The following is a 43,548-nucleotide window of genomic DNA, read 5'->3' on the forward strand; positions in this document are numbered from 1 at the left end:
ATCCCCGCCAACCTCGCCCACATCGCAGAAGGCATCCAGGACTCCGGCACCACCCGCCAGGAAGCCGCCACCCTCCTGGCCGGGTGATCGGGACGGGGCTTTAGCTGTTGCCGCGCACCACGGGGATGCTCGCCGTCGGCAGCCCGCTGGGGAACACCGTGGGCTCAGGCTCCGCAACCGGCTCCAGCAGCACCTGGGCGGGTTCACTGCCCACCACCAACCGGTGCCCGCGGACGTCCACCGCCAGCGGCCCGCCGTCCTGGACCGTCAGCGTGATGGAACCGGCGGCAAGCTGGACCAGCAGCAGGCGGCCCCGGATCTTCAGGTGGAAGGTAAGCCCCTCCCACTCCGCGGGCAGCCGGGGATCGAAGTACGGGACCGGGCCCTGGTCGCGCATGCCGGCGAACCCGCACACCAGCGAACTCCAGACTCCGCCGGTGGAGGCGATGTGCACACCGTCGATCGTGTTGCCGTGCGTGTCGTCAAGGTCGATGAAGGCGGCATTGGTGAAGTGCTCCAGCGCTTCCCTCGAATAGCCCACCTCGGCCGCCATGATCCCCTGCACGCAGGCGGAGAGGGTTGAGTCGCCGGTGGTGATGGGATCGTAGAAGTCGAAGGCCCGCTGCTTTTCTTCGGCCGTGAAGTCCTGCCACTGCAGGAACATGGCCAGGACGGTATCCGCTTGCTTCAGGACCTGGTGCCGGTAGATGACCAGCGGGTGGAAATGCAGGAGCAGCGGGTACTTGGACCGCGGCGTGGTCCAGTCCCAGGCCTCCAGGGTCATGAAGTCGTTGTCCTGCGAGTGGACCTGCATCCGGTCGTCGAACGGCAACTGCATCCGCTTTGCGGCCGCCTCCCACAGCTGGCGCTCCTCATGGGTGATGCCCGCATGCTCAAGCGCGGCGGCGGCGCGAAGGTTGAAGCGGGCCATGACGTTCGTGTAGAGGTTGTCGTTGACCACTGCGGTGTACTCATCAGGGCCCGTGACGCCGTGGATGTGGAAGAGTCCGTCCTTGCCAAAGAAGCCCAGGGAGATCCACATCCGGGCCGTCTCGATCAGCAGTTCGGCGCCCATGCCCTCCCGGAACTCGGCGTCCCCGGTAGCCCAGAGGTATCTGTTGGTGGCGAAGGCAATAGCAGCGGCGATATGGAACTGCGCAGTCCCGGCAGCGTAGTAGGCGCTGGCCTCAAGCCCGTTGATGGTGCGCCACGGGAAGAGGGCGCCGTCCACGCTCAGTTCCTTGGCCCGGATCCTTGCCTCGGGAAGCATGCCGTGGCGGAACTCGAGGACCTGCCGGGCGCCGTCGGGGTTGGTGTAGGTAAGGTACGGCAGCAGGTACACCTCCTGGTCCCAGAAGTAGTGCCCCTCGTAGCCCGAACCCGTCACACCCTTGGCAGGGATGCCGGCAACGTCGGCGCGCGCCGTGGCCTGGGCCAGCTGGAACAGGTTCCAGCGGATGGCCTGCTGCAGCCCGGGCCGGCCGCCATCAACCACGATGTCGGAGGTGGCCCAGTAGGCGCGGTAGTGGGCCATACTCTCGGCAAAGATGCTGTCCACCGGGCGGAGGGCTTCCTCTGCCACGGCGGCCGCATCCACCTCCGGGTCCTGGATGGCGCGGCCGGCCGCGTAGCTGACGCTCTTTTCCAGCCGGAAGGGCTCGTCGGCATCGACCGCAAGGACGTACCGGACGGTGCTGTCGTCCTGGTCCACCACCGTTTCGAACGGCTGGTGCCCGGCGGAGGTCCAGTGGTCCACCGCGATCCCCACCCGCTGCTTGGATTCGGCCGCCTCCCAGGAGAGGCGCAGCGAGCCGTCGCCGCCGTCGAGCCGCACAGGGAGCAGCACCCGCCCCGCGTGCCGTCCGGCCCGGCGGGGATCGTGCACGGAGTGGTCTTCCACCGGCTGGTCCTGGCGGTTAATCACGGCGGAGGTGACATCCAGGGAGATTTGCCGGTCCGCAGCCACCTCCAGCGAAATGCCGAGGCTGCCGCGGGACTCGTAGCCAACGGCCCGGCGTTCAGTCGTGGTCACCGTGGCGCCGGACCGGCACTGCCAGGTGATCCGGCACTCGTAGATTCCGGTGGAGAAGTCGACGCTCCGCCGGTAGTCCAGGACCTCCGATTCAGCGAGGCTGAGCATTTCGCCGTCCACCACCACCGCGAAGTTGTTGGCGTCCGGGATGTAGAGGATGCGCTGGCCCGTCCGGGCAAAGCCAAAGGCGTTTTCCGCGTGCTTGATGTCCCAGATTTCGTGCAGGCCATTGATGAAGCTGCCCGGAAGCCCGGCATCGGCCGCCGCCCAATGCGCACCGCGGATGCCCAGATGCCCGTTGCCCAGGGCAAACAGGGTCTCGAGGGTTTCCGCGCCGTCGGTTTCGTAGCGCGTCTCAACGAACTGCCAGGGGGTATCGGGGAACCGTTCGCGGTCCGCGGTAATCAGTGCCATGGTCGGGGTCCTTTTGGCCTTGCTGTGGTGCCGGGCTGGCCGGCACGGAGTATTCGGGGAAGGGCTGTTCTCGGATGGGTGCTGGCGGGAAGCAGCAGGGTTGCCCGGGGCAGGCAACGCAGGTTTTGATGCCGGCGTGTTTACGGGATGAGTTCCTGGAGGTCGTTGACCACCAAGGTGGCTCCGGCATCGAGCAGCGCCTGCCGCCCGGCGCCCCGGTCCACGCCGATGACCGAGTGGAACGATCCCGCGTGTCCGGCCTGCACCCCTGACACCGCGTCTTCCACCACCACGCACTCGGGGCTGGAGAGGTCCAGCAGTTTGGCCGCGTACTCGTAGGTGGCAGGGTTCGGTTTGCCGGGGAGGCCCTTCTCCGCGGCCACCACGCCGTCCACCACCACCTGGAAGTGGTGGCTGAGTCCGGCGGCTTCCAGGACGGCGGGGGCGTTGCGGGAGGAGGAGACGACGGCGACCTTGAGTCCGCGCTCCAGCGCGGCTTCGAGGAAGCGCACCGAGCCCGGAAAAGGTTCGACGCCGGCGCTGACGATGTCATTGAAGATCGCGTTTTTCCGGTTGCCCAGGCCCTGGACAGTTTCGTGGGCGGGGTCGTCATCGAGGGGGCCTTCAGGCAGCGTGAGCCCCCGGGAGGCCAGGAAGTCCCGTACCCCGTCAAAGCGGGGCTTGCCGTCGATATGGTCGAAATAGTCGCTTTCGCGGTACCCGGGGACCTCAGGGTGCGAGGACAAATAGCCGTCGAACAATTCCTGCCAGGCACGCTCGTGCACGGTAGCGGTGGGCGTCAGGACGCCGTCCAGGTCAAACAGGATTGCTCCGGCGCCGGTCCAGTCGGCGGCGGCAGCTGCAGTTTCCGGTGTCATCGGCAGTGCGGTGTCCTTTCGGTTGATGGACAGCCGGCCCTGCCGGGACAGCCTGAAGGAGGGTTTGCCGCGCCTCATGCACGCAGCATCACTTCCTTGTCCGCCCACTGCAGGACCGATCATGGCCGTAGACGAGTGTAAGCGCTTGCAAATTTAGCTGGCAACTGTTTTTTCTTACCCATCGGCGGGGTGGCTACACGCGTCAGCGCAGCACGTAGTGGCGCAGGAAGGCGCTGACGTCCACCATTTCGGTCTTGGACATCGCATGCCCCATCCCCGGATAGGTCCGGGCAGTCAGCAAGGTGTTCTTTTCCAGCCACTCGGCAGTGTAGGCCACCGCATCCTCGTTGATCACCAGGTCTGCCTTGTCCCGGCCCCAGAAGAAGGGCGGCTTGGCCTCGAAGGAATCCGTCACCGAGAGGAGCTCGTTGTTAAGCACGAAGCCGGACAGTCCCACAACCGCTTTGTAGTCATCCGGGTGCAGCCGCAGGAGCGTACTGGCCATGGCCATGCCCTGCGAGTACCCCATCAACGTGACGCTGCTGTGCTGGTCCCTGACGGAGCTGATCCAGGCCCTCACCGAGGCGGCAGCCGAGATGACATCCGCGAAGTCGTTTGCCAGGAAGTAGTCGAGCAGGAACCACCCCCAGTGGTCGCCGATGGGCATTGGCGCCCGCAGCGCCGCGAAGGTGAACTCCGGAGGCAGGAACTCGAAGAGGCGCACCATCCGGGACTCGTCTGTGCCGTAACCATGCATCATCACCAGCAGGGGGGTGCCGGCGCGCTGGCCTTCCGGCTTGGACCACACAACTGTTTCCACTGGTCAAGCCTAACGACGGAAGCCCGCCGGCCCCGGCCAGGTCATTGAATCCGGCATCACCGGGAGGTAGCGTGACGCTTGACAGACAGCAGGCTTAGCTTTTGGCAGTGTACGCACCACCTCCCGTAACGCCCTACCAGCGCCGCGCAGGACGCGGCCATAAGGAGCAAGTCATGAGAATCGGATCGTCAATCTTCCTCATCGCCCTTGGCGCCATCCTTGCCTGGGCAGTGGCTCCGGGACTGATCCCCTTCGTGGACCAGCAGCTGGTGGGCTACATCCTCATGGCGGTAGGCGTTATCGGACTGATCGCCTCGCTTATTCTTGCCTCCCCCGGCCGCAGCCGCCGGGTCAGCGAGTCCCGTTCCGTTATCGACCCCAACACCGGCGAGCGCATCACGCGCCACGAAAGCCGGGACGGCGGCATCTAGCCACGGCGCAACCGGGACGGGATCCCCGGGCACACTGATGAACCCGAAAAAGCCGGGCTGGGCCGCACGTGTCCAGTCCGGCTCTTGGTATCCCCAGCTGGGGACCTGATGAGGAATCTTGTTTCATGTTGGTTTCCATTGACAAACCAACAGAAGCAAAGATAAAGTCAAGTAACTCAACATCAATGTGATGCCAGTCACGCCGAGTCCGGGAACGGGCGAAGCGTACACAGCAGGACCTACGCAACGGAGGGTACGTGTTCGCCGAAGAGCGCCAGCAACAGATTGCCGAGCTTGTTGCCGGCAGCGGCCGGGTCAGCGTGACCCTGCTGGCTGAGCGCTTCCGCATCACCACCGAAACGGTGCGCAGGGACCTTGCCGCCCTCGAAAACGCGGGCACGGTCCGCCGCGTCCACGGCGGCGCCGTTGCGGCAGACCGCTTCAGCACCACCGAAGAAAGCGTCACTGAACGGGCCATCCAGCGGCCGGACCAAAAAATCCGGATCGCCGAAGCCGCCCTTGCCCTGATTCCCCGGAACTCACCCGCCAGCGTCCTGATGGATGGTGGCACCACCACCGAGGTGCTTGCCGACCTGCTGGCCCGCCGCGCCGCCGTCGAACCTTCCGACGGAACGGGCCCCCAGCATGAACTGGTGGTGATCACCCACGCAGTACCCATCGCCAGCAAACTCTCCAACGTTCCCGGCGTTGCCCTGCAGATCCTGGGTGGCCGGGTTCGCGGCCTCACCCAGGTGGCAGTGGGGCAGGCAACGGTAAATGCCGCCGCCCGGATCCGCCCTGACATCGCGTTCATCGGGACCAACGGCATCCACGCCACCTTTGGCGTCAGCACTCCCGATCCTGAAGAAGCAGCCGTCAAGGCAGCCTTCGTCCAGTCGGCACGCCGCATTGTGGTGCTGGCCGACTCCTCAAAGCTGGATACGGAAACCCTGATCCAGTTCGCCTCCCTGAAAGATCTGGACACCTTGATCACAGACAGTGAACCCGGACCTGAACTCGCAGCCGCCCTGGAAGAGGCCGGCGTGGACGTGGTGGTCGCATGATCGTCACCTTCACGGCCAACCCCAGCCTTGACCGCACCGTAGCCCTCCCCGGCCCCCTGGAGCGTGGCGAGGTGCAGCGCGCCGTCTCCGTCCGCCAGGAGTCCGGCGGCAAGGGAGTCAACGTCTCCCGTGCCTTGGTGGCCTCCGGACTTGAATCCCTTGCCGTCCTCCCCGGGGCGGACAGCGATCCGGTCCTGGCCGGCCTGCGTGAAAGCGCGGTGCCCTTCGTTTCGCTTCCCATCGACGAGCCGCTGCGCACCAACGTGGCGCTCACTGAGCCCGGCGGCGTGACCACCAAGATCAACGAACCCGGGCCCGTACTGGATGAGAACCAGCAGGAAGCCCTCATCAAGCTGTTGGTCGAAAGCTCACGCGGCGCCCGCTGGGTGGTCCTGGCCGGCTCCCTGCCGCCGGGATTCCCCACCGACTTCTACGCAACGGTGGCCCACCGCCTGCGTTCCTCCGCCGACGGCGCCGCCCCGCGCATCGCCGTCGACTCGTCCGGCCTGCCACTCGCGGCCGCCCTCACCGGCGGCCCGGAGGGCATGCCTGACCTCCTCAAGCCCAACGCCGAGGAACTGGCCGAGCTGGCCGCAGCTGCCGGCTTCCCACCGGCATCCGGTGACGAGCTGGAAGCGGATCCGGCGGCCGCAGCTGCCGCCGCAGCCGCCGTCGTCCGTTCCGGCGTGGGTGCTGTGCTGGCAACTCTCGGTTCCAAGGGAGCTGTCCTCGTCACGGCTGACGGCGCGTGGCTGGCCACGCACCCGCCGGTCGCCGCGGTCAGCACGGTGGGCGCGGGCGACTCCGCACTTGCCGGCTACCTGCTTGCCCATGGCCGGGGCGCCGCCCCTGCCGACTGCCTTCGTCAGGCGGTGGCCCACGGTGCCGCCGCTGCCTCGCTGCCGGGTTCCACCGTTCCGGCAGTAAACCAAACCACCCCGGATGCCGTAACCATCACGGCCCTTCGAAAGGATTGACAGTGACCCAGCTCATCACCACGGACCTGGTCGAGCTCGACCAGAACCTGGGCAACGCCCCCGAGACGGTGATCCGGCATCTGGCCAGCAAGGTAGCTGCCACCGGACGCGCATCAGAAGTTGAAGGCCTCTTCGCCGACGCCTTTGCCCGCGAGCAGAAGACCGCCACCGGCATTCCCGGCGGCATCGCCATCCCGCACTGCCGCTCGGCTGCCGTCACCGTACCCACGCTCGCCATGGCACGGCTGAACCCGAAGGTGGACTTCGGCGCCAAGGACGGCCCGGCAGACCTGGTGTTCTTTATCGCCGCTCCGGACGGGGCTGACCAGGAGCACCTGAAGCTGCTCTCCAAGCTGGCCCGGTCCCTCATCAAAAAGGACTTCACCGCGGCCCTCCGCAACGCCTCCTCCCAGGCTGAGATCGTGGAACTCGTGGACGGCGCTCTGGCCGACAAGCCTGCCGCCCACGCCGCCGCCGCTCCGGTTGATGCAGTCCCCGTCGGTGCTGCGGTCGGTTCCGGTGCCGGGGCTGTGGGATCCTCCGCCGGCACCGCGTCCGCCGCTTCCCCGGCCGGCCCGGCCACTTCCGGCCCCGCCCGCCTGGTGGCTGTCACGGCCTGCCCCACCGGCATTGCCCACACCTACATGGCAGCAGACTCCCTGGTTGCCGCCGCCCAGGAGATGGGCGTCGACCTGCAGGTTGAAACGCAGGGTTCCTCCGGCGCCAAGCCGCTGGACCCGGCCGTGATCGCCGCAGCTGACGCCGTGATCTTCGCCGTTGACGTGGACGTCCGCGGCAAGGAACGCTTTGCCGGAAAGCCCGTCATCAACGCCCCGGTAAAGCGCGGCATCGATGAGCCGGGCAAGATGGTGCAGGAAGCGCTGGCTGCCGCATCCGATCCCCACGCACGCCGCGTACCGCACTTCGGTGCCGAAGAGCAGGCGGAACAGGAAGCATCGGAAAAGGGTGAACACATCGGCCAGAAGCTGAAGCGTGCACTGCTGACCGGTGTCAGCTACATGATCCCGTTTGTTGCCGGCGGCGGCCTGCTGATCGCCCTGGGCTTCCTCCTGGGCGGCTACAACATCACCAGCGTTGCGGACAAGGTGGTGCTGGCGAACAACTTCGGCAACCTCCCGGAGGGCGGCCTGGCCATCTACCTCGGCGCGGTCCTGTTCAAGATCGGCGCGCTGTCCATGGGATTCCTGGTCCCCGCGCTGGCCGGCTACATCGCCTACGCCATCGCCGACCGTCCAGGCATTGCACCCGGCTTCGTTGCCGGCGCCGTTTCCGGATTCATGGGGGCCGGCTTCCTCGGCGGCATCGTGGGCGGCCTCCTGGCCGGCTACATTGCGCACCTGATCGGAACCTGGCAGGTGCCCCGCTGGCTCCGCGGCCTGATGCCTGTGGTGATCATTCCGCTGCTCGCCTCGATCGTTGCCTCCGGTTTGATGTTCCTGGTGCTCGGCGGACCCATCGCAGGACTCACCACAGCGCTCAACAGCTGGCTGTCCGGCATGACCGGTGCTTCCGCCGTCGTCCTGGGGATCATCCTTGGCCTCATGATGTGCTTCGACCTCGGCGGCCCTGTCAACAAGGTGGCGTACGCCTTCGCCGTGGCCGGCCTGAGCGCCGGCAGCGCAACCAACCAGGCGCCGTGGCAGATCATGGCCACGGTCATGGCAGCCGGCATGGTCCCGCCGCTGGCCATGGCACTGGCCACGGTCCTGGACAAGAAGCAGTTCAGCCTGGCTGAACGCGAGAACGGCAAGGCTGCCTGGCTGCTGGGCGCGTCCTTCATCTCCGAAGGCGCCATCCCGTTCGCTGCTGCCGATCCCCTCCGCGTCATCCCCGCCAGCATGGTGGGCGGCGCACTCACCGGTGCACTCACCATGGCTTTCAATGTGACGTCCCAGGCACCGCACGGCGGTATCTTCGTGTTCTTCGCCATCGGCAACCTGTTGATGTTCGTGATCGCGATCATCGCCGGCACCGTGGTCAGCGCACTGGCCGTGGTGGGCCTGAAGCGCTGGGCAGTCAAGAAGTCCGTTGATACGGTTGAACCGGTTCCCGCAACCGTCTGAGCCGGTTTAGCCACAGACCTTCCCGGCGCTGAAGCATCAGCACGCCGAAAGACAAAGGAGCAAAAATGCCAGAACGCACCGCAACAGTCGCCAGCCGCGTGGGCCTGCACGCCCGCCCGGCCGCCATCTTTGCCGAGGCAGCCGGAGAGTTCGACCTGGACATCACCATTGCCCGTGAGGGCGAGCCGGCCGATGAGGCCATGGATGCCGCCAGCATCCTGTCCCTCATGAGCCTGGGCGCCTCCCACGGCGACGTGGTGGTCCTCCGCGCCGAAGGTGCCGGTGCGGACGACGCACTGGAGCGCCTGGTGCAGATCCTCGAAACGGACCACGACGCCGAGTAGCAGCCACGCTGCCCCAGGCAGCACAACGCCGGCGGCCGCCGTCGGGCTTTCCCTCCCAAGGGATATGCCCGACGGCGGCCGCCTGGTTTTAACCTGCTGCCCACCCGGGCGGGCAGCAGTCACCCGCGTTCAGCGAGCGCCTTCACATCGGCCAGGAGCTTGTCCCACATGCCCTTCGAGTGCGCGGCGGCTTCCTCGCTGGGGTTGTTGTCCTGCGCCAGCGACAACCGGGTGGCGCCACCCTGGTCCTCAAGCGTCCATTCGAGCGTGTGGTAATTCTCCGGTTTGTCCTCCTGCCCGGACAACGGGCTGAAGTGGGTGTGCACCAGTCGCCGTCCGGGTTCAACCGCCAGGATCCGGCCCCTGTCCTGGTACGCCTTCCCCTCCCACTCGCCACGCCAGGTGATGGGGCTTCCCGCTTTCCAGTCCGTCTCCAGCGTGGTCCCGAACATGAACTCCTTCACGGTGGCCGGATCCGTTATCACGTCCCACACACGCTCCGGGCGGGCGTTGATGGTGGCAACGGAGGTGGCCACATGGTTTCCCGGCATGGCTCAGGCTTTTTTCGCCGTGAAGAGCAGGTACTCCCACTCCATCTGGAACGGGGCATCGCCGTGCGCATCCCCAAAGGAATCGGCAAGATCGGTGAGTGCCTTGTCCAGGGCCTTGACCTTGTCCTGGTCCTCGCCCAGGAATTTGTAGACGGAGATGATGGGGCCGTAGTGGGACTTGAAGTACCTGACGAAGTCCGCGGGCTGGTGGAAGCTCGTGACGGCCAGGTTCTGCTTGCGGGTGTGAACGTCGGTGATCCGCCCACCCAGGAGCTCGCGGATATGCTCCTCGCTCCCCCACAGCGGTGAGGGCTGCGCGCCGGGCGGGGGCGGCGGGGCAAAAGGCTTCATGGCGGCGAACATCTGCCCGATGAATCCCTCCGGGGTCCAGCACAGCAAGCCGATGGAGCCGCCGGGTTTGCAAACCCGGACCAGCTCGTCGGCGGCCGCCTGGTGATGGGGCGCGAACATCACGCCAATGCAGGACATCACTGCATCAAACTCCGCATCGCCGAACGGCAGGGCTTCAGCGTCGGCTTCCTGCCATTCCAGGCTGACGCCCCGGTTGGCGGCTTCCTTGCGGCCCGCTTCGAAAAGCTCGGGGGTAAGGTCGCTGGCCACCACCTTGGCGCCCATCATTGCTGCCGGGATGGCCGCGTTGCCGGTTCCCGCCGCCACATCCAGGACCCGTTGACGGGGCTTGATACCGCTGGCCTCCACCAGCACGGCTCCCAGTTCCAGGAGCATCTCGTCGGCAAGGGCCGGGTAATCCCCTGACGCCCACATGGCCCGGTGCTTCTTCTTCAGCTCCCGGTCCGCCTCCACTGCATCGGTCTGCTGGCTCATGTCCGTGCCCCTCTACGTGTCAGGTCCAAATGGGTGACAGCACGCTGTTGGCACAGCGGAGGCTGTGATGCGACTCATTGTGGACGCGATGGGGGCCGGTGTAAAGGCAGGACTGCCGGCGGACCGGGCGCCAAGGCCTTTCCCGGACGTAAGTTTTGGTTGCTGGTCAGGCCGGCTTGCGCGCCCGGGTGGTCTTGGCGGCCGGCTTGGCTTCGGCCTTCGTGCCGGACGCTTTGGTGTCCGACGATTTAGCTGCAGACGACTTCGGCGCCGTTGATTTAGCTGCACTGGACTTGGACGCTGTGGACTTGGACCCGGTGGATTTGGCTGAAGTGGATGTGGACTTCGCTGATGACCTGCCGGCAGGTTTGGCATCGTCCGTGCCGGTCTTCGCTGCCGCCGTCCTGGACGCGGACGTCTTGGCACCGGAGGCTTTGCGTGCGGGTTTGGCAGCCCCGGTTTCCTCGTCCCCGGCCTCTGCTTCGTCGTCGGAATCTCCGCCGGCAGACGCGGACTCCCCGCCGCCACGCTTCCTGTCCAGGCTCCGCTTGAGGGCCTCCATGAGGTCGATGACCTCGCCCTTGCCCCCCTCGCCGGCTTCGGCGCCGAAGGTTTCCTCCGTGTCCAGCGATTCGCCCTGTTCCAGCTTGGCGTCGATCAGCTGGCGGAGCTGCACCTGGTACTCGTCAGTGAAGGAGGCGGGCTCGAAGTCTGCGGCCATGGATTCCACCAGCGCCGCGGACATGTCCCGTTCCTGGGCGGAAATCCTGATGTCGGCCTCCAGTGACGGGAAGCTTGCCTCGCGCACCTCATCGGGCCAGAGGAGGGACTGCAGCACCAGGACATCGTCCTTGATCCGGAGGGCACCCAGCCGGGTCTTCTCCCGGAGGGCGAACTGGACGATGGCCACCCGGTCCGTGTCCTCCAGTGCCCGGCGGAGCAGCACGTAGGCCTTGGGCGACTTGGAATCAGGCTCCAGGTAGTAGCTCTTCTCGAACATCATGGGTTCGAGCTGCTCCGACGGGACAAACTGCACCACTTCGATCTCGTGGCTGTTTTCCGCGGGAATGGACTTGAGCTCATCCTTGGACAGCACCACGGTTCGGCCGTCCTCCTCGAACGCCTTCTCGATGTCCGAGTAGTCCACCACTTCCCCGCAGACCTCGCACCGGCGCTGGTAGCGGATCCTGCCGCCATCTGCATTGTGAACCTGGTGCAGACTGATGTCATGATCCTCTGTGGCGCTGTAGACCTTCACGGGCACGTTGACCAGGCCGAACGCAATGGCACCTTTCCAGATGGCTCTCATTTATACAGTCAACATCAGAGCGGGCCGGAGGTGAAGCCCCGTGGCAGGTAGCCGCGAACGTGTCCGGGTGGCGGGACGCGAACTGACGCTCACCAACCTGGACAAAATCATCTATCCGGAGACCGGCACCACCAAGGCGGACGTGCTGGCCTACTACGCTGCGGTGGCGCACGTCCTGATCCCGGCGGCCGCCAACCGCCCGGCCACGCGCAAGCGGTGGGTCAACGGGGTGGGAACGGCGGAGAAGCCCGGCGAAGTGTTTTTCCAGAAGGACCTGGAGGACTCAGCTCCCGGCTGGCTGCCGCGGGCTGCGATCACGCACAAGGACCGGACCATCCACTATCCAATGGTCAACGATGCAGCCACCCTGACCTGGTTTGGCCAAATCAACTCGCTCGAAATCCACGTACCGCAGTGGCGCGTGGACCCGCACGGCAACCAGCTGAACCCGGACCGGCTGGTGCTGGACCTTGACCCGGGCGAAGGTGCCGGACTGCCGGAATGCCGCGAAGTGGCCCTCCTGGCGCGCGCCATCCTGCAGGACGTGGGCCTGGATTCCGTCCCGGTGACCAGCGGCAGCAAGGGCATCCACCTTTACGCGGCGCTGGACGGGACGCAGACCTCGGAACAGATCTCCGCCTTCGCCCGGGAACTGGCCCGCGCACTCGAGGCCGACCACCCGGACCTTGCCGTCAGCGATATGAAGAAGTCGCTGCGCAAGGGCAAGGTGCTGGTGGACTGGAGCCAGAACAACGCGGCGAAAACCACGGTAGTCCCCTACTCGCTCCGCGGCAGGCCCACGCCCACGGCGGCAGCGCCCCGGACCTGGGAGGAAATCGAGTCTCCCAAGCTGAGGCACCTGGACTACCAGGAGGTCCTGCGAAGGGTGCGGGACGGCAACAACCCGTTCGCCGCCGTCGTCCCCGCTGCAGGTGGTGGAGAAGGTACTGACGCTGCCAGGGAGGAAGCGCACGACGTCGATGGTCGCCTGGGCAAGTACCGCGCCATGCGCGATCCCGAGGCCACGCCCGAACCGTTCGCGGGCATCGCGGCAGGCGGCAACAGCTTTGTCATCCAGGAGCACCACGCCAGCCGCCTGCACTGGGACCTCCGGCTGGAACACGAAGGGGTCCTGGCGTCCTGGGCCCTCCCGAAGGGCGTTCCGGAGCCCGGCGGCAAGAACCACCTGGCCGTCCAGACCGAGGACCACCCCATGGACTACCTCACCTTCCACGGGACCATCCCCAAGGGGCAGTACGGTGCTGGTGAGATGACCATCTGGGATACAGGCACTTATGAGCTGCACAAATGGATCAACGGCAGGGAAGTCATCGTCACCCTGACCGGGTCGGAAGGCGGCGGGCTGGGCGGCAGCAAGAAGGTGGCACTCATCCACACCGGTCGCGGGCAGGGCAAGGACGCGGAAAACCAATGGCTCATCCACCTGATGGACCAGGACCACACGGGCGGCCGACGGCGGTCCGCGGCTCCGCCGGTCCAGGAACCGTCGCAGGACACCGGCGAAAAGGAGCCTGCCGCGGTCCCCGAGCCAGCCGACAGTGCTCCCGCCGACCCACTGGAATACGCTCCCATGATGGCAACCTCCGGGACCATTGCCGACCTCCAGGGCAGCGCCTGGCAGTACGAACTCAAGTGGGACGGCGTCCGGGCCCTCCTGGTGGCGGACAGGGAAAAGGTCAGGATCTTCTCCCGCAACGGCAACGACGTCACCAGGACCTACCCCGAGTTGACGGACCGGGACTCCTGGCCAGGGCAGCCGTTCGTTGCTGATGGCGAGATTATCGCCCTCGGGCCCGGTGGAAGGCCTGACTTTGGCCTGCTGCAGGGGCGGATGAAACTCACCCGGGCGGCCGACGTCGCCCAAGCCCGCACCTCGATCCCGATCCAGCTGATGCTGTTCGATCTCCTCTTCGACAACGGGAAGGACCTCCGGCCCCTGCCGCTCAGTAACCGGCGGCAGCGGCTCGAAGACTTCTTCCGGCCCTCCGATTGCCCGGTGGACCTGTCCATGGTGCTGGAGGAACCGGTTGAGCTCCTCATGGAAAGCGCGCAGGAGCTTGGGCTTGAAGGCGTCATGGCCAAGCGGACTGACAGCCGGTACGTGAGCGGCCAGCGGACACGAACCTGGATCAAGCTCAAGACGGAGCAGACCCAGGAAGTGGTGGTGGGCGGCTGGCGGCCGGGAAAGGGCGGGCGCCAGGACACTGTGGGATCGCTGCTGGTGGGCATTCCCGACGGCGGCAAGCTGCAGTACGTGGGGCGGGTCGGCTCCGGTTTCAGCACCCGGGAGCTTACGGAACTGCGGCAGACGCTGGAACGCCTCGGCCGGAAGACCTCACCCTTCCATGAAGTCCCCCGCCCGGACTCTGCCGACGCCCACTGGGTGGCACCGGAGTTGGTGGGCGAGGTGACGTACAGCGAGTGGACGGGGCCGGGCAGGCTGAGGCATCCGCGGTGGCGGGGCTGGCGGGTGGACAAGGACCCGTCGGAGGTGGTCCGGGAAGGCTGAGGTCTTCGCGGTTTTCGAGGCGCGCTTTACGCTGACACGCAAATTACCTGGCGCCTGCCACATTCGGCTGGCCCAGGTAATTTGCGGGTGTTGGTGCCGTGTGCCGTCTACGAGGAGTGCGGCATCTGGGGGCGGCCGGTGCGGTGGACCGCCGTCACTGCGGCTTCGTGTCCCATCCGGCCGTGACCGGCGCCCTGGTCCTTGGGGTGCCGCCGCTTGCCCATGCCGTCCGGCCACCCGCCCTGCTCCGCCAGGGGGACGGGCCCGGTTGCCGGGAGGCCGGGCGCCACCGGGGTATCCATGGCTGCGGCAAGGTGGTTGGCGACCTCAGGCCTGATGTGGGACTGGCTGGACTCTTCACCCATTTTGTACTTCCCTTCTTTCCTTCGTTCTTCCTTGAAACGAAACGCCAATGAAAGCGCCCGGGCGCGCGTGGACTACTGCCCGGAAAGAGGTGTGTTCATCGCTCTACCATAGGCACGTCGGAGGCTCCTGTGAACCCCTTCCAAGGATGGTGGCCGCCGTCACTTTCAGGGCGGGTTCCCCGGCAAAAGGGACCCTCAAACGGGCCGGTTTGGAAAATTTTTGGGATCGACGCCATCGATCAGCCTGCTTCCCAGTGACAGCGCGGGAAAACGGGACAAAAAATTTCCCGAAGGAGGCCCTAATCGGGCCCAAAAGGGACCATAGTACGCGATGGAACTGTGGGACGCTATGGGATTTCCCGTAAAATTGAAGGCCTGCCCGGAGCGGGGCAGCTACAAGTCGCAAGCAAATGACCTCCACAGGAGTTGCCCAAATGCCCACAGACCGAAGCAGGACCGACTCTTCAGCAGGCGCCACAAACGCCCGCGGAACCGACCCGGCAGCCCCCACGGCTGCCAAGAAGCCCAGGCTGCTGCCCCGGCGGCGCCTCAAGGAATCCGATGTCAACGTGGTTGACCAGCCCATGCTTAAGAAGGCGCTGGGCGGAACCATCGTGGGCAACACCATGGAATGGTACGACGTAGGCGTTTTCGGCTACCTCATCACCACCATGGGCCCGGTGTTCCTCCCGGAATCCGATCCCACCACCCAGACGCTGTTCCTGCTGGGAACCTTTGCCGCCACCTTCATCGCCCGTCCCCTGGGCGGCGTGATCTTCGGCTGGCTGGGCGACAAGATGGGCCGCCAGAAGATCCTGGCCACCACGCTGATGATCATGGCGGCCAGCACGTTCGCCGTCGGCCTCCTGCCCGGATACGCCCAAATCGGGCTGTGGGCAGCAGCATTGCTGGTGCTCCTCAAGGTCGTCCAGGGCTTTTCCACCGGCGGCGAGTACGCCGGGGCCACCACGTTCGTCAGCGAGTACGCTGCTGACAAGCGCCGCGGATTCTTTGCCAGCTTCCTGGACCTGGGCAGCTACTTGGGCTTCGCCATCGGTGCCGCCCTGGTGTCCGTCCTGCAGCTGACCCTGGGCCAGGACACCATGGAGGACTGGGGATGGCGCATCCCGTTCCTGGTTGCCGGCCCGTTGGGCCTGATCGCCGTCTACTTCCGGAGCAAGATCGAGGAGTCGCCGCAGTTCCAGGCCACCCTTGACGCCCAGGAAGAGAATGCAAAGAACGCATCCGCGGGTGAAACGGCCACGGCCAAGGGACCGGTAGGGATCGTCAAGGCCTACTGGCGCCCCATCATTGTTGCCATGGTGGTTGTTGCCGCTGCCAACACGGCCGGTTACGCGCTGACGTCCTACATGCCCACTTACCTGACCGAGTCCAAGGGCTACGACGAAGTGCACGGCACACTGCTGACGATTCCCGTCCTGGTGGTCATGAGCCTTTGCATCCCGCTGACCGGCAAGCTCTCCGACCGGATCGGCCGCCGCCCCGTACTCTGGATCGGAGCCATCAGCACGATCGTCCTGGCCATCCCCGCGTTCATGCTGATCGGTATCGGCCAGATCTGGTCCACTCTTGCCGGCCTTGCCCTGGTTGCCTTCCCCGTCACCTTCTATGTGGCCAACCTGGCGTCGGCACTGCCGGCCCAGTTCCCCACCTCCAGCAGGTACGGTGCCATGGGCATTGCCTACAACTTCGCGGTGGCCATTTTCGGCGGGACCACCCCGTTCATCGTGGCCGCGCTGATCAGCGCCACCGGCAACGACATGATGCCTGCTTACTACCTGATGGCCACCTCCCTGGTGGGCGCCATTGCCATCTACTTCCTGAAGGAATCCGCCAACCGCCCGCTCCCAGGATCGATGCCGAGCGTCGACACCCAGGCAGAGGCGAAGGAACTGGTGGCGACCCAGGACGAGAACCCGCTGATCAACCTGGACGAACTGCCGTTCGAAACCCAGGACGGCACCGACCCCCACGCACACCGCGGGGTTCCGGCCGGGGCATAGTTCCCGCGGCCCGGGCACTCTTGTAGCCCACGCTCACAGGCCCGCCCCGCGTGCTTCCTTGGGACGCATACGGGGCGGGCCTTTGCGTGCTTGCCGGATGTCCTCTTATGACTGACGGCATGTTACGGTGCGCGGGATGCGGTGATACGTTCGCAAGGGCCCTCGGGCTGCAGTAGATCAACGAAACAGGACAGGTCCGGACATGAAGCGCGTAAGGGAGCAGGTACGCGCGCTCCACCGATTGGAACCTGCCAACGGCGACCACCTTGCCGCGCTCCGCGTGGCCATCAGCGTTGCTGTCCCCTCGCTGCTCCTGCTGGCCGCCGGCCGCACCGACCTCATGATCTACGCCGTCTTCGGCGCGCTCACCGGCATGTACGGCCGCTCCGAACCGCACCAGCTCCGGCTCCGCCACCAGGGCCAGGGCGCCCTGGTGCTGCTCACGGGCGTAGCCGTGGGAGTAATGCTGTCCATCAACCACATCCACTCCTGGTGGCTGGTGGCCGTGGAAGCCACCCTGGCAGGAGTTGGCTCCGTGTACGCGGACAGGGTACGGCTGAAACCCAATGGGCCCTTCTTCGGAATCCTCGCCCTGGGCGCCTGCGCGTCCGTTCCCACCGCGGTCCCCTGGTACACGGCCATGCTCATCGCCGTGGCATCATCGGTGTTCTCCATCCTGATCGGGTTCAGCGGCTGGATGCGCAGAAGGTCCTGGGAACCTGGTGCTGCCAGGCAGGTGCCGCGACTCTCAGCGGCAAGGCACCGCGAGCTGGTCATCCACGCTGCACGGTACGTACTGGCGGTGGGTGCTGCCGGGACAGTGGGCGTCCTCAGCGGCACCGGCCACCCGCACTGGGCCATGGCTGCGGCTGCCGTACCCCTGGCCGGAGCAGACCTGCCCAGCAGCGTCAGGCGGGGCATCCACCGCATCGTGGGCACGCTATTGGGACTGGCGGTCACCGCCGTCGTAATCATTCCCGGGCCCTGGACCCTGGCGGCCCTCGATCCGGCGCTGCAGGAGCCCGTGCACCGCGCGGCTGTGCTGGCCCTGCTGGTGATCCTTTTCCAGTTCGCCACTGAACTGTTCATGACCAGGCACTATGGCCTGGCCATGGTCTGGTTCACCCCGGTCATCCTGCTCATGACCCAGCTGGCGTCCCCCATCGAACCGGGGATACTCATCACCGAGCGTGCGGTCGAAACGCTGGTTGGCGCGGCGCTCGGAATCCTGGTGGTAGTGGCTGTCCGCAGGTCCGGTTCACGGCCTCGGAAGGGTCTTCCGGGACGGCAGTCCGCGCGCGCCGCCCTACTTCGGCTTCCGCGCCGGGCCGGCCATTAGCCGCGCCGGAGCCACCTTGGCCAATGCCGCCACCACCTTGTAGCGCTTGGACGGGATGGACACAGCCTTGCCGCGTTCGTTGTCCGCCAGGCCCTCGCTGACCACCCGCTCCGCGCGCAGCCAGGTCCAGGACGGGGCCACCGATTTGTCCATTCCCATCCGGTCGTGGAACTCGGTATGGGTAAAACCGGGGCAGACGGCCGTGACCTTGATGCCGCGCTTGCGGTAGGCCAGGTTTGCCCACCGGCTGAAACTCACCAGCCAGGCCTTCGCAGCCGAGTACGTGCCCCGGGGCAGGAACGCGGCCACGCTGGCCACATTGATGATCCTGCCCTCCCCACGCTCCAACATGCCCTTGAGGGCCGCGTGGGTGAGCACCATGGAGGTTTCCGCATGCAGCTTCAGGTGGCTCCTCTCCTCCGCTGCGTGATTGTCCTCGAAGTTGTGCAGCAGGCCGATTCCGGCGTTGTTCACCAGGATCCCCACCGGCCGCGTGGCATCCTCGAGGCGTTCGACGACGGCGGCGACGTCGTCGTCCTGGGTCAGGTCAGCGGGAAGCACCTCAGCGGTGACCCCGTACCGCCGCCGGAAGTCCTCGGCTGTTTCAGCAAGCCGGGAAGCGTTGCGCGCCACCAGGACCAGGTCATGCCCCTGGGCGGCGAGCTGCTTCGCGAATTCGTGGCCCAGACCGGCGCTGGCGCCAGTGACGAGTGCTGTGGTTCGGGTGCTGGTTGGCGTCATGCTGCAAGCCTAGCCAGAGAGATGGCGTCATGGACCGGTAGGCTGGTGCCGCCGGTGACTGGCCGGTCTGCTGCCGTGAAGGGGGAACCATGGAACAGCAAGCATCCGGGGCGCTCGGATTCCGTGAAGTGGACGGGGACGGGAACCCGGTGCCGCCTGAGGCGGAAGGCTCGAAGGCGATGGGGACGAAACGGTCATGGGCCTCGCCCAATCCCTTCATTGTGGTGTTATGGCTGCTGGCTGCCGGCATGATTTGCGGTGGAGCGTCGGCGTTGCTGAACAACCCCATGTCTGTGGCCATGGGAGACCGGGCCACCTTCGACTACTTCGTCTTCGCGTTTGCCCCGCAAGGGATTTCCGGCGGGACAGCCATCTTCTTTGCCCTGCTGTTCTGGCATGCCTGGCACTGGCAGCGCAGGCGCGGCTGACCGGAAAACGCATCCCCGGCAGGGGCTCCACGCCGCACTCTTGGCTGTTCCGACTTGTGCATCAAATAATAAGCATGCTTTGCTTATGGGGATAAATGAACCTCCGCAAGCAGTTCGCGGCGGTGCTGCCAACGCTGGCGGTTCCGTGAAGAAGCCCAAGGAAGAACATAATGACCACCGCAATGGAACACCAACTGCCTGCGTTTGGGGAGCGCACCGAGGCAGCCGGGCAGCTCATGTCCGCCACCGTACCGGTGGACGCCGGCTTGCTGATGACCCTGAATTCCCGCATGCATTGCCGTACGCCAATGCAGCGCGTTGACCCCGACGAGCTTCCGGTCCGGCAGCCCGTGTACGTGGACGGGAACTCCGTCATTGCCCTGCATCCCGGATCCGTTCCGGAGAGCGTGGTCACCTACCGCTGCGCCTGCGGCTTCACCATCGATGACCCCGGGACCGCCATGACAGTCAGCGACGAGGCTCTCGCCAGCTAACCGGCTCCCGGCTTGGCTTTGAGGCCCCGCAGGCTGCACGGCTTGCGGGGCCTCGCCGGCCGCCTGGACCCCCCGTCCGGCTCAAGCCCGGCTGCCCAAAGACTGCGCGCTAGTGCCCCGCGAGTACCCTGGCTTCCTCCACCGCGCGGCGGGTGTCTGCCAGGACCAGGTCGGCATTGATGGCCTCTGCTGCGCGAAGGCCGGCGGCGGCCGCGGTCATGACCTGCGCGGACACGTCCGTGGCGTTGCCGGCGGCCCATACGCCGGGGCAGGATGTCCGGCCGCTTTCATCCGTCTCCAGGCGCGTCCCCGGGCCCTCCCGGAGCGCAGCCGGCTCCAGTCCCAGACGCTGGAGCATGTTGGCCTTGCTGATGGTTTCGGGACTGACCACCAGCACGTCCAGGGCCACTGTGGCGCCCGAGTCCAGGGTGGCGCCGGCCAGCTGGTCGTCCCGGACCTCCAACGCGCGGACCTTTCCCTCCGCCACCTGGACCGAACGTGCAGCCAGCTGTTCCGCCTGGCCGGCGCTGAGTTCCAGGGCATCGTTCAGCAAGAGGGTCACGTCTGGACTCCACTGCCGGAACGTCAAGACCTGCAGGACGGAGTGGGAGTCGGCTGCCAGGACCCCGATCTTTTGATTCCGGATTTCCCATCCGTGGCAGTAGGGGCAATACAGCACGTCCCGCCCCCACCGGTCGGCGACGCCGGGAAGGTCGGGCAGCTCATCCACGATCCCGGAGGCGATCAGGAGCCGGCGTGCAGTCCGGGTGGAACCGTCGTCCATGGCCAGGACAAATTGGTCTTCGCCGCGGCTGGCCGACCGGACGAAACCGGAAGCCGTGGCCCCGCCATACCTCGCCAGCTCTCAGCCCTGCCGGTCCCCCGCCGATGATTGCCACATCAAATACGCCGTGCTGGTCTTCCATGGTGAAGGCCTACCCGCGGCTGCCCGGGGAATAACGAAAGCGCCGGCTCCCGTCAGGGCACCCTCAACGCTCCGGCCAGTCCACGAATTGTTCGTAGCCTTCGTGCTTGCGGAGGTAGCTGGAAATGAACGGGCAGTGCGGGATGATGCGCTTGCCCGTTGCCACCACGTCATCCAAGGCAAAGTGCGCCAGGACCTTCCCCAGCCCCTGGCCTTCAAAATCCTGGCCGGTCTCGGTGTGGGTGAAATCGATGTGCCCTGGAAGATCGTGGAAGAAGGCCTTGACGGCCAGCCTGCCGTCCACCAGGAGTTCGTACCGGTGCTGTGTGTCATTGCGCCGCAGCGAGACATTTGCGGTGAACTTGTCCTCAGCGGACGTGGTGTTCTCGGTCATGGTTCGACACTGGCACTACTTCAGTCCACTGGCAATGGTCCTTCGGCCATGGCGGCGCCGGTACGGTGCGGTGCGCCGCAGCGGAAAACCGCCGAGCAAAAGGATCGCCACGCAAAAGCAGACCGTGCCGGCTGCCAGCAGTCCCAGTGACAGTCCACTGAGTGCGGCGTCGGCCACGGGGATGAAGACCACCACGACGGCGGCCCCCGCCGTGGCGGGCCTGCAGCGCATGGTGATGGGCGCCGTCGTCCGTTCCTCCAGTCCGCCAAAGGCTACGGCCACCGGCAGGAGCAGGAGGACCAGCGCCAGGACCACCAGTGGACGTGACCACCACCATTCGGCGCTGCCGGAGCTGGGTTTGGGGATCGGCGCCAGGAGCAGTAGCCCGGACATCCCCACCAGCAGCGGCAGGTGCCACAGATACACAGTTAACGATCTGCTGCCGGCCAGCACCAGCATCCGTCCGATCCACGGGACCCCGGCCAGCGGCGCCAGGACCGGACGCGCCAGTTCCATCGCGGCCAGTTGCGGCACGGCCAGGATCACCAGGGTCAGGTTGGGCGGGTTGAGGTTCACCAGCATGTTTCCGCGATACAGCCCCAGCCCGGTCACGAGTCCCAGCAACAGGTGCGCCCCCACAGCGATGCCCAGCAGCTCGGAACGGGAAAGACGGGAGAGGCAGCCGTCGGCAGCCAGGAAACCCAGTTGCTGCACCGCGCACCACACGAACACCAGATTGGCATTGGCAAGGTCCGGCAGGACCCCGCGCAGGCAATCCACGGCAACCACCAGCCCGGCCAGCAGGCAGAAGGACAGCCAGGGCGCCCGCGCATACAGTGCCGCCAGGACGGGAATGTTCAGCTGCGCCGCGAGGTAGGCGGCCAGGAACCACAGGGGCATGGCCGCCCCTGCCGCCATGAGCTGTACCACCCGCCGGTCGACGCCGCACGCGGCCGCCACGGATAGCCCCACCACCATTGTTGCCAGCAAGGGGGTGGCCGGGCGGAGGAGGCGCAGGAGCCGGGCGCGGATGAACTGGGCGGCCGTGCCCCCGCTTGCTTTGAGCCGGCGCCAGGACTGCAGCCCGGTCACGCCGCCGGTGACGAAGAACAGGGGCATGACCATGAAGATCCAGATGATGGGCTCGAACCAGTTCTGCTGGGCAAGGGTGTTCTCTGTGGTCACGGTCCCGTCGGGGTGAAGGACCGGGCTAACCATCATGGAGTGGCCCACCACCACCAGCGCCAGGCACATGAAACGGACAAGGTCGATGGCCGGATCACGGTCCGCCGTGTCCTCCCCGGTTCCTGTCCCCCGCCCTGCTGTGCTGCGCATGGGACCTACAACGACTCGACGCTGCCCACGGCACTATTGTGCCCCTGTTGCCTGCGCGGGTTTAAGGACTTATGCCCCTTCTGCCGCTACTGAAGCACTGCCAGCAGGCCGGCGACGACGGCGAGCAGCGGCATGGTGCCCTGGGTTGCCGCGGCGCGGAGGTACTTGCGGCCAGTGAACGCCAGGACGGCGGCCGCCAGCAGCATGGAACCGCAGCAACTGAAGATCAGGGTCCAGCCCGCCACGGCCGGCGAAGATCCCGCACCGGCAGACATAACGAGCCCCACGCCAATGAACGCCCCCACGGCCAGGAACAGGTTGTAGAAGCCCTGGTTGTACGCCAACGGCTTTGTGGACTCGGCATCTGCCTGGGAGGCGATCCCGAAGCGTTTCCAGGTGGCGGGCCGGGTCCAGGTAAGGGATTCCATGGTGAAGATGAAGACGTGCAGCGCGCCGGAAAGGAAGGCAAAAAGAAGGGAGACCAGGACCATTGCTTGATCCTAGCCTCCCGTTCATGGAAGTTTCCGTTCCCGCTACCTCGCCAGCGTTGCCAGCGTGGTGGCGGCGAAGCCCTTCGCCGATTCGTTCCACAGAGCCAGCAGGCCCTGCAGGTTTTCGCCGTCGGCACGGTGCGCGGGAAGCTGGTCCTGGAGGGTGGCCAGCACGCCCGTCCGCAGCTCGGTGTTGAAGTTGACCTTGCCAACGTTCATGGCCGCGGCCTTGACCAGCTCTTCAGCCGGGATGCCGGAGGCGCCATGGAGTACCAGCGGGATGTGGATCCGCGCGGCAATGTCCTGCAAGACGTCCCAGCGGATTTTCGGCTCGCCCTTGTACTTGCCGTGGACGTTGCCCACCGCGACGGCCAGCAGTTCAGCGCCGGTGCGGGACACGAAGTCCTCCACCTGCGCGGAGTCGGTCAGGCCCGCGACGTCGACGCCGGGCTGGCCGGCCTCGAAAGCGCGGTCCTCGTCGCCTGCCAGGCCACCGAGTTCGGCCTCGAGCACCACGTCGGAACCCAGCAGGGCACGGGCAGCCTGGACCAGCGCAATGTTGTCCTCGTAAGGCAGGGACGAACCGTCGGCAAGGACGGAATCCGCCCCTGCCCGGACGGCGTCGGCCATAACGTGGAGGTCTGAGGCGTGGTCAAGCTGCACCGCGACGGGGACCGTGGCGGCGTCGGCCAGGCCACGCAGCGCCGAGATGAGCCGGAGGCCGTTGGCGGTGGCGGCGGTCTTGGGTGCCACCAGCAGGATCACGCCCGTGCCGGATTCCTCGGCGGCGCCCACCACGGCCAGCGCGGTGGTGAAGTCGTAGCAGGTGAAGGCCGGCACTGCGGAACCCTGCTGGAGGGCGGAGGTGACCAGGTGGTCCAGGCGGGTTTGCATCAGGCGCCCAAACCTCCCACCAGGATCCAGGCGACAAAGGTCAGCAGGAAGCCGGCCACGCCCAGGATGGTGGTCAGGACGGTCCAGGTCTTCAGGCCGTCGGAGACGGTGAGGCCGTAGTAGCGCACCACCACCCAGAAGCCGGCGTCCGTCACGTGGGACAGGCCCAGGGCGCCGAAGCCGATGGCGATCACGATCACGGCAATCTGTGCCGGGCTGTAGCCGCCGCCACTGACCGCTGCCGACAGCAGGCCGGTGGTGGTCACGATGGCAACGGTGGCCGAACCCTGGGCGGCGCGCAGGGCCAGCGAGATGATGAAGCCGAGCAGCAGCAGCGGAACGCCGAGGGTGTCCAGGGTCTTGGACAGCGCGGAGCCGATGCCGGAGACCTGCAGCACGTTGCCGAACACGCCGCCGGCAGCCACCACCATCAGGATGGAGGCGATGGGAGGCAGGGAGCCTTCGAAGATCTCGCCGGTTTCCTTGAAGGACCAGCCGCGACGGACGGCCAGCAGGAAGAAGGACAGCGCCACGGCCACCAGCAGGGCCAGGAACGGGTTGCCGATGAAGGCTGCGAGGCCGTACAGAGGATGGGACTTGGGGAGGATGAGGGTGCCGACGGTACCGAGCAGGATCTGCACGATGGGTGCTGCGATCAGGAAGATGATCAGGCCCGGCCGCGGCGGAGCAATGGCGGCGGCACCGGGACCGTCATGGCCCACTTTGACCAGTGACTTGGAGCCGAACTCCTCCACCTGGGCCTTCACGGCCGGCAGCAGCTCATAGTCCTTGCGGTTCATGATGGACGCAACCCAGTAGGACAGGAAGCCCAGGGGCACGCAGATCAGCAGCGAGATCAGGGCGATGAGCCCGATATCGGCGCCGAGCACGCCCGCACCGGCCACGATTCCCGGGTGCGGCGGAACAGCGACGTGGATGGCGAGCATGATGCCGGCCATGGGGAGGCCGAACTTCACCGGGTGGACCTTGGCGATTTTGGCGAAGGCGTACACGATGGGCACCAGCACGATGATGCCCACCTCGAAGAAGACGGGGATGGCCACCAGGAAGCCGACGGCAGTGAGGGCCACAGCCACGCGGCGCGCCCCCAGCTTGCGGGTGAAGTGGTCCGCGAGGGACTGGACGCCGCCGGACACCTCGATCATGCGGCCCAGCACGGCGCCGAGCGCGATCAAAATGGCCACCTTGCCCATGGTGCTGCCCACACCGCTGGAGACCACGGTGAAGATGTCCTGCAGCGGGATGGTTGCTGCCACGGCCACCAGGATGCTGACGGTGAGCAGGGCCACGAAGGCCTGGATCTTGAAGCGGATGATCATCACGAGCAGGATGGCGATGCCCACCGCTGCGATGGTGAGCAGTACCGGGGTGCCCAGCTCAACGGCGGGCTTGATGGCCGGGGCATCGGCCGCCCGCTGCAGCAGCGGGCTCATCAGGTGGTTCACAGGGGGATGTCTCCTTTGACGTGCCGGTCCCGGGGCAGGGCGGCATCAGGGAATGGTGGGGTGGGGCATAAACGCTGCGGGAATGCGCCGGCAACGCTGGGAGGTACGACGACGGCGGAGGGGGGACCGCCGTCGTCGTACCTTTTGCCGCGAGGGCAGGAGGGGTGGCTTACTTGGTGCGCTTGGCGGGCGCGACCACCTTGATGACGGCGGAGTCATCGGCGGCGGCGAGGCCCTGGGCCTGGCCCAGCAGGTAGAGCTGTTCGGCGGCGGCGGCAACGGGGGCTGCCAGGCCGGCGGCGCGGGTGGCCTTGCCCACGATGCCCATGTCCTTGACGAAGATGTCCAGGCGGGAGAGGACCTCGGCTCCGTCCTCGTTGTAGGCCTCGAGGATGCGGGGGCCGCGGTTGGAGAGCATGAAGGAACCGGCAGCGCCGGCTTCCAGGGCGGCGAGGGTCTTGGCCTGGTCCAGGCCAAGGGCGTCTGCCAGGGCCAGGGCCTCGGCGGCGGCGGCGATGTGGACACCGCAGAGGAGCTGGTTGACGGTCTTCAGGGCCTGGCCGTCGCCGGGGTTGTCGCCCACTACAGTGAGCGTGGAGGCGAGCAGGTCCAGGGTGGGGGCGGCCTTTTCGCGGGCTTCGGGGGAAGCGCCGACGACGATCAGCAGGTCGCCTTCGCCGGCGCGCTTGGGGCCGCCGGACAGCGGCGCGTCCACCAGGTCCACGCCGTATTCGGCCAGCTTGGCGACCGTGGCGGGGATGGCGTCGGTGCCCACGGTGCTGCCGAGGATGACGACGGCGCCGGGCTCCAGCACGGAGGCCACGCCGTTCTCGCCGAAGAGGACATCGTTGAGCTGTTCGCCGTTGCGGACGGCCAGGAGCACTGCGTTGGCGCCCTTGGCGGCGTCACGGGCGGTGGTGAAGGTGGCAATGCCGGCTTCGCGGGCGAGCTCCAGGCGGGGCTCTGCGATGTCGAAGCCGTGGACGGTCAGCTGCGAGGCCAGGCGCGTGGCCATCGGCAGGCCCATGGCGCCGAGCCCCAGGACGGTGACGGTGTAGTTGCTGGTCATGGTGTTCTCCATTGAATTCTTGCGGTGGTGGAAATCAGAATTTTTTGCTGAGCTTGCGGGTGACCTGGGCGAGTGAATCGTCGTCGCCCACGTTGCCGGCAAAGACGATGTACGGGATGCCCTTCGCGGGGCCGTCCACTGGTTCCCAGAGGCTGACGATGCCTGGCAGCATCGGGCCCCGGACGATAGCGTGGCGAATCTCCAGGCCGTGGGCTGCCACGTCCGAGGACGTGATGCCGCCCTTGGCGATGACGAACCGCGGCGGGAAGGTCTTCAGGGTTCGGTTGACCACGTCCACGACGGCGGCGGAGACGGTCCGGGCGATCCGCAGGCTTTCGGCGGGATCGTCGGTCTTGATGAGCAGGCGGCTGGTGTGGACGATGACGTCGCCGATGTGGAGGGCCTCGACGACGGCGTCCACGGTCTGGTCCAGGTGGGCCTTGGCTTCATTTTCCTCGCCGAGGAGTTTCTCGACGTCGATCTCGATGATCCGCGCGGCGCTGTGTTCCGCGGTGAGGACGTTGAGCTGGCGCGTGGTAAGGCCGACGTGCGAGCCCACCACGATCAGGCCGCCGGCCTCTGATGGGGTGTTGCCCTCGTACGCTTCTTCGGCGGTCAGCGCGGTGCGGACTTCCTGGCCGATGCGGCCGCGAACGAACGGCGGCCCCACGCGGTACAGGAGCTTCTTGCCGCGGCGCTCGGCTTCTTCCAGCCCTAGGGCGAGGGCGCGGAAGTCGTTCTCGGTGACGATGTCCGCGACGATGGGGGTTGAGTTGGTGGCCGGCTCGATGGCGTCCGCGATGGCCTTGGCGGAGATGGCAGGGTCCTGGGCGGATGATCCGGCGCGGATGATGTTGAGGTCCAGGACGATGACGGAGTCCGCGGGGAACCGGCCCTGTGATTTCTCCGCGATGTAATCAGCCATGACGGAGGTGCTGAAGCCGAAGGAAGCGTCCTTGGCGAACTCGGTCTCGGAAACGGGGACCAGGGTTCCCTTGGCGTCACCGGTGCCGCGCATGTGGTGGACGCCGCCAACGGTGAGGCGGCCGGCGTCGGGGAAGGCGGGGACCAGGACGACGCCGTCGGTCTTTTCACCGCTGACCTCGGCGACCGTGGCTGCGATGACGTCCGGTTCCAGGGGGAAGTGGCCTCGGAGGGTGGAATCGCTGCGGCTGACGAAGCCCAAGCGGACGCCTGCATCGGAGGCTGCCGCCAGGGCGTTGCGGACCACTTCCTCGTTCCGGGCTGCCGCTTCGGCGGGGTCAAGGCTTCGGGTGTTGGTCAGGACATACACGGCGGGCTTGCCCTGGGCAAAAGCCCACGTGAAATCTTCCACTTCCCAGCGGGTGAGCACGGGCAGGTCTGCCACGGACTGCGTGCCGGTGGGGTCGTCGTCGAGCGCTACCAGGACGCGGGGAACCGCAGCGTTGGAAGCTGCGAGGGAGGCCGCAACCACGCCGGCGGGAATCTCAAGGTCTGCCGGATAGGCGGCCAGAACGTCTGCTTCAAGCGTCACAGTGCACTCCGTTGTGTAGCGATCCGGGCTCGCGGATCCTGATGTAAAGGTAACTGTAAGATGTCTGACATCTTGCATTTAAAAATTAGTGTGGCACACAGCATACGGACGCGCAAGTACACTTGTCTGACATATCCGCCAGGCGTCGGCCGGAAAGAGTGATCGGGGGCAACATGGCAAGGAAGTCACTGGTGGGCGTGGTGGCCGACGAGCTGCTGGACCGCATCATTGAAGGCGAGTTTCCGCCCGGTTCGATCGTCCCCGGCGAGCATGAGCTGAGCGCGCGCCACGAAGTCAGCCGCATGACCGTGCGTGAGGCGATGAAGACACTGCAGGCCCAGCGCATCCTCAGCGTGGAGCGCGGCAGGGGAACCTTCGTCAATCCCTTGAGCCGCTGGGCCTCGCTGGAAGCCGTACTCCGGGCCGCGTCCGAGGGCAAGAACGACGCCGACGCCTCCATCCAGCTCATCGAGCTGCGCCGGATGCTCGAAACGGGCGCCTGCGAACTGGCCGCGGGACGGATTGCTGAAGAAGACATTACGGCGCTCTTCAACTACATTTCGGCGATGAAAGCCGCCCACAGCATCAACGACGTCGCGGCCTTCGTGGAAGCAGACCTTGCCTTCCACGACGTCATCCTGCGCGCGTCCGGCAACGTGTTCGTCTCCGTCCTCTTCGAGCCGCTGCACCGCGTGCTGGAAAAGCGCAGGACCGAGACCTCGGCAGTTCCGGCGATCCAGGAGCACGCAATCGGACACCATCAAAACATTGCCGAAGCCCTGGAGTCCCGCGACGCCGGCCGGTCGCGGCAGGCCATGGATGCGCACATGCAGCAGACGCTCGACGATCTGAGGCAGCTGGTCCTGGAAGCCAAGTAGCCCGTTGTCCTTGCGGTCTTGATTGGCCCGGGGCCCTGTTCAACGCTCCCGCAGTCCTACTAGGCTTCAGGGACGGCCCGCAACCGGGAGCATCGACGATCACGAGGAGCGAAGTTGTCCAACCACACGTACAGCATTTCTGAAATTGTCGGCACCTCCACCCAGGGTGTGGACGACGCCGTCCGCAACGGAATTGCCCAGGCTTCCAAGACCCTGCGGAACCTCGACTGGTTCGAGGTCAAGGAGGTCCGCGGCCACCTTGAGGACGGGAAGATCGCGGACTGGCAGGTCACCATCAAGATCGGCTTCCGCCTGGAAGAACACTAACGCCAGACACGACTGACCCGCAGCCAACATGTCCTTGAAGTTGGCTGCGGGTCAGTCGTGCTTTACGCCTAGTTTGCGGTGCCGGGGCTGCGCCGCCGCCAGACGGTGGGCACACCGTCGAAGGCCGGGAAGACATGGCCCTCGAAGAAGGACAGGACCGTGTGCGGGTCGAGGTCCGGGCTCCAGAGGCCGGAGACCGGGCAGTGCGAACCGGTGGCGGTGGAGGCGGCGCCGGCAGACGTCTGGCGCTCCTTCAGCAGGGCGATGCGTTTCATCGTTGAGACCATCCTGGGGTGATAAGAACTGGCAGGGAAAACTGGTACTCCCACCCTAGGAAAGGCCCGGTCCGCCACCAATGGGCGGCTGGCCAGAATCACTCCACTGCGCTGGACGAATGTACAGTGGCACGGCAGTCCAGGTACTGCTCAGCCCGCCGCGCCGCCGCTTTCGGCCACCGCGGCCGGGTCCCGCTCCAGTGCAGCATCCGGCGCCGCCCCGAGGCTGCCCAGCAGTGCCAAGGCGTCCGACGACGGCGTGCCCGGCCGGGCGGAGTACACCCGGAGCGTCTGGTCGGGGTCCTCCGGCAGGACCAGGTTCTCAAAGTTCAGTTCCAGGTCCCCCACAGCGGGATGGTGCAGCCGGACGGTGCCCGCAGCACGTGTGGCCACCCGGTGCCCGGCCCACCACTTGCGGAAGTGTTCACTGTGGACCGCCAGCTCGCCCACCAGATGGTTCGCCTGGGGATCGTTGGGGTGCCGGCCCACGTCGAGGCGGAGGGAGCCTGCCGCTTCGGCCGCCACCGTCTTCCAGTCCCTGAACAGTTCCCTCGCCGCGGGGTCCAGGATGGTCCAGCGGGTCAGGTTCCGCTCCACGGGCGGCAGCGCAGGGAAATCGGCGAACAACAGGAAGGCCATTCTGTTGCCTGCCAGGACGTCATTGCGCCGGCCCAAAACCAGCGCGGGCACCTCCCCCACGGCGTCCAGGAGCTGGCGCAGTGCCGGGCGGACACCCTGTGCTGCATTGGCGCCGGGTTCACGGGGAGCACCCGCGCAGTTCTCGAGGAGGTCCAGCATGTGCGCGTGCTCGCTGCTGTCCAGCCGGAGGGCCCTGGCAACGGCGTCCAGGACCGTGCGTGACGGGTGGATGTTGCGGCCCTGCTCCAGCCGGACGTAATAGTCGGTGCTGACGCCCGCCAGCCGCGCCACTTCCTCCCGGCGCAGCCCCGGAACCCTGCGGGCACCCGTGCTGGGACCTGCCCCGGCCACTTCCGGGCTCAACCGGGACCGCATGGCTTTAAGGAATTTTCCGAACTCGGCGCTTTGACCCATGCAGACCATTGTGCCTGCGTTGAGCGTCCTGCCCTACAACGAAGGTAGGACTGGCAGTCCTAGGAAAAACAGGAACAGCTTTGCCTGCTGACTTGCCGGCAGAAAATGCATAGGCTCAGGAGTGAGCCGGTGGAAACCGATTTCTCACTTCGGTTCCTCACTTGTCGAGCAGCCGGCATCATTCCCCAGCACCATACGTTCCAAGGAGCACACCATGTCAGAGCTGACACTCAACAACGGCGTCACCATCCCGCAGCTTGGCTTCGGCGTTTTCCAGGTCCCGCCGGAGGACACGCAGCGGACCGTGGAAGACGCCCTGGAAGCGGGATACCGCCACATCGACACCGCCGCCGCCTACCGGAACGAGGCTGGAGTGGGGGCGGCCCTCGCCGCCACCGGGATCCCCCGCGAGCAAATCTTCGTTACCACCAAGCTGCGCAACGGCGAGCAAGGCCGGGCGCAGGAAGCGTTCCAGAACAGCCGCAAGGCCCTGGGCCTGGACTTCATCGATCTCTACCTCATCCACTGGCCGGTCCCCTCGCAGGGGCTCTTCGTCCAGGCCTGGAAGGAGATGGAGCGGCTGTACGAAAACAAGGAAATCCGTGCCATCGGCGTCTCCAACTTCCTTTCGGACCACCTGGACGCCCTGCTGGAATCCGCGGAAACCGTGCCCGCCGTTAACCAGATCGAACTTCACCCCAGTTACCAGCAGGCGGACCTAGCCGCCAAGTGCCGCAGCCTGGGTATCGCCGTCGAGGCGTACAGCCCCCTGGGGCAAGGCGGGGACCTGAACGGAAATGCCGTCACCCAAATCGCGAATGACCACAGTGCAAGCACCGCACAGGTGGTGCTCGCCTGGCACCTCGCCAACGGCAACATCGTCATTCCCAAGTCGGCGAACCCGGGCCGGATCCGGGAAAACTTCGCGGCCTCGTCCCTGAAGCTGTCCGAAGACGAACTGTCCGCCATCACCGCACTGGAGTCCGGCGCGCGCATCGGTTCCGATCCCGCCGTCGCAGCCTTCACCCAGATGTAGGTCCCGGCAGACCCACCCGGCAACCCGCCAGGCTTCCCCGTTGAAAGGATTTTCATGCAGTACACCCACTTGGGCCGCTCCGGCCTGAAAGTTTCCCGCCTCTGCCTGGGCACCATGAATTTTGGTCCACAGACGGAGGAAGCGGACGCCCACAGCATCATGGACTCTGCCCACGAGGCCGGTATCAACTTCTTCGACACCGCCAATGTGTACGGCGGCGCCGACCACCGAGGCTGGACAGAGGAGATCATCGGGCGATGGTTTGCCAAAGGCGGCGAGCGCCGGGAGCACACCGTCCTGGCCACCAAGCTCTACGGCACCATGACGGACCGGCCCAACGAGTCCAAGCTCTCGGCATTGAACATCCGCCGCGCACTCGATGCCAGCCTCAAGCGCCTCCAGACCGACTACATCGACGTTTACCAGTTCCACCACATCGACCGCGACACGCCGTGGGATGAGATCTGGCAGGCCATCGAAGTGGCCGTGCAGCAAGGCAAGATCCTGTACTCGGGCAGCAGCAACTTCGCCGGCTGGCACATCGCCCAGGCGCAGGAAGCAGCGCGCCGCCGGAACTACAAGGGCCTGGTCAGCGAGCAGTCCATCTACAACCTGTTCACCCGGCAGGTGGAACTGGAAGTCATCCCGGCCGCCCAGCAGTACGGGCTGGGCCTCATTCCCTGGTCGCCGCTGCAGGGCGGGCTGCTGGGCGGCGTGCTGAAGAAGGAACGCCAGGGAGTCCGCCGGACGGAGGGGCGGGCCTTGGAAACTCTTAAGAAGCACGAGGACCAGATCCGCCAGTACGAGGACTTCGCGGACGACCTGGGCCACGAACCCGGCGACGTGGCCCTGGCGTGGCTCCTGCACCAGCCCGCAGTGACGGCACCAATCGTGGGCCCACGCACGCAGGAACAGCTGGACGCCGCCATCCGCGCACTGGATGTCTCACTCGATGGCGAAGCCCTCAAGCGCCTGGACGACATCTTCCCGGGACACCGCACGGCACCGGAAGACTACGCGTGGTAGGCCTCGCGGCGGATGCGGTGGCGCCGAGGAGCATCCTGTTCATCGGCGGTACAGGGGTCATCAGCGCGGCGGCGGCAGAACGCGCTGCCGCGCTGGGCCACCGGCTGACCATCCTGAACCGGGGCGAGTCCAGCCGCCCTGTCCCCGAGGGCGCCGAAGTGCTGCACGCGGACGTCCGCGATGCGGCCTCCGTCCGGGAGGTGCTGGGCGGGAGGGAGTTCGACGCCGTGGCTGACTTCATCTCCTACACTCCCGACCAGGCGCAAACCAGCCTGGAGTTGTTCCGGGAGCGGACGGCTCAGTACGTCTTCATCAGCTCGGCCTCCGCGTACCAGAAGCCGCCCACCAGGCTGCCCATCCTCGAGTCCACGCCGTTGAAGAATCCGTTCTGGCAGTACTCCCGGGACAAGATCGCATGCGAGGAGCTGCTGTTCCGGGCCTACCGGGAGGACGACTTCCCGCTGACGGTGGTCCGGCCGTCGCACACCTACGACCGCACCAAGATCGCCATGGTGGGCGGCTGGACGGACATCCACCGCATGCGCAACGGCCTCCCTGTCATGGTCCACGGCGACGGCACCTCGCTGTGGACGCTGACGCACAGCAAGGACTTTGCCAAGGCGTTCGTCGGCCTGCTTGGCCGGCCGCAGGCCGTGGGCGAGAGCTACACCATCACATCCGGCGAATACCTGCCCTGGAACCAGATCTACCGGCTCTTCGCGAGGGCGGCCGGGGTCCGGGAACCGGAACTGGTGCATGTGGCGTCCGAAACCATCGCCGCCCACGACCAGGAACTCGGTTCCAACCTCCTGGGCGACCGGTCCCATTCGGTGGTCTTCGACAACACCAAGATCAAGTCCCTGGTTCCGGACTACACCGCCACCATTCCGTTCGCGGACGGAGCACGGGAAATCGTGGCGTGGTACGACAGCCACCCGGAGCTGCAGCAGGTCAACGAGGCGTACATGCAGCTTTCCGACAAGCTGACCGGCTGGGCGCGGCAGGGCGCCTGAGCCCGGCCACAAGCTGGCCTGCTGCCTTGCGGGGCAGGCCAGCTTGCCGGAGGGCAGCTGTGCTACATTTCGGCGCATGACTTCGCCCCCTTCCAGCCGTCCCGTCGACGGGCATCCTGCCGACGGGCCCGTTGCGGCAGCCATTGGCCTCCTGGCGAAGCAGGGCTTCGATGCAACGTCCGTCGAGGAACTCGCAGAGGCCTCGGGCATGAGCCGCAGCACGTTCTTCCGCAGGTTCGGGTCCAAGGAGGACGTTGTCTTCGCCGACCACGAGCGGATCCTGCACCAGGTCAACGAACGGCTGGCCGAATCCAGGCTCGAGCCGCTGGCCGCGGTGGCGGACGCGGCGCTGCTGGTCTTCGACCACCATCTGCGGAACCCCCAAACCTCCCGCGCCCGGTACGGGCTTTTGCAGGCAGTTCCCGCCCTCCGGGACCGGGAGCTGGTGACCTCGCACCGCTACGAGCGGGCGTTCCTCCACCACCTGGATGACAAGCTGCCCCGGAACGGCCGGCGCGAATACAAGGCCGTCGCCTTCGCTGCAGCGGTAGTGGCCGTGCATAACGCCTTCCTGCGGGAATGGCTGCGGGCCGCACCCGGGGCCGGGGACACCGCTTCGTCCGACCGGCACCGGGCCACAGCCCTGGCCACCGAGCTCCAGGCCTTGGCGGAGACGTTCCGGCCCGTGCTCCTGGGCGCTCCCGTTCCCGCTGCCGCCCAGCCAGCCCCCACCGTCGTCGTCACCGTCTTTCCCGGCCCCGCCGACAAGGACGCGATTGCCCAGGCGGTCCGGGACGCGCTCCCGTAAGCCCCAGCGGCGCCACCTCCCAGCATTGATACTCAGTTTCTTGACGTGGAACTGCGTTTCATAGCATCCTTGGATCGTGTGGTGCAGACCACACGGCCCCGGCCCTTCCGCGGCCGCTGATTCAAAGGATGCAGATACATGACGACGACGTCGCCCAGCCTCGCGCCCACCCGCACCACGGGAATTCCAGCCGGTTTCCCTTCCGGCACGGTTGAGCCGGAATACGTCCTGACCGAGGCCCTCGGGACGGACCCGGCGTCCATCCTGGCCGGAGTCGGCGATGAAGACCGCGTTTACTGGGACCGCGCCCGCGCCTTCGTCCAGGCTGAGGTCCTCCCCGTCATCGACGGCTACTGGGAACGCGGCGAGTACCCGCTGCACCTCCTCAAGCGCCTAGGCGAACTGGACCTGCTCCGCGATGGCATCACAGTCGAAGGCTTCGCGCCGATGAGCAGCATGGCTGCCGGCCTGGTGAACATGGAGATCAGCCGGGGCGACGGTTCCGTGGCCACGATGATTGCGGTCCAGGGCGGCCTGGCACTGCGTTCGGTGGCTGAATGTGGCTCCGCGGCACAGAAGGAACGCTGGCTGCCGGCAATTGCCAGGGGCACGGAATACGCGGCGTTCGCCCTCACCGAGCCTACGCACGGCTCCGACTCGGTGGCCCTGGAAACCACGGCAACCCGCACGGACGGCGGGTTCCTGCTCAACGGCGAAAAGAAGTGGATCGGCAACGGCTCCGTGGGCGGCGTGAGCATCGTCTGGGCCCGGGGCGATGACGGCCAGGTCCACGGCTACCTGGTTCCACAGGACTCCCCTGGCTACACCGCCACGAAAATCGAAGGCAAACTTGCCCTCCGCGCCATCTGGCAGGCCCACATCCGGCTGGAGGATGTCTTCGTTCCCGAAGACAACGTCCTGCCGGGCGCACGCACCTTCAAGGACACAGCCAGGGTCCTGTTGGCGACCAGGCTGGGCGTGGCCTGGTCCGCCGTCGGGCATGCCACCGCCTGCTACGAAACGGCCGTCCAGTACGCCAAGCAACGCAAGCAGTTCGGCCGGCCGCTGGCCGCATCCCAGATCGTCCAGGAACGGCTGGCCCGGATGCTCAGCGAACTGGCCACCATGCAGCTGCTGGTGGTGCAGATGACTCGCCTGGATGAAGCCGGAACACTGACCCCGGAGCAAGCATCGCTCGTCAAGTACACCTGCACCCGGACCGCCCGCGGCATCGCGTCCAACGCCCGTGACCTGCTGGGCGGCAACGGGATCCTGCTGGAAAACCGCGTCGCCAGGCACCTTGCCGACATCGAAGCCATCCACACCTACGAAGGCACCGAGACCATGCAGGCGCTCATTATCGGCCGCGGCATCACCGGCACCTCCGCCTTCGCCTGACCCCTGCCGCTTGAGTTCCGCCTCCCATCATCTCTTGAAAGGACTGTTCTTGAACCAGAACGCCAACATCCCCGTCATCCTGGGCGGTGCACGCACCCCGTTCGGCAGGTTCCGCGGCGGCCTCACGCCCTTTTCCTCCAGTGAACTCGGTGCCCATGCCATCCGCGCCGCGCTGGAACGCACCGGCGTGGCACCTGAGCAGATCGGCGCGGTCATCGTCGGGCAGGTCATCCAGGCCGGCGCCGGCCAGGGTCCCGCCCGCCAGGCCAGCCTGGCCGCCGGAATCGGCTGGGACGTCCCCACCATCACCATCAACAAGCTCTGCCTGTCCGGACTGACGGCCGTCATCGACGCCGCCCGCATGATCCGCACCGGCGAAGCCGACTTCATTGTGGCCGCCGGCCAGGAATCGATGACCAACGCACCACACCTGGTCCCGGGGCTGCGCGCCGGCGTCGTCATCGGCGATGCCCCCATGCTGGACTCCCTGAATCATGACGGGCTGCAGGACCCGGTGAGCAAGAAGCTGATGGGTGAGGCCACCGACTCCGGAAACGCCGAACGCGGCATTACCCGCGAAGAGCAGGACGCCGTGGCGGCCCGCTCCCACCAGCGCGCCGAAGCCGCCCGCGCAGCGGGGATCATGGCGGAGGAGATCGCACCGATCGAGATACCGCAGCGCAGGGGACCCGCCGTGACCCTTGAACACGACGAAGGCATCCGCCCGGACACCACGGCGGAATCCCTGGCGCAGCTCCGCCCCGCGTTCTCCAAGGCGGAGACCGCCACCATCACGGCAGGGTCGTCGTCGCCCCTTTCCGACGGCGCAGCGGCGCTGGTCATTGCCAGCAAGGCAGCCGCGGAAGCGGCAGGCCTGGAGTGGATTGCCGAGATCGGCGCCCACGGCCAGACCGCAGGCCCCGACGGATCCCTGCATTCCCAGCCGGCCCGCGCCATCGAGCGAGCGCTCAAGGACCAGGGCCTGACCGTGCAGGAGCTGGACCTGGTGGAAATCAACGAGGCCTTCGCCTCGGTCCTCATCCAGTCCGCCAACGACCTGGGCATCGACACCGAATCCGTGAACGCCGAAGGCGGCGCCATCGCCCTGGGCCACCCCGTGGGCGCCTCGGGTGCCCGCCTGGTGCTGCACCAGGCGCTGGCACTGAAGCGCCGCGGTGGGGGCACCGGCGTCGTGGCCCTCTGCGGGGGCGGCGGCCAGGGCGACGCCCTGATCCTCACAGCATGACCATCCCGACAAAGAAGCAGGCCATGACCAACACCAACTCCGCCGACGGCTTCGCCACCATCTCCGTCGCAGCGATCCTGGCTGAATCAGCCCAAAGGACTCCGGACAGCATTGCCCTCGTCGTCGGCGAGGACCAGGTCAGCTACGGTGACCTCTGGCGCCAGACGCGCGGCTACGCCGGCGCTTTGCGTGCCCGCGGCATTGGTCCGGGAGACGCCGTCGCCGTCCTGATCCCAAATGTCCCGGACTTCGCACGGGTGTATTACGCCATCCTGTCGCTGGGCGCCATCGTGGTCCCGGTGCACGCCCTGCTCAAGGCCCGGGAGATCGAGTACGTCCTCGAGGACAGCGGCGCCAGGCTGCTGATCTGCGCGGCTCCGCTGCTCACGGAGGGCGCCGCCGGAGCTTCAGCCAGCGGGGTCGATGTGCTGACGGTCATGGCGCCCGACGACGGCGGGTTTCCACGGCTGGAAGCGGAGGCGGACGCCGCGGAGCCGATCCGGACGTACGAACCCTGCCGGCCATCTGACACGGCCACCATCCTTTACACGTCGGGTACCACCGGCAAGCCCAAAGGCGCACTGGGCACGCACTTCGCCCTGGTGGAGCAGACCTCGGTCCTGCTCACGAGCGTGATGGACTTCCGGCCCGGCGACGTCCTGTTCGGCGGGCTGCCCCTCTTCCACACCTTCGGCCAGACGGTGGTCCTCAATACCGGGCTGCGCGCCGGGGCCACCATCGTGCTGATGCCGCGCTTCACCGGCCCTGACGCCCTGAAACTGCTGGCAAAGCACGATGTGAACATCTTCCTTGGCGTGCCCACCATGTACGTGGCACTCCTGGAAGCTGCCAAGACCGTGCCGGACCGGCCCACCGCGCTGCGGTACGGCATCTCCGGCGGGGCGTCGCTTCCACTGGCCGTGATGGACCGTTTCCGCGACGTCTTCGGGGTGGAAATCCATGAAGGGTATGGCCTGACGGAAACGTCGCCGGTGGCGGCCTTCAACCACGTGGGCATGCGGCCGCGGCCCGGCACCATCGGCATCCCAATCTGGGGCGTTGACATCGAAATCGCCCGCCCTGAGGTGCCGGAGCGGATCGAGCTGCTGCCCAACGGGAAACTCGGGGAACTGGTGATCCGCGGGCACCTGCTGATGAAGGGCTACCTCAACCGGCCTGAGGCCACCGAGGAGGCCGTGGTGGACGGCTGGTTCCGCAGCGGCGACCTTGGCACCAAGGACGACGACGGCTACCTCACCATCGTGGACCGCAAGAAGGACATGATCATCCGCAACGGCTACAACGTGTACCCGCGGGAAGTGGAGGAAGTCCTGCTGACCCACCCGGCCGTGGTCAGCGCCGCCGTCTACGGCATCCCGCACGAGGTCCACGGCCAGGAGATCGCGGCCGCCATCGTGCTGGACGCGGGGGCCAGTCTCACCGAGACCGAGCTGATGGACTTCGCCAGCGCCCAACTCGCGGCATACAAGTACCCGCGCGTGGTCAAGATTCTTTCAGAACTCCCACTGGGGCCAAGTGGAAAGATCCTGAAGCGGAAATTGGCGGAGGCGCCCAACTAGAGCAGGAATCGGGGCACGCTGCCCAAGGGCGTTCCGTCCTTGGGCAGCGTGGGTGGCAAACGTATGGAGGGCGGCAACGGCAGGGAGGGCTTGCTGCGAGGCGGCGCGGGGCCTCCGCTTTCTACAACGTTCTAAATACCGCTTTTGCGGCCAGAAGACAAGGCTTCCGCTACCCCCTCCCCCGTGGCTAGATTGCTGGGGAAGCGTTTTCCCGTCTCAAATTGAAAGGATTCATCGATGAATCCACAAATGCTCTCCGCCCGCCTGCTCCCCGTGCGCCTGCTGTCCGTGGGGGCAGCCGGCCTGGCACTGACTGTTGGCTGCCTCGCCGCCCCAGCATCCGCCGTCGGGCCCTCTCCTAAGCCCGGAAGCCCGGGCATTCAACTGGACCACCTGGACCGCGGCCTGGTGGCTGCGGGCACTTCCGAGGGTGTTTTCCTCAGCTGGCGGCTGCTGGGCAACGAGGCAACAGGTTCCTCCGCCACCGGCCTTACCGGCACGGATTTCACCGTCTACCGCGACGGCCAAAAACTCGCCACCGTGACGGACAGCACGAACTTCCTGGACCGGGCCGGAACCGCAACGTCGGCCTACCAGGTGCGGGCCGTCGTCGGCGGCGTTGAAGTGGACCACAGCGCCTCCGCCACCCCCTGGGGCAGCAACTTCAAGGACATCCCGCTCAAGAAGCCGGCGGACGGCGTAACCCCGGCGGGACAGGCCTACACCTACTCCGCCAATGACACCTCCGTGGGGGACGTGGACGGTGACGGGCAGTACGAGTTCGTCGTCAAATGGGACCCCAACAACTCCAAGGACGTCTCGCAGGTGGGCTACACGGGCAACACCTACGTTGACACCTACAAGGCGGACGGCACGCTCCTCAGCCGGATCGACCTGGGCGTCAACATCCGGTCCGGCGCCCACTACACGCAAATGCTGGTCAACGACTTCGACGGCGACGGCCGGGCGGAGTTGATGATGAAGACCGCTCCGGGGACCGGGAGCACCAGCTTCAACGCGGACGGCAGCGTGGCGGCCAGCTCCTTCATCACCATGCTCCAGTCCGATATCAACGCCGGATTCGCCAACACGGACGACTACCGCATGAGCGCGGCGGACTACTACCAGCACATGGTGAGAACCTTCCAGGGCTGGACGGAGCACCCGGAGGTCAAGGCGGGCCACTGGCCCGCCACGCTGGAGGAGGCCTTCGGCATCGCGCCGCAGTACACGTACCCGCTGTCCCAGGCTGACGCCGAGGCGTTGACTGATTACTTCATGGACGTCTACGCCCCGTCGCGCAGCGCCCGGAATAACCTGCGCGCGTTTGAAGGATTCGTCGTGTCCGGCCCGGAGTACCTGACTGTGTTCGAAGGTGCAACGGGCAAGGAATTGAAGACCGTCGCCTATACGCCTGGCCGGACTGACGACGGCCTGATGTGGGGCGACTATGCCATGCCGCGCATCGAGCCGGGCAACCGGGTGGACCGGTTCCTGGCCGGCGTCGCCTACCTGGACGGCCGGAAACCCGCCGCGGTCTTTGCCCGCGGGTACTACACCCGCACCACTCTGGCCAGCTACACCTGGGACGGAACCAACCTCTCCCCCGTCTGGAACGTGGACTCCGGCTGGACGCCCATGACCAACCCGTTCAACGACTCCCCCCACGGCCGGGACGGTACGGACCCCACCTACGGCAAGCTCACCACGCAGGGCTTCCACTCCCTGAGCGCCTCGGACGTGGACGGCGACGGGAAGCAGGAGATCGTCTACGGATCGGCAACGCTCGACGACGACGGCTCGGTTTTGTACACGTCGTTCGACACCCTGCCTACCGGCAGCGCCGCCCCCGGCGAGGAGGCGCGGCTGGGCCACGGCGACGCCATGCATGTGACCGACATCGACTCCAGCAGGCCGGGCAAGGAGATCTTCACCGTCCATGAAGGCGCCGCGAATGCGCCCTACGGCTATGCCATGCGGGATGCAGCCACCGGCGAGGTGCTGTTCGGCGCTTACTCGGGCAAGGACACCGGGCGCGGGATGATCGGTGATGTGGATCCGTCCGTCCCCGGCATTGAGAACTGGGCCATCGGCATGCAGTCCGCGGACGGCCGCAAGCTCTCCAGCAACACGCCAGGCACCAACATGAGCATCAAGTGGGCCGCGGACATGACCACGCAGATCGTCAATGGAGCAGGCGACCAGACGCCTTCCATCGACGACTGGAAGCGCGGGCGGCTGCTGACGGCGGACGGCACGCGTACCAACAATGGCACCAAGGGAACCCCCAGCCTGGTGGCCGACATCCTTGGCGACTGGCGGGAAGAGCTGGTGGTCCGCACCGCCGACAGCTCCGCACTGCGGATCTATCTGAGCGCCGAAGTGACGGACCACAAGCTCTATACCCTGATGCACGATCCGCAGTACCGTGCCGAGGTTGCCCGGCAGAACACCACGTACAACCAGCCTTCCTACACCGACTTCTACTTCGCCTCCGACATGGACTTCGGCAACGTGCCGCTGCGCGCCGCATGGCTTCCCGGCAGCATCAAGGCCCTGCAGGACATCCTGGCGGACCTGGTGGAATCCGGCGACGTTTCCGGCCCGGTGGCGAGCCAGCTCCGCGCCAGCGCCCAGCAGGCCGCCAAAGCCGTCCAGGACGGCGACCCGGCCACGGCTGGCCAGGCGATGCAGCGCTTCGCCGATTTCCTTGCCCAGCAGAAGAACCCGGATACGGTATCAAGTACGGCCCGGGTGTCGCTGGAGTACAACGCCGGCAATATCCTCCGGGCCTTCCCGCATCCCGGGCAGTAAATGCCCGGACGGCCGATACAAGGGGAGACTGATGGCATGACACTTGCACCGCTCATCGAACTCAATGACGGCAACAGGATTCCGCAGCTGGGTCTTGGCACCTGGCCGCTGGACGACGAACAGGCCGCGACCGCCGTCGTACAGGCCGTGGAAGCCGGGTACCGGCACATCGACACCGCAGTGAAGTACGGCAATGAGCGCGGCGTGGGCAACGGCATCCGGGCCTGCGGCGTGGACCGCAGCGAGCTGTTCATCACCACCAAGCTCGACGGCGAGTTCCAGGGCCACGACCGCGCGGTGGCGGGCCTGGAAGGATCGCTGGCGCGCCTGGGCCTGGAGTACGTGGACCTGCTGCTGATCCACTGGCCACTGCCCGGCAGGGACCAGTACGTCTCCACCTGGCAGACTTTTGAGCGGCTGCAAGCTGAGGGGAAGGTCCGGTCCATCGGGGTGTCCAACTTCAAGCCGGCGCACCTCGAACGGCTGATGGCGGAGACTGACGTGGTGCCGGCGGTAAACCAGATCCAGCTCAGCCCGGCCATCACCCGCTCGGCAGAGCGGGAATTCCATAACCGGCACGGGATTGTTACCGAGTCCTATAGCCCGCTGGGCGGCTCGGGAGCAGGATTGCTGGACGCCCCTGTCCTCTCCCAACTGGCCGAAAAGCACGGCAAGACCCCGGGCCAGCTCGTGCTGCGGTGGCACATACAAAACGGATTGGTAACGATTCCCAAGACAGCTTCCCCCGAGCGGATGGCGGATAACCTGGACGTGTTCGATTTCATCCTGGACCCGCAGGATCTAGCGGAATTATCGATCCTGGACGAGGGAGCCGGGGCAGGCAACGACTCCGACAAAACGGGACACTAAACGGGCCTGAACTGCACTTTTTTCCAAAAACGGGGTTGGCAAAAAGATAGTAAGCATGATTACTATTGAGCCAGAAGGATGAAGTGCCTCCGGAACATGGGGGCCTCCTTTACTTAGGAAGAGAGCGACAAATGGGATTTATTGCATTTCTGATTCTCGGACTTATTGCTGGTGCGATCGCTAAGGCGATCCTCCCGGGCAGGCAGGGTGGCGGCTGGTTCATCACCCTGATCCTGGGCGTCGTTGGCGCGTTCCTCGGCGGCTGGCTGGGCGGGATGATCTTCGGCAGTGGACTGCAGGAGTTCTTCTCCATCCAGACGTGGCTGCTGGCGATCGTCGGCTCGCTGATCGTCCTTGCCATTTACGGCATGGTCACCAAGCGCAGCGTCCGCGGATAACTGTACGGGCAAGCCAGGAAGCCGGCCTGGGGACATCATCCCCGGGCCGGCTTTCATTTTCTCCGGCAACGGGCGCCCGCTGCCCGGCCGGGACTGACAACCTTCTCGCAACCCTCTCGCAGAGCAGGAGTTCATCGTGAAAAACAAGCTTCTTTTGGGTGTGGGCGTAGCCTTCGGGTACGTCCTCGGCTCGCGCTCCGGCCGTGCTGCTTACGACAAGCTGAAGGCCCGCGCGGCCGGCATCTGGGACAGCAAGCCGGTCCAGGACAAGGTGTCCGTGGCAACGGAAACCATTAAGGAAAAGGCCCCTGAGGTGGCAGACCAGCTTGGCGAAGCCGCACGCAGGGCAGGGACAGTGATTGGTTCTGCCATGCACCGCGACAGCACCTCCAGCGGTAGCCAGTCGTCCGGGGCCGCCACTGGCACTTCCGCGGCCGGCACTTCCGCTGGCACTTCCGCGGCCGGCACTTCCGCAAGTGGCGACGCCGGCGCCCTGGGCGAGGACCACATCCCCGCCCACAGCACCCACCCGGAAACCACCAATCTTGGTACGTCCGATGGGACCGGCACGAAGTCCTGAAGGCGGCTCCGGCACCGTTCATTACGAGCGGCCGCCGGCTTGACATTGGGATGACACCACTGTGTGTTACAACTGAACAACCTTGCTGGCCGTCGCGATCCTTGGGGGACGCGGCGGCCAGCAGCGTTTATCGGGCTGATCGGTCAGGTTCCCGGGTTTTCCACATAGGGGTTTGGGGTGGTCTTCATTGTCAGTGGTGGCTGGCAGAGTGGGGTTATGGAGGCCATTGGGGAGCAGTTTGGTGAGGCGTACGGCGGGAAAGCGTACGACGCCGGCAGCCGGCTGCCGCGCCCGGCCCACCTTCTCGCGGTCCCCGACTCGCAGCCCCCTCAGGGCGAGCAAGCCCAGGGCCTTCAGGTTGCGGTAGCTGCCGCCACGCCGGACGGGCTCAGTCAGCTCGGCGGGCAGCTTGCGGCCCTTGCCCTGGCCGCCCCGGACGTGCTGGCGTCCGCCTCCTATGTCGAAGCCGCCGAATTCGCCGCCCG

At 66.4% G+C, this 43,548-nt stretch carries 41 protein-coding genes and 1 pseudogene; 24 read left to right on the forward strand and 18 right to left on the reverse strand.

What is annotated here, in order from left to right; translation table 11 throughout:
* Positions 1 to 100 precede the first annotated feature (100 nt).
* The 3 genes from ACTHQS_RS20395 to ACTHQS_RS20405 form a co-directional block, all read right to left on the reverse strand.
* Entirely contained in the window at positions 101 to 2,446 is a 2,346-nt protein-coding gene (locus tag ACTHQS_RS20395; protein ID WP_440172536.1) for a glycoside hydrolase family 65 protein, read from the reverse strand.
* Positions 2,447 to 2,586: 140 nt separating this feature from the next.
* On the reverse strand, positions 2,587 to 3,324 hold the full coding sequence (locus tag ACTHQS_RS20400; RefSeq protein ID WP_440172598.1) for an HAD family hydrolase: 738 nt from the start codon (positions 3,322 to 3,324) through the stop codon (positions 2,587 to 2,589).
* Positions 3,325 to 3,526: 202 nt separating this feature from the next.
* Positions 3,527 to 4,144, reverse strand: a complete 618-nt coding sequence (locus tag ACTHQS_RS20405; RefSeq protein WP_440172538.1) for an alpha/beta hydrolase — start codon at positions 4,142 to 4,144, stop codon at positions 3,527 to 3,529.
* Between the two features lie 173 nt (positions 4,145 to 4,317).
* Here ACTHQS_RS20405 and ACTHQS_RS20410 point away from each other — a divergent pair, with 173 nt between their 5' ends.
* The 5 genes from ACTHQS_RS20410 to ACTHQS_RS20430 all read left to right on the forward strand — a co-directional run bounded on the left by ACTHQS_RS20410 (position 4,318) and on the right by ACTHQS_RS20430 (position 9,044).
* Positions 4,318 to 4,575, forward strand: a complete 258-nt coding sequence (locus ACTHQS_RS20410) for a DUF6458 family protein (protein WP_141158415.1) — start codon at positions 4,318 to 4,320, stop codon at positions 4,573 to 4,575.
* A gap of 257 nt (positions 4,576 to 4,832) precedes the next feature.
* A complete protein-coding gene (locus ACTHQS_RS20415) occupies positions 4,833 to 5,639 on the forward strand; it encodes a DeoR/GlpR family DNA-binding transcription regulator (RefSeq protein ID WP_440172540.1) in 807 nt (268 codons plus the stop codon).
* Positions 5,636 to 6,616 (forward strand): 1-phosphofructokinase family hexose kinase, encoded by a 981-nt coding sequence (locus ACTHQS_RS20420; RefSeq protein ID WP_440172542.1) that lies wholly within the window; start codon positions 5,636 to 5,638, stop codon positions 6,614 to 6,616. Before ACTHQS_RS20415 ends, ACTHQS_RS20420 begins: the two co-directional genes overlap by 4 nt.
* A 2-nt stretch (positions 6,617 to 6,618) precedes the next feature.
* On the forward strand, positions 6,619 to 8,700 hold the full coding sequence (locus ACTHQS_RS20425; RefSeq protein WP_440172543.1) for a PTS fructose transporter subunit IIABC: 2,082 nt from the start codon (positions 6,619 to 6,621) through the stop codon (positions 8,698 to 8,700).
* A gap of 65 nt (positions 8,701 to 8,765) precedes the next feature.
* A complete protein-coding gene (locus tag ACTHQS_RS20430) occupies positions 8,766 to 9,044 on the forward strand; it encodes an HPr family phosphocarrier protein (RefSeq protein ID WP_015935750.1) in 279 nt (92 codons plus the stop codon).
* Between the two features lie 119 nt (positions 9,045 to 9,163).
* On the opposite strand, the gene ACTHQS_RS20435 is transcribed toward ACTHQS_RS20430, so the two are convergent.
* The 3 genes from ACTHQS_RS20435 to ku all read right to left on the reverse strand — a co-directional run bounded on the left by ACTHQS_RS20435 (position 9,164) and on the right by ku (position 11,750).
* Positions 9,164 to 9,595 (reverse strand): SRPBCC domain-containing protein, encoded by a 432-nt coding sequence (locus tag ACTHQS_RS20435; protein ID WP_440172545.1) that lies wholly within the window; start codon positions 9,593 to 9,595, stop codon positions 9,164 to 9,166.
* Between the two features lie 3 nt (positions 9,596 to 9,598).
* The gene (locus tag ACTHQS_RS20440; protein ID WP_440172547.1) at positions 9,599 to 10,441 is read right to left on the reverse strand and encodes a class I SAM-dependent methyltransferase; all 843 of its coding nucleotides are present in this window, start codon (positions 10,439 to 10,441) and stop codon (positions 9,599 to 9,601) included.
* Positions 10,442 to 10,607: 166 nt separating this feature from the next.
* The gene (gene ku, locus ACTHQS_RS20445; protein ID WP_440172548.1) at positions 10,608 to 11,750 is read right to left on the reverse strand and encodes a non-homologous end joining protein Ku; all 1,143 of its coding nucleotides are present in this window, start codon (positions 11,748 to 11,750) and stop codon (positions 10,608 to 10,610) included.
* A 40-nt stretch (positions 11,751 to 11,790) separates the two neighbouring features.
* On the opposite strand from ku, the gene ACTHQS_RS20450 reads away from it, so the two are divergent.
* A complete protein-coding gene (locus ACTHQS_RS20450) occupies positions 11,791 to 14,280 on the forward strand; it encodes an ATP-dependent DNA ligase (RefSeq protein WP_440172550.1) in 2,490 nt (829 codons plus the stop codon).
* Between the two features lie 107 nt (positions 14,281 to 14,387).
* Here ACTHQS_RS20450 and ACTHQS_RS20455 read toward each other — a convergent pair whose 3' ends face one another.
* Entirely contained in the window at positions 14,388 to 14,645 is a 258-nt protein-coding gene (locus ACTHQS_RS20455) for a hypothetical protein (protein ID WP_440172552.1), read from the reverse strand.
* A 434-nt stretch (positions 14,646 to 15,079) separates the two neighbouring features.
* Between ACTHQS_RS20455 and ACTHQS_RS20460 the strand changes: the two genes are divergently transcribed.
* Both ACTHQS_RS20460 and ACTHQS_RS20465 read left to right on the forward strand, forming a co-directional pair.
* The gene (locus ACTHQS_RS20460; RefSeq protein WP_440172554.1) at positions 15,080 to 16,669 is read left to right on the forward strand and encodes an MFS transporter; all 1,590 of its coding nucleotides are present in this window, start codon (positions 15,080 to 15,082) and stop codon (positions 16,667 to 16,669) included.
* 202 nt (positions 16,670 to 16,871) lie between these two features.
* The gene (locus ACTHQS_RS20465) at positions 16,872 to 18,008 is read left to right on the forward strand and encodes an FUSC family protein (protein WP_440172556.1); all 1,137 of its coding nucleotides are present in this window, start codon (positions 16,872 to 16,874) and stop codon (positions 18,006 to 18,008) included.
* Here ACTHQS_RS20465 and ACTHQS_RS20470 read toward each other — a convergent pair.
* Positions 17,976 to 18,749 (reverse strand): SDR family NAD(P)-dependent oxidoreductase, encoded by a 774-nt coding sequence (locus ACTHQS_RS20470; protein ID WP_440172557.1) that lies wholly within the window; start codon positions 18,747 to 18,749, stop codon positions 17,976 to 17,978. The two genes, ACTHQS_RS20465 and ACTHQS_RS20470, sit on opposite strands and share 33 nt — an antisense overlap.
* An 89-nt stretch (positions 18,750 to 18,838) precedes the next feature.
* Between ACTHQS_RS20470 and ACTHQS_RS20475 the strand changes: the two genes are divergently transcribed.
* On the forward strand, positions 18,839 to 19,177 hold the full coding sequence (locus ACTHQS_RS20475; RefSeq protein ID WP_440172559.1) for a hypothetical protein: 339 nt from the start codon (positions 18,839 to 18,841) through the stop codon (positions 19,175 to 19,177).
* Positions 19,178 to 19,347: 170 nt separating this feature from the next.
* Complete coding sequence (locus tag ACTHQS_RS20480) at positions 19,348 to 19,671, forward strand: hypothetical protein (RefSeq protein ID WP_440172561.1); 324 nt, start codon at positions 19,348 to 19,350, stop codon at positions 19,669 to 19,671.
* Between the two features lie 109 nt (positions 19,672 to 19,780).
* Here ACTHQS_RS20480 and ACTHQS_RS20485 read toward each other — a convergent pair whose 3' ends face one another.
* From ACTHQS_RS20485 to ACTHQS_RS20520, 8 genes are all read right to left on the reverse strand, one after another.
* Positions 19,781 to 20,533: an NAD(P)/FAD-dependent oxidoreductase gene (locus tag ACTHQS_RS20485; protein ID WP_440172600.1), complete on the reverse strand. Its 753-nt coding sequence runs from the start codon at positions 20,531 to 20,533 to the stop codon at positions 19,781 to 19,783.
* Positions 20,534 to 20,660: 127 nt separating this feature from the next.
* Complete coding sequence (locus ACTHQS_RS20490; protein WP_440172563.1) at positions 20,661 to 20,990, reverse strand: GNAT family N-acetyltransferase; 330 nt, start codon at positions 20,988 to 20,990, stop codon at positions 20,661 to 20,663.
* A 15-nt stretch (positions 20,991 to 21,005) separates the two neighbouring features.
* Positions 21,006 to 22,325, reverse strand: a complete 1,320-nt coding sequence (locus tag ACTHQS_RS20495; protein ID WP_440172564.1) for an acyltransferase family protein — start codon at positions 22,323 to 22,325, stop codon at positions 21,006 to 21,008.
* An 86-nt stretch (positions 22,326 to 22,411) separates the two neighbouring features.
* Positions 22,412 to 22,816, reverse strand: coding sequence for a DUF1304 domain-containing protein (locus tag ACTHQS_RS20500; protein ID WP_440172566.1), 405 nt, complete (start codon positions 22,814 to 22,816; stop codon positions 22,412 to 22,414).
* A gap of 42 nt (positions 22,817 to 22,858) precedes the next feature.
* On the reverse strand, positions 22,859 to 23,710 hold the full coding sequence (locus tag ACTHQS_RS20505; protein ID WP_440172568.1) for a class II fructose-bisphosphate aldolase: 852 nt from the start codon (positions 23,708 to 23,710) through the stop codon (positions 22,859 to 22,861).
* A complete protein-coding gene (locus tag ACTHQS_RS20510; protein WP_440172569.1) occupies positions 23,710 to 25,176 on the reverse strand; it encodes a GntP family transporter in 1,467 nt (488 codons plus the stop codon). The genes ACTHQS_RS20505 and ACTHQS_RS20510 overlap by 1 nt, the downstream gene beginning before the upstream one ends.
* 169 nt (positions 25,177 to 25,345) lie before the next feature.
* A complete protein-coding gene (locus ACTHQS_RS20515; RefSeq protein WP_440172571.1) occupies positions 25,346 to 26,245 on the reverse strand; it encodes an NAD(P)-dependent oxidoreductase in 900 nt (299 codons plus the stop codon).
* A gap of 34 nt (positions 26,246 to 26,279) precedes the next feature.
* Entirely contained in the window at positions 26,280 to 27,761 is a 1,482-nt protein-coding gene (locus ACTHQS_RS20520; RefSeq protein WP_440172572.1) for a four-carbon acid sugar kinase family protein, read from the reverse strand.
* A 173-nt stretch (positions 27,762 to 27,934) separates the two neighbouring features.
* Here ACTHQS_RS20520 and ACTHQS_RS20525 point away from each other — a divergent pair, with 173 nt between their 5' ends.
* Both ACTHQS_RS20525 and ACTHQS_RS20530 read left to right on the forward strand, forming a co-directional pair.
* Positions 27,935 to 28,639, forward strand: a complete 705-nt coding sequence (locus tag ACTHQS_RS20525; RefSeq protein WP_440172574.1) for a FadR/GntR family transcriptional regulator — start codon at positions 27,935 to 27,937, stop codon at positions 28,637 to 28,639.
* A 114-nt stretch (positions 28,640 to 28,753) separates the two neighbouring features.
* Entirely contained in the window at positions 28,754 to 28,966 is a 213-nt protein-coding gene (locus ACTHQS_RS20530) for a dodecin (RefSeq protein WP_141158437.1), read from the forward strand.
* Positions 28,967 to 29,034: 68 nt separating this feature from the next.
* Here the strand turns inward: ACTHQS_RS20530 and ACTHQS_RS20535 are convergent, their stop codons facing one another.
* Both ACTHQS_RS20535 and ACTHQS_RS20540 read right to left on the reverse strand, forming a co-directional pair.
* On the reverse strand, positions 29,035 to 29,241 hold the full coding sequence (locus tag ACTHQS_RS20535) for a hypothetical protein (RefSeq protein WP_440172576.1): 207 nt from the start codon (positions 29,239 to 29,241) through the stop codon (positions 29,035 to 29,037).
* Between the two features lie 150 nt (positions 29,242 to 29,391).
* Entirely contained in the window at positions 29,392 to 30,294 is a 903-nt protein-coding gene (locus ACTHQS_RS20540; RefSeq protein ID WP_440172578.1) for a helix-turn-helix domain-containing protein, read from the reverse strand.
* 214 nt (positions 30,295 to 30,508) lie between these two features.
* On the opposite strand from ACTHQS_RS20540, the gene ACTHQS_RS20545 reads away from it, so the two are divergent.
* The 12 genes and pseudogenes from ACTHQS_RS20545 to ACTHQS_RS20600 form a co-directional block, all read left to right on the forward strand.
* Entirely contained in the window at positions 30,509 to 31,330 is an 822-nt protein-coding gene (locus tag ACTHQS_RS20545) for an aldo/keto reductase (RefSeq protein ID WP_440172580.1), read from the forward strand.
* 54 nt (positions 31,331 to 31,384) lie between these two features.
* Positions 31,385 to 32,356 carry an aldo/keto reductase gene (locus tag ACTHQS_RS20550; RefSeq protein ID WP_440172582.1) on the forward strand — a complete coding sequence of 324 codons (972 nt, stop codon included), beginning with the start codon at positions 31,385 to 31,387 and terminating at the stop codon, positions 32,354 to 32,356.
* Complete coding sequence (locus ACTHQS_RS20555; protein WP_440172584.1) at positions 32,350 to 33,369, forward strand: NAD-dependent epimerase/dehydratase family protein; 1,020 nt, start codon at positions 32,350 to 32,352, stop codon at positions 33,367 to 33,369. The genes ACTHQS_RS20550 and ACTHQS_RS20555 overlap by 7 nt, the downstream gene beginning before the upstream one ends.
* Before the next feature lie 76 nt (positions 33,370 to 33,445).
* On the forward strand, positions 33,446 to 34,177 hold the full coding sequence (locus ACTHQS_RS20560; protein ID WP_440172586.1) for a TetR/AcrR family transcriptional regulator: 732 nt from the start codon (positions 33,446 to 33,448) through the stop codon (positions 34,175 to 34,177).
* A 138-nt stretch (positions 34,178 to 34,315) separates the two neighbouring features.
* Positions 34,316 to 35,575 carry an acyl-CoA dehydrogenase family protein gene (locus tag ACTHQS_RS20565; RefSeq protein WP_440172588.1) on the forward strand — a complete coding sequence of 420 codons (1,260 nt, stop codon included), beginning with the start codon at positions 34,316 to 34,318 and terminating at the stop codon, positions 35,573 to 35,575.
* A gap of 49 nt (positions 35,576 to 35,624) precedes the next feature.
* A complete protein-coding gene (locus ACTHQS_RS20570; RefSeq protein ID WP_440172590.1) occupies positions 35,625 to 36,821 on the forward strand; it encodes an acetyl-CoA C-acetyltransferase in 1,197 nt (398 codons plus the stop codon).
* Between the two features lie 23 nt (positions 36,822 to 36,844).
* The gene (locus ACTHQS_RS20575; protein WP_440172602.1) at positions 36,845 to 38,401 is read left to right on the forward strand and encodes a long-chain-fatty-acid--CoA ligase; all 1,557 of its coding nucleotides are present in this window, start codon (positions 36,845 to 36,847) and stop codon (positions 38,399 to 38,401) included.
* A 237-nt stretch (positions 38,402 to 38,638) separates the two neighbouring features.
* On the forward strand, positions 38,639 to 41,215 hold the full coding sequence (locus ACTHQS_RS20580; RefSeq protein WP_440172591.1) for a rhamnogalacturonan lyase: 2,577 nt from the start codon (positions 38,639 to 38,641) through the stop codon (positions 41,213 to 41,215).
* A gap of 36 nt (positions 41,216 to 41,251) precedes the next feature.
* Positions 41,252 to 42,085 carry an aldo/keto reductase gene (locus ACTHQS_RS20585; RefSeq protein ID WP_440172593.1) on the forward strand — a complete coding sequence of 278 codons (834 nt, stop codon included), beginning with the start codon at positions 41,252 to 41,254 and terminating at the stop codon, positions 42,083 to 42,085.
* 131 nt (positions 42,086 to 42,216) lie between these two features.
* Complete coding sequence (locus ACTHQS_RS20590) at positions 42,217 to 42,483, forward strand: GlsB/YeaQ/YmgE family stress response membrane protein (protein WP_440172594.1); 267 nt, start codon at positions 42,217 to 42,219, stop codon at positions 42,481 to 42,483.
* A gap of 136 nt (positions 42,484 to 42,619) precedes the next feature.
* Positions 42,620 to 43,063: a YtxH domain-containing protein gene (locus ACTHQS_RS20595; protein WP_440172596.1), complete on the forward strand. Its 444-nt coding sequence runs from the start codon at positions 42,620 to 42,622 to the stop codon at positions 43,061 to 43,063.
* A gap of 216 nt (positions 43,064 to 43,279) precedes the next feature.
* Positions 43,280 to 43,548 (forward strand): annotated as a pseudogene (locus tag ACTHQS_RS20600) (HNH endonuclease signature motif containing protein); the annotation flags it as partial.

This window comes from Arthrobacter sp. SAFR-044 (assembly GCF_051965175.1).
In the GTDB taxonomy this organism is placed as follows: domain Bacteria; phylum Actinomycetota; class Actinomycetes; order Actinomycetales; family Micrococcaceae; genus Arthrobacter.

Coding starts and splice junctions, on each gene's coding strand:
- ACTHQS_RS20395 (WP_440172536.1), bottom strand. CDS start 2,446: ATGGCACTGATTACCGCGGACCGCGAACGGTTCCCCGATACCCCCTGG.
- ACTHQS_RS20400 (WP_440172598.1), bottom strand. CDS start 3,324: ATGACACCGGAAACTGCAGCTGCCGCCGCCGACTGGACCGGCGCCGGA.
- ACTHQS_RS20410 (WP_141158415.1), top strand. CDS start 4,318: ATGAGAATCGGATCGTCAATCTTCCTCATCGCCCTTGGCGCCATCCTT.
- ACTHQS_RS20420 (WP_440172542.1), top strand. CDS start 5,636: ATGATCGTCACCTTCACGGCCAACCCCAGCCTTGACCGCACCGTAGCC.
- ACTHQS_RS20430 (WP_015935750.1), top strand. CDS start 8,766: ATGCCAGAACGCACCGCAACAGTCGCCAGCCGCGTGGGCCTGCACGCC.
- ACTHQS_RS20435 (WP_440172545.1), bottom strand. CDS start 9,595: ATGCCGGGAAACCATGTGGCCACCTCCGTTGCCACCATCAACGCCCGC.
- ACTHQS_RS20440 (WP_440172547.1), bottom strand. CDS start 10,441: ATGAGCCAGCAGACCGATGCAGTGGAGGCGGACCGGGAGCTGAAGAAG.
- ku (WP_440172548.1), bottom strand. CDS start 11,750: ATGAGAGCCATCTGGAAAGGTGCCATTGCGTTCGGCCTGGTCAACGTG.
- ACTHQS_RS20455 (WP_440172552.1), bottom strand. CDS start 14,645: ATGGGTGAAGAGTCCAGCCAGTCCCACATCAGGCCTGAGGTCGCCAAC.
- ACTHQS_RS20460 (WP_440172554.1), top strand. CDS start 15,080: ATGCCCACAGACCGAAGCAGGACCGACTCTTCAGCAGGCGCCACAAAC.
- ACTHQS_RS20465 (WP_440172556.1), top strand. CDS start 16,872: ATGAAGCGCGTAAGGGAGCAGGTACGCGCGCTCCACCGATTGGAACCT.
- ACTHQS_RS20470 (WP_440172557.1), bottom strand. CDS start 18,749: ATGACGCCAACCAGCACCCGAACCACAGCACTCGTCACTGGCGCCAGC.
- ACTHQS_RS20475 (WP_440172559.1), top strand. CDS start 18,839: ATGGAACAGCAAGCATCCGGGGCGCTCGGATTCCGTGAAGTGGACGGG.
- ACTHQS_RS20480 (WP_440172561.1), top strand. CDS start 19,348: ATGACCACCGCAATGGAACACCAACTGCCTGCGTTTGGGGAGCGCACC.
- ACTHQS_RS20490 (WP_440172563.1), bottom strand. CDS start 20,990: ATGACCGAGAACACCACGTCCGCTGAGGACAAGTTCACCGCAAATGTC.
- ACTHQS_RS20495 (WP_440172564.1), bottom strand. CDS start 22,325: ATGCGCAGCACAGCAGGGCGGGGGACAGGAACCGGGGAGGACACGGCG.
- ACTHQS_RS20500 (WP_440172566.1), bottom strand. CDS start 22,816: ATGGTCCTGGTCTCCCTTCTTTTTGCCTTCCTTTCCGGCGCGCTGCAC.
- ACTHQS_RS20505 (WP_440172568.1), bottom strand. CDS start 23,710: ATGCAAACCCGCCTGGACCACCTGGTCACCTCCGCCCTCCAGCAGGGT.
- ACTHQS_RS20515 (WP_440172571.1), bottom strand. CDS start 26,245: ATGACCAGCAACTACACCGTCACCGTCCTGGGGCTCGGCGCCATGGGC.
- ACTHQS_RS20525 (WP_440172574.1), top strand. CDS start 27,935: ATGGCAAGGAAGTCACTGGTGGGCGTGGTGGCCGACGAGCTGCTGGAC.
- ACTHQS_RS20535 (WP_440172576.1), bottom strand. CDS start 29,241: ATGAAACGCATCGCCCTGCTGAAGGAGCGCCAGACGTCTGCCGGCGCC.
- ACTHQS_RS20540 (WP_440172578.1), bottom strand. CDS start 30,294: ATGGGTCAAAGCGCCGAGTTCGGAAAATTCCTTAAAGCCATGCGGTCC.
- ACTHQS_RS20545 (WP_440172580.1), top strand. CDS start 30,509: ATGTCAGAGCTGACACTCAACAACGGCGTCACCATCCCGCAGCTTGGC.
- ACTHQS_RS20550 (WP_440172582.1), top strand. CDS start 31,385: ATGCAGTACACCCACTTGGGCCGCTCCGGCCTGAAAGTTTCCCGCCTC.
- ACTHQS_RS20560 (WP_440172586.1), top strand. CDS start 33,446: ATGACTTCGCCCCCTTCCAGCCGTCCCGTCGACGGGCATCCTGCCGAC.
- ACTHQS_RS20565 (WP_440172588.1), top strand. CDS start 34,316: ATGACGACGACGTCGCCCAGCCTCGCGCCCACCCGCACCACGGGAATT.
- ACTHQS_RS20575 (WP_440172602.1), top strand. CDS start 36,845: ATGACCAACACCAACTCCGCCGACGGCTTCGCCACCATCTCCGTCGCA.
- ACTHQS_RS20580 (WP_440172591.1), top strand. CDS start 38,639: ATGAATCCACAAATGCTCTCCGCCCGCCTGCTCCCCGTGCGCCTGCTG.
- ACTHQS_RS20585 (WP_440172593.1), top strand. CDS start 41,252: ATGACACTTGCACCGCTCATCGAACTCAATGACGGCAACAGGATTCCG.
- ACTHQS_RS20590 (WP_440172594.1), top strand. CDS start 42,217: ATGGGATTTATTGCATTTCTGATTCTCGGACTTATTGCTGGTGCGATC.